This is a genomic window from Nocardia pseudobrasiliensis NBRC 108224 (genome assembly GCF_001613105.1).
GTDB classification, from domain to species: Bacteria; Actinomycetota; Actinomycetes; order Mycobacteriales; family Mycobacteriaceae; genus Nocardia; species Nocardia pseudobrasiliensis.
The window spans coordinates 1-51089 of the sequence record NZ_BDBS01000011.1; the positions used below are offsets into that span (position 1 = coordinate 1).

Annotated in this window: 51 protein-coding genes, 2 tRNA genes and 2 pseudogenes; 11 read left to right on the top strand and 44 right to left on the bottom strand. The window is 67.2% G+C overall.

What is annotated here, in order from left to right; genetic code table 11:
- Positions 1 to 247 precede the first annotated feature (247 nt).
- From murA to argS, 28 genes are all read right to left on the bottom strand, one after another.
- Positions 248 to 1501 (bottom strand): UDP-N-acetylglucosamine 1-carboxyvinyltransferase, encoded by a 1254-nt coding sequence (murA, locus tag NP4_RS12565; protein ID WP_174556124.1) that lies wholly within the window; start codon positions 1499 to 1501, stop codon positions 248 to 250.
- A 10-nt stretch (positions 1502 to 1511) separates the two neighbouring features.
- A complete protein-coding gene (locus NP4_RS12570) occupies positions 1512 to 2117 on the bottom strand; it encodes a cob(I)yrinic acid a,c-diamide adenosyltransferase (RefSeq protein ID WP_067996900.1) in 606 nt (201 codons plus the stop codon).
- 18 nt (positions 2118 to 2135) lie between these two features.
- A complete protein-coding gene (locus NP4_RS12575) occupies positions 2136 to 2558 on the bottom strand; it encodes a DUF2550 domain-containing protein (RefSeq protein WP_062506075.1) in 423 nt (140 codons plus the stop codon).
- 208 nt (positions 2559 to 2766) lie between these two features.
- Entirely contained in the window at positions 2767 to 3447 is a 681-nt protein-coding gene (locus tag NP4_RS12580) for an MspA family porin (protein WP_067996902.1), read from the bottom strand.
- 26 nt (positions 3448 to 3473) lie between these two features.
- The gene (locus NP4_RS12585) at positions 3474 to 4076 is read right to left on the bottom strand and encodes an MspA family porin (protein WP_245998223.1); all 603 of its coding nucleotides are present in this window, start codon (positions 4074 to 4076) and stop codon (positions 3474 to 3476) included.
- A gap of 272 nt (positions 4077 to 4348) precedes the next feature.
- Positions 4349 to 4723 (bottom strand): F0F1 ATP synthase subunit epsilon, encoded by a 375-nt coding sequence (locus NP4_RS12590; protein ID WP_067996909.1) that lies wholly within the window; start codon positions 4721 to 4723, stop codon positions 4349 to 4351.
- A 6-nt stretch (positions 4724 to 4729) separates the two neighbouring features.
- Positions 4730 to 6178, bottom strand: coding sequence for a F0F1 ATP synthase subunit beta (gene atpD / locus NP4_RS12595; RefSeq protein WP_067996914.1), 1449 nt, complete (start codon positions 6176 to 6178; stop codon positions 4730 to 4732).
- Positions 6179 to 6199: 21 nt separating this feature from the next.
- Positions 6200 to 7168: a F0F1 ATP synthase subunit gamma gene (locus tag NP4_RS12600; RefSeq protein WP_067996917.1), complete on the bottom strand. Its 969-nt coding sequence runs from the start codon at positions 7166 to 7168 to the stop codon at positions 6200 to 6202.
- Positions 7169 to 7220: 52 nt separating this feature from the next.
- On the bottom strand, positions 7221 to 8858 hold the full coding sequence (atpA, locus tag NP4_RS12605; RefSeq protein WP_067996920.1) for a F0F1 ATP synthase subunit alpha: 1638 nt from the start codon (positions 8856 to 8858) through the stop codon (positions 7221 to 7223).
- Between the two features lie 49 nt (positions 8859 to 8907).
- Positions 8908 to 9717 carry a F0F1 ATP synthase subunit delta gene (locus NP4_RS12610; RefSeq protein WP_067996922.1) on the bottom strand — a complete coding sequence of 270 codons (810 nt, stop codon included), beginning with the start codon at positions 9715 to 9717 and terminating at the stop codon, positions 8908 to 8910.
- Between the two features lie 36 nt (positions 9718 to 9753).
- The gene (locus tag NP4_RS12615) at positions 9754 to 10311 is read right to left on the bottom strand and encodes a F0F1 ATP synthase subunit B (protein WP_169813725.1); all 558 of its coding nucleotides are present in this window, start codon (positions 10309 to 10311) and stop codon (positions 9754 to 9756) included.
- A 5-nt stretch (positions 10312 to 10316) separates the two neighbouring features.
- Complete coding sequence (locus NP4_RS12620) at positions 10317 to 10565, bottom strand: ATP synthase F0 subunit C (protein WP_062506066.1); 249 nt, start codon at positions 10563 to 10565, stop codon at positions 10317 to 10319.
- 71 nt (positions 10566 to 10636) lie between these two features.
- A complete protein-coding gene (gene atpB / locus NP4_RS12625; RefSeq protein WP_169813726.1) occupies positions 10637 to 11485 on the bottom strand; it encodes a F0F1 ATP synthase subunit A in 849 nt (282 codons plus the stop codon).
- Between the two features lie 239 nt (positions 11486 to 11724).
- A complete protein-coding gene (locus tag NP4_RS12630; protein WP_174556125.1) occupies positions 11725 to 12177 on the bottom strand; it encodes a Cg1360 family ATP-synthase-associated protein in 453 nt (150 codons plus the stop codon).
- Positions 12178 to 12188: 11 nt separating this feature from the next.
- Entirely contained in the window at positions 12189 to 13382 is a 1194-nt protein-coding gene (locus tag NP4_RS12635) for an MraY family glycosyltransferase (RefSeq protein WP_067996925.1), read from the bottom strand.
- A gap of 11 nt (positions 13383 to 13393) precedes the next feature.
- Positions 13394 to 14059, bottom strand: coding sequence for an L-threonylcarbamoyladenylate synthase (locus NP4_RS12640; protein WP_067996928.1), 666 nt, complete (start codon positions 14057 to 14059; stop codon positions 13394 to 13396).
- 61 nt (positions 14060 to 14120) lie between these two features.
- Positions 14121 to 14963 (bottom strand): ABC transporter permease, encoded by an 843-nt coding sequence (locus NP4_RS12645; RefSeq protein ID WP_082875813.1) that lies wholly within the window; start codon positions 14961 to 14963, stop codon positions 14121 to 14123.
- Positions 14923 to 15741 carry an ATP-binding cassette domain-containing protein gene (locus NP4_RS12650; RefSeq protein WP_067996931.1) on the bottom strand — a complete coding sequence of 273 codons (819 nt, stop codon included), beginning with the start codon at positions 15739 to 15741 and terminating at the stop codon, positions 14923 to 14925. The genes NP4_RS12645 and NP4_RS12650 overlap by 41 nt, the downstream gene beginning before the upstream one ends.
- The gene (locus tag NP4_RS43100; RefSeq protein WP_082875814.1) at positions 15738 to 16223 is read right to left on the bottom strand and encodes a MarR family winged helix-turn-helix transcriptional regulator; all 486 of its coding nucleotides are present in this window, start codon (positions 16221 to 16223) and stop codon (positions 15738 to 15740) included. The genes NP4_RS12650 and NP4_RS43100 overlap by 4 nt, the downstream gene beginning before the upstream one ends.
- A 206-nt stretch (positions 16224 to 16429) precedes the next feature.
- Positions 16430 to 17305 carry a peptide chain release factor N(5)-glutamine methyltransferase gene (gene prmC / locus NP4_RS12660; protein ID WP_067996933.1) on the bottom strand — a complete coding sequence of 292 codons (876 nt, stop codon included), beginning with the start codon at positions 17303 to 17305 and terminating at the stop codon, positions 16430 to 16432.
- 7 nt (positions 17306 to 17312) lie between these two features.
- On the bottom strand, positions 17313 to 18392 hold the full coding sequence (gene prfA, locus NP4_RS12665) for a peptide chain release factor 1 (protein WP_067996936.1): 1080 nt from the start codon (positions 18390 to 18392) through the stop codon (positions 17313 to 17315).
- A gap of 90 nt (positions 18393 to 18482) precedes the next feature.
- On the bottom strand, positions 18483 to 18719 hold the full coding sequence (gene rpmE, locus NP4_RS12670; protein WP_062506058.1) for a 50S ribosomal protein L31: 237 nt from the start codon (positions 18717 to 18719) through the stop codon (positions 18483 to 18485).
- Positions 18720 to 19309: 590 nt separating this feature from the next.
- Positions 19310 to 21316: a transcription termination factor Rho gene (rho, locus tag NP4_RS12675; protein WP_067996938.1), complete on the bottom strand. Its 2007-nt coding sequence runs from the start codon at positions 21314 to 21316 to the stop codon at positions 19310 to 19312.
- Positions 21317 to 21639: 323 nt separating this feature from the next.
- Entirely contained in the window at positions 21640 to 22581 is a 942-nt protein-coding gene (gene thrB, locus NP4_RS12680) for a homoserine kinase (RefSeq protein ID WP_067996941.1), read from the bottom strand.
- A 25-nt stretch (positions 22582 to 22606) separates the two neighbouring features.
- Positions 22607 to 23689, bottom strand: coding sequence for a threonine synthase (gene thrC, locus NP4_RS12685; protein WP_067996942.1), 1083 nt, complete (start codon positions 23687 to 23689; stop codon positions 22607 to 22609).
- Entirely contained in the window at positions 23686 to 25041 is a 1356-nt protein-coding gene (locus NP4_RS12690; protein ID WP_067996945.1) for a homoserine dehydrogenase, read from the bottom strand. The genes thrC and NP4_RS12690 overlap by 4 nt, the downstream gene beginning before the upstream one ends.
- Positions 25042 to 25117: 76 nt before the next feature.
- Complete coding sequence (lysA, locus tag NP4_RS12695) at positions 25118 to 26539, bottom strand: diaminopimelate decarboxylase (protein ID WP_067996948.1); 1422 nt, start codon at positions 26537 to 26539, stop codon at positions 25118 to 25120.
- A complete protein-coding gene (gene argS / locus NP4_RS12700) occupies positions 26539 to 28197 on the bottom strand; it encodes an arginine--tRNA ligase (RefSeq protein ID WP_067996950.1) in 1659 nt (552 codons plus the stop codon). The genes lysA and argS overlap by 1 nt, the downstream gene beginning before the upstream one ends.
- A gap of 136 nt (positions 28198 to 28333) precedes the next feature.
- Here argS and NP4_RS12705 point away from each other — a divergent pair, with 136 nt between their 5' ends.
- The 5 genes from NP4_RS12705 to NP4_RS12725 all read left to right on the top strand — a co-directional run bounded on the left by NP4_RS12705 (position 28334) and on the right by NP4_RS12725 (position 31897).
- Complete coding sequence (locus tag NP4_RS12705) at positions 28334 to 29221, top strand: thioredoxin-like domain-containing protein (RefSeq protein ID WP_067996955.1); 888 nt, start codon at positions 28334 to 28336, stop codon at positions 29219 to 29221.
- 2 nt (positions 29222 to 29223) lie between these two features.
- The gene (locus tag NP4_RS12710; protein ID WP_067996957.1) at positions 29224 to 29898 is read left to right on the top strand and encodes a DUF305 domain-containing protein; all 675 of its coding nucleotides are present in this window, start codon (positions 29224 to 29226) and stop codon (positions 29896 to 29898) included.
- Between the two features lie 99 nt (positions 29899 to 29997).
- Positions 29998 to 30070: transfer RNA gene (locus tag NP4_RS12715), tRNA-Arg, on the top strand.
- A 127-nt stretch (positions 30071 to 30197) separates the two neighbouring features.
- Positions 30198 to 30992, top strand: coding sequence for a thioesterase family protein (locus tag NP4_RS12720; protein WP_067996960.1), 795 nt, complete (start codon positions 30198 to 30200; stop codon positions 30990 to 30992).
- Positions 30989 to 31897 carry an SDR family oxidoreductase gene (locus tag NP4_RS12725; RefSeq protein WP_067996964.1) on the top strand — a complete coding sequence of 303 codons (909 nt, stop codon included), beginning with the start codon at positions 30989 to 30991 and terminating at the stop codon, positions 31895 to 31897. Before NP4_RS12720 ends, NP4_RS12725 begins: the two co-directional genes overlap by 4 nt.
- Here NP4_RS12725 and NP4_RS12730 read toward each other — a convergent pair.
- The gene (locus NP4_RS12730; RefSeq protein ID WP_067996967.1) at positions 31891 to 32460 is read right to left on the bottom strand and encodes a TetR/AcrR family transcriptional regulator; all 570 of its coding nucleotides are present in this window, start codon (positions 32458 to 32460) and stop codon (positions 31891 to 31893) included. The two genes, NP4_RS12725 and NP4_RS12730, sit on opposite strands and share 7 nt — an antisense overlap.
- Positions 32461 to 32567: 107 nt before the next feature.
- On the opposite strand from NP4_RS12730, the gene NP4_RS12735 reads away from it, so the two are divergent.
- The 3 genes and pseudogenes from NP4_RS12735 to NP4_RS42105 all read left to right on the top strand — a co-directional run bounded on the left by NP4_RS12735 (position 32568) and on the right by NP4_RS42105 (position 34443).
- Entirely contained in the window at positions 32568 to 33734 is a 1167-nt protein-coding gene (locus NP4_RS12735) for an FAD-dependent oxidoreductase (RefSeq protein ID WP_067996971.1), read from the top strand.
- 66 nt (positions 33735 to 33800) lie between these two features.
- Positions 33801 to 34238 (top strand): annotated as a pseudogene (locus NP4_RS43350) (class I SAM-dependent methyltransferase); the annotation flags it as partial.
- A gap of 49 nt (positions 34239 to 34287) precedes the next feature.
- Complete coding sequence (locus NP4_RS42105) at positions 34288 to 34443, top strand: hypothetical protein (RefSeq protein ID WP_211335900.1); 156 nt, start codon at positions 34288 to 34290, stop codon at positions 34441 to 34443.
- Between the two features lie 2 nt (positions 34444 to 34445).
- Here the strand turns inward: NP4_RS42105 and NP4_RS12745 are convergent, their stop codons facing one another.
- Genes NP4_RS12745 through NP4_RS12755 form a run of 3 tightly spaced genes read right to left on the bottom strand, consistent with a single transcriptional unit; the run spans position 34446 to position 38061 of the window.
- Positions 34446 to 35492 carry an ABC transporter ATP-binding protein gene (locus NP4_RS12745; RefSeq protein ID WP_067996973.1) on the bottom strand — a complete coding sequence of 349 codons (1047 nt, stop codon included), beginning with the start codon at positions 35490 to 35492 and terminating at the stop codon, positions 34446 to 34448.
- A complete protein-coding gene (locus NP4_RS12750; RefSeq protein WP_067996976.1) occupies positions 35489 to 37045 on the bottom strand; it encodes an ABC transporter permease in 1557 nt (518 codons plus the stop codon). The genes NP4_RS12745 and NP4_RS12750 overlap by 4 nt, the downstream gene beginning before the upstream one ends.
- Entirely contained in the window at positions 37042 to 38061 is a 1020-nt protein-coding gene (locus NP4_RS12755) for an iron ABC transporter substrate-binding protein (protein ID WP_067996979.1), read from the bottom strand. Before NP4_RS12755 ends, NP4_RS12750 begins: the two co-directional genes overlap by 4 nt.
- A gap of 208 nt (positions 38062 to 38269) precedes the next feature.
- Here NP4_RS12755 and NP4_RS12760 point away from each other — a divergent pair, with 208 nt between their 5' ends.
- Positions 38270 to 39679 (top strand): metallophosphoesterase, encoded by a 1410-nt coding sequence (locus NP4_RS12760; protein WP_067996981.1) that lies wholly within the window; start codon positions 38270 to 38272, stop codon positions 39677 to 39679.
- A gap of 44 nt (positions 39680 to 39723) precedes the next feature.
- On the opposite strand, the gene NP4_RS12765 is transcribed toward NP4_RS12760, so the two are convergent.
- Positions 39724 to 39794: transfer RNA gene (locus NP4_RS12765), tRNA-Cys, on the bottom strand.
- 95 nt (positions 39795 to 39889) lie between these two features.
- Between NP4_RS12765 and NP4_RS12770 the strand changes: the two genes are divergently transcribed.
- Both NP4_RS12770 and NP4_RS12775 read left to right on the top strand, forming a co-directional pair.
- Positions 39890 to 40426: a MarR family winged helix-turn-helix transcriptional regulator gene (locus NP4_RS12770; protein ID WP_067996983.1), complete on the top strand. Its 537-nt coding sequence runs from the start codon at positions 39890 to 39892 to the stop codon at positions 40424 to 40426.
- A gap of 84 nt (positions 40427 to 40510) precedes the next feature.
- Complete coding sequence (locus tag NP4_RS12775; RefSeq protein WP_067997021.1) at positions 40511 to 41584, top strand: Hsp70 family protein; 1074 nt, start codon at positions 40511 to 40513, stop codon at positions 41582 to 41584.
- Between the two features lies 1 nt (position 41585).
- Here the strand turns inward: NP4_RS12775 and NP4_RS12780 are convergent, their stop codons facing one another.
- The 11 genes and pseudogenes from NP4_RS12780 to NP4_RS41625 all read right to left on the bottom strand — a co-directional run.
- Positions 41586 to 42092, bottom strand: coding sequence for a DUF3558 family protein (locus tag NP4_RS12780; RefSeq protein WP_082875815.1), 507 nt, complete (start codon positions 42090 to 42092; stop codon positions 41586 to 41588).
- A gap of 5 nt (positions 42093 to 42097) precedes the next feature.
- Positions 42098 to 42598 (bottom strand): DUF3558 family protein, encoded by a 501-nt coding sequence (locus tag NP4_RS12785; RefSeq protein WP_067996989.1) that lies wholly within the window; start codon positions 42596 to 42598, stop codon positions 42098 to 42100.
- Positions 42598 to 43374 (bottom strand): enoyl-CoA hydratase, encoded by a 777-nt coding sequence (locus NP4_RS12790; RefSeq protein WP_067996991.1) that lies wholly within the window; start codon positions 43372 to 43374, stop codon positions 42598 to 42600. The genes NP4_RS12785 and NP4_RS12790 overlap by 1 nt, the downstream gene beginning before the upstream one ends.
- Positions 43371 to 44264, bottom strand: coding sequence for a 3-hydroxyisobutyrate dehydrogenase (gene mmsB, locus NP4_RS12795; protein WP_067996995.1), 894 nt, complete (start codon positions 44262 to 44264; stop codon positions 43371 to 43373). Before mmsB ends, NP4_RS12790 begins: the two co-directional genes overlap by 4 nt.
- On the bottom strand, positions 44261 to 45328 hold the full coding sequence (locus NP4_RS12800; protein ID WP_067996998.1) for an enoyl-CoA hydratase/isomerase family protein: 1068 nt from the start codon (positions 45326 to 45328) through the stop codon (positions 44261 to 44263). Before NP4_RS12800 ends, mmsB begins: the two co-directional genes overlap by 4 nt.
- Complete coding sequence (locus NP4_RS12805) at positions 45325 to 46467, bottom strand: acyl-CoA dehydrogenase family protein (RefSeq protein ID WP_067997024.1); 1143 nt, start codon at positions 46465 to 46467, stop codon at positions 45325 to 45327. Before NP4_RS12805 ends, NP4_RS12800 begins: the two co-directional genes overlap by 4 nt.
- 5 nt (positions 46468 to 46472) lie before the next feature.
- On the bottom strand, positions 46473 to 47972 hold the full coding sequence (locus NP4_RS12810; RefSeq protein WP_067997000.1) for a CoA-acylating methylmalonate-semialdehyde dehydrogenase: 1500 nt from the start codon (positions 47970 to 47972) through the stop codon (positions 46473 to 46475).
- 131 nt (positions 47973 to 48103) lie between these two features.
- Complete coding sequence (locus NP4_RS12815; protein ID WP_067997003.1) at positions 48104 to 48994, bottom strand: hypothetical protein; 891 nt, start codon at positions 48992 to 48994, stop codon at positions 48104 to 48106.
- Positions 48995 to 49018: 24 nt separating this feature from the next.
- On the bottom strand, positions 49019 to 49840 hold the full coding sequence (locus tag NP4_RS12820) for a hypothetical protein (RefSeq protein ID WP_067997006.1): 822 nt from the start codon (positions 49838 to 49840) through the stop codon (positions 49019 to 49021).
- Positions 49837 to 50826 (bottom strand): hypothetical protein, encoded by a 990-nt coding sequence (locus NP4_RS12825; protein ID WP_082875816.1) that lies wholly within the window; start codon positions 50824 to 50826, stop codon positions 49837 to 49839. Before NP4_RS12825 ends, NP4_RS12820 begins: the two co-directional genes overlap by 4 nt.
- Positions 50826 to 51089 (bottom strand): annotated as a pseudogene (locus tag NP4_RS41625) (hypothetical protein); the annotation flags it as partial. The gene NP4_RS12825 and the pseudogene NP4_RS41625, both read right to left, overlap by 1 nt.

The following is a 51089-nucleotide window of genomic DNA, read 5'->3' on the forward strand; positions in this document are numbered from 1 at the left end:
ATCCCCCGGGCGGTGAGCCCGCTGGATCGGTGAGGCAACTTTTCAAGCTTAGCTCAACCGTGAGCGCGGATCCAAATCCGTGATCTTGGTGGAGCTCGTGTGATCGTCAGGCGCTCCCCGTCCAACCTCGTGTCCCGGTCCTTTCGGCTCCGGGTCGGTGTCCGTGTCGCTCTGACCTGGAATAAGTTACGTGCCGTCCAGATCGATGTCAAATCGGCTGGTCAGGAACGTTTTTGGGCGATCGTGATCAGGAGACCCGTTCGACCTCGGCCCCGAGCGATCGCAGATTCTCCACGAAATGCGGGTAGCCCCTGTCGATGTGGAACACGTCGTGCACCTCGGTCACCCCGTCGGCGACCAGACCCGCCAGCACAAGACCGGCGCCGGCCCGGATATCCGACGACCACACCGGCGCACTCGACAGCCGCGGGATTCCGCGCACCACCGCGTGGTGACCATCGGTCCGCGCATCGGCGCCCAGGCGAATCATCTCCTCCACGAAGCGGAATCGCGCCTCGAAGATGTTCTCGGTGATCATCGACGTACCGTCGGCGATGGCCGCGAGCCCGATGGCCATCGGCTGCAGATCGGTCGGGAAGCCCGGGAACGGCAGGGTCGAGAAGTTCACCGCGCGCGGCCGCTCGGCCTGCACCACCCGAAAACCGTCCGGTTCGAACGAGATTCGCGCACCCGAGGACCGCAATTTGTCCAGCACCAGGGACAGATGCTTCGGGTTCACCCCATTGACCTGAACATCGCCCTGCGTCATCGCCGCGGCGATACCCCAGGTCGCGGCCACGATCCGATCGCCGATCACGCGATGGGTGGTCGGCGCCAGTTTCTGCACGCCCTCGATGGTCAGCACCGAGGTGCCCGCACCGCTGATCCGCGCACCCATTCGCGCGAGCATCGTGCACAGATCCACGATCTCCGGCTCGCGCGCGGCATTGTCGATGACCGTCTCACCCTCGGCCAGCACCGCGGCCATCAGGATGTTCTCGGTCGCGCCGACCGACGGGAAGTCCAATCGAATGCGCGCGCCCTGCAGTTCGTCGGCGCGCGCGACCAGGCAGCCGTGCTCGATTTCGCTGGTCGCGCCGAGCAGGCGCAGACCGGCCTGATGCATATCCAGCGGACGCGAGCCGATCGCATCGCCACCGGGCAACGCGACCACGGCTCGCTTGCACCGAGCCATCAGCGGTCCGAGGACGCAGACCGAGGCGCGAAACTGGGTGACTGCCGGGAAGTCCGCGTGATACTTCGGCTCGGCCGGGGTGGAGATGGTGACGACCGAGCCCTCGACCACGACGTCGCAGCCCAGGCCCCGCAGGACCTCGGCCATGAGCGGCACATCGAGAATGTCGGGGCAGTTGCTGATGGTCGTCGAGCCCTCCGCCAGTAAGGCGGCGGCCATCAGTTTGAGGACGCTGTTCTTGGCGCCACCGACCGCGACTTCGCCGGCAAGGCGACTGCCACCGGTCACCAGAAACCGTTCACTCACGGGGGCCAGCCTAATGGTCGGTGGCGTCGGTCGCGGCGTCTCCACCACCTGAGGCTCCGGGACGCCAGAGCACATCCCCCTCCGGATTCGCCACCCGGCTGAGGATGAACAGCAGATCCGAGAGCCGATTCAGGTATTTCGCGGGCAGCGCGCTCGTATCGTCCGGGTGCGCCTCGACCGCGGCCCATGCCGAACGCTCGGCGCGCCGCGCGACCGTGCGCGCCGTGTGCAGCAGTGCCGCGAGCGGGGTGCCGCCGGGCAGAATGAACGAATTCAGCGGCGCCAGTTCGGCATTGAACTCATCGCACCACGCCTCCAGCCGGTCGATATAGGGCTGGGTGATGCGCAGCGGCGGATATTTGGGCTCGGCCACGATCGGTGTGGACAGGTCGGCGCCGGCATCGAACAGATCGTTCTGCACGCTGCGCAGGACCTCGAGGATGTGCGGTCCGGGCTGTCCGAGCGCGATCGCGACACCGAGGGCGGCATTCGTTTCGTCACAGTCGGCATAGGCGATCAGCCGCGGGTCGGTCTTCGGCACCCGGGAGAAGTCGCTCAAACCGGTGGTTCCGTCGTCACCGGTCCGGGTGTAGATCCGCGTCAGATGCACACTCATGCAGACAGTATGTCTGCCTCACAGCGTGGGGCGACGCCGGATCCGATCGGACGGCCGGGACTCGACCCACGACAGGAACGCCGCGAGGGCTCCGCGATCGAGTGCCAACTCGTAACTGCCGTCACCGTCGGAGACCGCGATCACGATGATGTCGTCGGTCATGATGTCGTATTCGTCCCCGACCGGGCCGCGTCTGTCCACGACCTCGATACCGCGGCGGTGAATCGTCGAATCCGGGCCCAGCTTCAGACTGGTCAGCTTGAAGAAGACCATGCGGTCCTCGTCGTACCGGATCAAACCGTGCCGCCAGCCCTGTCCGCCTTTAGCGGGTAGTACCCGCAGAATCGCCGCCGTCCCACCTCGTCGCAACATCACGAAGCGGTAGATGGATGCCAACGCCAGGCCGACGAGCAGCAGCACCAGAATGATCAGAAGCACCATCCCGGTCCGCAATCCAGGTCCGTCCCTTCGCTTTTGCCCCTGTGCCGTCGCGAGTGCCGTGCCATCCCGAACAAGGTCACCGTGGGGGCGAGTCTACAAACCACCCCTACACCGGATACGACCGGTACGCCCCTGCCCCGGTCGAGCCTATCCCCCGACCGGGGTCATGAGAATGGGGTAGCCGAAACACCCACGTGGGCAAGCTGTTTCAGCCCATACTGAACGGCTCGCCCCAGACCGTGATCATGCTCTCGGTATTGTCGGTCGCCACGTCGGCGGTGACGAAGGTCCGGGCCTGGGCGTAACCGGCGCAGCCGTCCAGGGCGAAGGTCTCGTCGGTCCAGCTCACACTCGCGTGCGGGCCGGTCACCTGGTGGTAGCGCTTATGGGAATCGTTGCCGAAGTCGTTCGGCTTCTCGATGTCGAGCAGATAGCGCGCCGCGGCCTGGCCGGGGGCGAGCACCAGCGTCTCGGTTCCGCCGACATTGCCGCCGAGGGCGGCCAATGGATTTGAGCCGCCCGCCTTGGACGGATCGACCGAACCGGATTCGTTCTCCCCGGAGGTCAAGCCGCTGACACTGACCTGGCAGCCGACCACATATCCGGGATAGATCTTGACCGATGCGGACCCGGACTTACCACCGGCGACGTCGACCACTCCGCGTCCGGTGGTCCACACATTGCGATGCAGCGGCGTCGCGCCCATCGATCCGCTGATCTTGGCGGATTCGCCCTGAATGGAAACGGTCACCTCGGTGCCGTCGCCGAGCGTGCGGGTTATGGTCCCGCCGGGCAGCGGAATGAACGTATCCGCGTTCGCGACCCCCGGCGAACACAACCCCAGCCCGACCGTGACCGCGATCGCCGTCACTGCCGTCGTGCGGATCATGCGACCTCCTATGTCTGGTGCGGACCTCAGCCGATGCTGAACGGCATGCCGTAGAGGCTGACCTTCGCGTAATCGGCGCCGATCAACTCGACGACCGAGAACTGACGCGCCTGCGCATAACCCCCACAGCCCTGCACATCCATCGGAAAGTCCTGGTAATTCAGGTAATAGGTGCCCGACTTGGGCATATCGATGGTGTTGATCTGCACCCATTTGACCTCGCCGGGACTGATCGGAAACGAGATTCCGCCGGACAGTCCCGGACCCGTGGTGGCGATCGTGAATCCGAACGAATTCGACAAACTACCCAGCGAGACCTGGCAACCGACGATGTACCCCACCGTGAGGCCGGATGAGCCGTGTGTGGACGAGAAATTGGAGCCCGGCAAATTCAGCGCGCCGTTGTTCGGACCGATGACACCCGGTGGAGTGTCCACGTCGACGGTCAGATTGCCCGATACCCAGGCCGTACGCCCGGCCCCGTTGGCGGCCATCGACGGCGAAATGATCGCCCGCTCACCACTACTGGTGATCGAAATCCCCGGCTGGTCGATATGTCCGTCCGGTAGCGGAACGAACGCATCGGCTCGCGCGGGCCCGGGCGACCACAATCCGATTGCGGAAATCATTGCGGCGACCATCACGACGATGCGCGCGAGTCGACCCCGACCGATTGCATGCTGCTTGCCCATTCATTCCTCGCTCATAATCGCGAGGCCGCATCGATGTTGCGCAGGCGGCCACGGTACGCCAATTCATTTCCGAACGGGTGAAACCGAAGGTATTGCCGCTATTACACCATCACGAACGCGCGGACAGCCCCTCGAAACGCCGTGTGGCGGTCCCGGATACTTCCGGAACCGCCACAACTTCAGCGAATCGAATTGTCGCCCTTGGCAACTCAGCCGTTGGCCGCCTCGACCGCACGCACCCGCGCCCGCGCCGCATTCTGCGCGTCCTCGGAGGCGTTCGGATCCGACAGCACCGACCGAGCGGAATCGACGTCGATGTCGGCGGCGAATTCCGCCGACTCGGCGAGGATGCGGACGGTCTTCGCGGTAACCGAGAAGAATCCGCCGTGCACGGCCGCCACGATGCGCTCACCGTCGGTCGAGACGATGGTCACCGCGCTGTCCTCGGCCAGCTGGCCGAGGACGGGCTCGTGGCCGGGGAGGATACCGATCTGACCCTCGGTGGTCTGGGCGCTGACGAAGCTCGCCTCGCCCGACCACATCCGCCGCTCGATGGAAACCAGATCAACTGACATTTCCGCCATGGTGGACTACTTCCCGGCGATCTTCTTCGCGGCCTTCTCGACATCGTCGAGACCACCGCAGGAGTTGAACGCCTGCTCGGGGAAGTGGTCGAACTCACCCTTGCAGACCCGATCGAAGTCGTCGATGGTCTGCTCCAGCGGCACGACCGAACCCTCCTGACCGGTGAACTTCTCGGCCACGATGAAGTTCTGGCCGAGGAACTTCTCCAGACGACGGGCGCGACCGACGAGGACCTTGTCCTCCTCGGAGAGCTCGTCCATGCCGAGGATGGCGATGATGTCCTGAAGTTCCTTGTACTTCTGCAGGATTCGCTTGACCTCGTTGGCGACCGCGAAGTGCCGGTCACCCAGGATCGAGGCCTCCAGAATGCGGGAGGTCGAGGTCAGCGGGTCGACGGCCGGATAGATACCCTTCTGCGAAATCGGGCGGGAAAGCTCGGTCGTCGCGTCCAGGTGGGCGAAGGTGGTCGCCGGCGCCGGGTCGGTGTAGTCGTCGGCGGGCACGTAGATCGCCTGCATCGAGGTGATCGAACGGCCACGGGTCGAGGTGATCCGCTCCTGCAGCTGACCCATCTCGTCGGCCAGGGTCGGCTGGTAACCGACGGCCGAGGGCATACGACCCAGCAGGGTCGAGACCTCGGAACCGGCCTGGGTGAACCGGAAGATGTTGTCGATGAACAGCAGAACGTCCTGACCCTGCACATCGCGGAAGTACTCGGCCATGGTCAGGGCCGACAGGGCGACGCGCATACGCGTCCCCGGCGGCTCGTCCATCTGGCCGAAGACGAGGGCGGTGTCCTGGAGGACGCCCATCTCCTCCATTTCCAGGTGCAGGTCGGTGCCCTCACGGGTGCGCTCACCGACGCCGGCGAACACCGACGTACCGGAGAACTCACGCGCGATACGGGTGATCATCTCCTGGATCAGAACGGTCTTGCCGACACCGGCGCCACCGAACAGACCGATCTTGCCACCCTTCACATACGGGGTGAGCAGGTCGATGACCTTGATGCCCGTCTCCAGGATCTCGGTCTTACCCTCGAGCTGGTCGAACGACGGCGGCTGGCGGTGGATGCCCCACTGCTCGCCGTCGCGGCCCAGGCCCGGGGTGTCGAGGCAGTCGCCGAGGGCGTTGAACACGTGGCCCTTGGTGACGTCGCCGACAGGCACCGAGATCGGCTTGCCGGTATCGGCGACCGGCACGCCGCGGACCAGACCGTCGGTCGGCTGCATCGAGATGCAGCGAACGATGTTGTCGCCCAGGTGCTGTGCGACCTCGAGGGTCAGGGTCTTGGCCACCGAGGGCAGCGTGACCTCGGCGTGCAGAGCGTTGTACAGCTCGGGGATGGCGCCACGCGGGAACTCGACGTCCACGACGGGGCCGATGACCCGGGCGACGCGGCCTGTACCAGCGCCCGCCCGGCTCTTGTTTTCTGCAGAAACTGCTGCGGTCATTTGTCTTCTTCCTGGGTGGGCTTAGTCGCTAGAACTGGCTGCCAGCGCATTGGCACCGCCGACGATTTCGCTGATTTCCTGCGTGATGTTCGCCTGCCGAATCGAGTTCGCCTGGCGAGTCAGGCCGTTCACGAGTTCGGTGGCGTTGTCGGTGGCCGCCTTCATCGCGGTGCGGCGCGCTGCCGACTCCGAGGCCGCGGCCTCGAGCAACGACGAGTAAATGCGCGTGTTGATGTACTTCGGCAGCAGACGGCCGAGCAGCGTATCCGCGTCGGGCTCGAACTCGTAGAGCGGATGCAGATCCGCCGTCGGGGAGTCCGAGACGAAGTCCTCGCCGAGGTCGTAGTTCTCGTCGACGAAGCTCACCTGGATCGGCGCCAGTCGGCGCACCTCCGGGGTCTGCGTCAGCATCGACACGAATCGCGTGTAGACGATGTGGATTTCGTCGACACCCTCGATGGTGCCCTCGCCGTTGGGCGCGGGCACCTCACCGTCGGCGCCGGCCATGAACGCCTCCACCAGGTGGTTGCAGGCCGAGGACGCGTCGGTGTAGTGCGGCTGCTGCGAGAACCCGGTCCACGAACCGAGCACCTTGCGGTTGCGGAACGTGTAGTAGGTCAGGCCCTTCGCACCCATCACGTACAGCACCGGCTCCTTGTCCTCGGAGCGCAGTGTGGACAGGAGTTCCTCGGCGCGCCTGAGCACGTTCGAGTTGTAACCGCCGGCCATACCGCGGTCGCTGGTGATGACCAGGACCGCGGCGCGCCGGGCGTTCTCCCGCTCGGTGAGCAGCGGATGGTTCAGATTCGACGAGGCGCTCGCGAGTTCGCTCAGCACCTTGGTGATCTCTTCCGCATACGGCTTCGCGGCGGCGACCCGGGCCTGCGCCTTGCTGATTCGCGAGGTGGCGATCAGTTCCTGAGCCTTGGTGATCTTCTTGATCGACCCGACGCTGCGAATGCGGCCACGCAATTCACGCAAGCTAGGCACTGGTCACACTCCCTTCCTTCGCTCGATTGGTCAGTCGCATCGGTTCGCCCGCTTACTTGTCGACGTGCTTGCGGGTGACCGACAGCGACTCGACCTCTTCGTGGTCGAGCTGACCGGCCTCGGGCTCGTTCACCACGCGGCTGCCGTCTGAGGCCAGGAAGCCGTGCTTGAACTTGTCGGTGGCGGACTTGATCTGCTCGGCGGCGTCGCCCTCGAGCACCTTGCCGCCCTCGATCGTCTTGTACGCGTCGGCGGCGCTGCGGTGCAGATCCTCGAGCAACTCGGCATTGAAGCGGCGGATGTCGCCGACCGGCACCGAGTCGTAGAAGCCACCGTCGACCAGGAACAGCGACACGATCTGGTCCTCGACCGAGACCGGGGTGTACTGGTCCTGCTTGAGCAGCTCGACCCAGCGGGCGCCGCGCTCGAGCTGAGCCAGCGAGGCCGCGTCCAGGTCGGAGGCGAAGGCGGAGAACGCCTCCAGCTCACGGAACTGCGCCAGCTCCAGACGCAGCGAGCCGGAGACCTTCTTCATACCCTTGGTCTGCGCGGCGCCACCGACACGGGAGACGGAGGTACCGACGTTGATCGCCGGGCGCACACCCTTGTTGAACAGGTCGGACTCGAGGAAGACCTGGCCGTCGGTGATGGAGATGACGTTGGTCGGGATGAAGGCGGAGATGTCGCCGGCCTTGGTCTCGATGATCGGCAGACCGGTCATCGAACCCGCGCCCATATCGTCGGACAGCTTCGCGCAACGCTCCAGCAGGCGCGAGTGCAGGTAGAAGACGTCACCGGGGTACGCCTCGCGGCCCGGCGGGCGACGCAGCAGCAGCGAGATCGCGCGGTAGGCCTCGGCCTGCTTGGACAGGTCGTCGAACACGATCAGGACGTGCTTGCCCTGGTACATCCAGTGCTGGCCGAGGGCCGAACCGGTGTAGGGCGCAAGCCATTTGAAGCCGGCGGAGTCCGAGGCCGGAGCCGCGACGATGGTGGTGTACTCCATCGCGCCGTGCTGCTCCAGCGCGGCCTTCACGCCCGCGATGGTGGAACCCTTCTGGCCGATGGCGACGTAGATGCAGCGGACCTGCTTCTTCGGATCGCCGGTCTCCCAGTTGGCCTTCTGGTTGATGATGGCGTCGATGCAGACCGCGGTCTTACCGGTCTTGCGGTCGCCGATGATCAGCTGACGCTGACCACGACCGATGGCGGTCAGGGCGTCGATAGCGGTGATACCGGTCGCCATCGGCTCGCCGACCGGCTGACGCTCGAGCACGGTCGCGGCCTGCAGCTCGAGGACGCGACGCTCCTCGGCCTCGATATCGCCCAGGCCGTCGATCGGCGCGCCCAGCGGGTCGATGACGCGGCCCAGGAACTTGTCGCCGACCGGCACCGAGAGCACGTCACCGGTGCGGCGGACCTCCTGGCCCTCCTCGATGTTCTCGAACTCACCCAGGATGACCGCGCCGATCGAGGTGTCCTCGAGGTTCAGCGCCACGCCCAGCACGCCGCCCGGGAACTCGAGCAGCTCGTTGGTCATCGCCGACGGCAGGCCACTGACGTGGGCGATGCCGTCGCCGGTGTCGGTGACGGTACCGACCTCCTCGATGGAGGTCTCGGGGGTGTAGCTCTGGGTGTAGCTCTCGATAGCGCTACGGATCTCATCGGGGGAGATCGTCAGCTCCGCCATGGTTCTTCCTGCTCTCGCTGTGGTCTGAAGGAATGTCGGGGGTGTGCGGCTAGGTCAGGGACTGCCGCATGCGCTGCAGTCGTCCGATGGCGCTGCCGTCGATGACGTCGTCGCCTACTCGCACGACGACGCCGGCCAGCAGGGTCGGATCGACCTGCACGTGCACGGTGATCGGCTTGTCGTAGATGCGCTGCAGCGAGGCCGCCAGGTGCTCGCGCTGCTGCGGCGACAGTTCGACCGCCGCGCGCACATGGGCGACGATCTGCTTACGCAGCGCCGCGGCCAGATCGGACAACCGGTCGAAGACGGGACCGACGTCACCGACGGAACGGCCCACCGCCTGCTGGGCCAGCTGCAGGGTGATGTCCTCGACCTTGCCGCTGAGCAGCCGTTCCAGCAGCTCGCGTTTGGCCTGCGCCGACGTACCGCGCGCGGCGAGGGCCTGTTCGAGGTCCGGATTGTCCTCGACGATCCGGCCGAGCCGGAACAGCTCATCCTCGACGGCGTCGATGCGGCCGCGATCCGTCGCGGCCCGCAGCAGCGCCTCCTGCCCGAGCAATTCCAGCGTGTCGACCAGGTCCCGGGTACGGGACCAGTTCTGGGCGACGGCGGTGGTCAGCACGGCCAGGGTGGCCGCGCTGATCTTGCCGCCGAAAACGCGTTCGGCCAGTTCGGCACGCGCCGAACTCGACACCGACTTATCCGCGAGCGCCACACGCAGCGAACGCTGGTCGTCGAGTACGGCGACAACGGCGAACAATTCGGAGCCCGTCGTGGCGGCGACGGAGTCGCTCCCGGTGAGAGCGGCCGAAAGAGCTTCCCGGGCCCGGGAGCTCGCCTCGCGGCTCGCTGCGTACATGCTTCCCACTTTCACTGTGTCGGTTTCCGCCGGGGGTTACCTTCCGACCCCGATGCCGGCTTTCTCGTCCAATTCTGCAAGGAATCGGTCGATCGAGGTGGCCTGCTTGGCCTGATCCGACACCGACTGTCCGATGATCTTCTCGGCCAGATCGACGGCGGTGCGGCCGAGTTCGCCACGCAGTTCGGTCACGATCTGCTGACGCTGGGCCTCGAGCTGGGAATGACCGGCGGCGACGATGCGATCGGCCTCGGCCTGGGCCTCCGAACGCATCTGCGCGAGGATCTGCTGGCCCTGGTTGCGGGCCTCCTCACGGATGCGCGCGGCCTCGAGCCTGGCCTCGGCCAGCTGCTGCTGGTACTGCTCCAGCGTCGCCTGCGCCTCGGCCTGCGCGGCCTCGGCCTTGGCGAGGCCGCCCTCGATCTTGTCGGAGCGCTCGTCGAGCACCTTCTGCAGCCGCGGGATCACGTACTTGTAGAAGGCGAACGCGATAACCGCGACGCAGACGATCGACCAGATGATGTCGTACGACTCGGGGAGGAGGGGGTTGATGTCGTCCCCTCCCTCAGCCGCGAGCAAATACATCGTGTTCATGGCAATCAGAAGATGAAGCCGGCGACGAGACCGATCAGGGCCAGCGCCTCGGTGAACGCGATACCCAGGAACATGTTGGTCCGGATGGTGCCCTGCAGCTCGGGCTGACGAGCGATGCCCTCGATCGCCTTACCGACCACGATGCCCACGCCGATGCCGGGGCCGATGGCGGCCAGACCGTAACCGACGGCGCCGTAGCCCTTCACCTTGTCGGTGGTCTGGGCGAGTTCAGCGGCCACGTAGGAGAGGCTCATGAGATTTCTTTTCCCTTTCTGTTGCCCACACCCCCGGCGGCGTGTGGGTCAGTCTTTGTGCGGTCGTGCGGTCAGTGCGAGTCGGCGTGCTGGGCAAGGCTGATGTACACAGCGGTCAGCAACGCGAACACGTAGGCCTGCAGGAAAATCACCAGCATCTCGAAGAGGGTGAAGGCGAACCCACCTGCCAGCGAGAACGGTGACAACCCCTTCATCCAGGCGGCGCCCTCGAACAGGAAGAACTGCGTGGCGCTGAAGAACAACACCAGCATGATATGACCGGCCAGCATATTCGCCATGAGTCGGACGGTCAGGGTGAAGGGGCGCAGCACGAAGGTCGAGATGAACTCGATCGGAATCAGCAGCACGTGCATCGCGGGCGGCACATTCGGCACCACGATCGACGAGCGCATGTACTTCCAGAAGCCGTACTTCTTGATGCCGATGTAGTTGAACGCCAGATAGGCGATGACGGCCAGCACCAACGGCATACCGATACGCGCGTTGGAGGAGATGTTCAGGAACGGGATGATGCTGGAGAAGTTCAGGAACAGCACCGTGAAGAAGATGGTGGCGATCAACGGGAAGTATTTCCGCCCGGATTCCTTGCCCAACACCTCGTCACAGATCTGCTCGCGCACGAACACCAATCCGTACTCGGCGACGTTCTGCAGACCGCGCGGAACCAGCTTCGGGCTGCGGAATGCGAGCAACATGACCGCCAACAGCACAACGGACATCAGGACGCGAATGAGCATCAAACGGTCGAGCTCGAAAGGCGTCCCCTCGAACAGCACAGCTGGAGGGTAGAAGTCTTGCAGCGAAGGCGCGTGGAACTCGCCCGCCAAAGTGGTGACGCTCAGCGTTCTCTCCCGTGTTCGGGCCGCGGGTATGGCGATACCCGCGGTTCGATCGGACATTGACGATCTGGTGGTCGACTCAGGTCGGCTCGAAGTTCGTCAGCAGCTGCGCGGGCGTCACCCGCTCGTGGCGTCTGTACGTCGGCGACATCGTCGACGGTGCAGGGCCGAACCCCCTCAGGTCCGGCACGGCTGTAAGCATAGCCGCTCTCATGGAGAGGTAGTGACCGACCCTATGGTTCGGCTGCCTACGGTAAAGAGTTTACCAAGGTATCTACGACACTGTGTAGGGGGTCGCGTCAAACATTTGAATGATCTTGATCGGCGCGCTCATCCGGCGTCGCCACAATCGGAACACGTTGGCGCAGCAGGCCGTAGGTCTCGGCCCCGAGCACGATCAACAGCGCGCCCACCACGGTGAGGAACAGCGTCATCGGGCTGTAGAAGTCGAACTGTTTGAGCGCGGCCACCACGAGCATCACGACCAGCAGTTTTCCGACCCAGCTCGCCAGCATGACCATGCCCTGGATACCGGAATCCAATTTGGCGCTGAACAGCACCAGCGCGGCGGTGGTGAGAATGAAGAAGCCGCCGATGGCCGATCCGATCAGCGCGCCCCAGAATCCGGCGCCCCCCGCGAGGATCGAGCCGAGCACCACCGAAACGATCACCAGCACAACCAATCCGGCGATGCCGTAGCGCAGCGCGGCGCGCAGCGGGGCGTCGGGATGATGCTCGGATGCGGTGCTCACGTTCGGCTACTTTACCCGTCGCCCGCTTCGCCGCCGCGCGGCCTCCGCCCCAGCCCGAACACATCGCGCAGCGACGGCACCGCGGTGACGACCAACGCGAAAACCAGTCCGGCCGCGAACAACAGCACCACCAGGCGAGGATCGATCAGTGACGTACCGACCGCCCCGAATGCGAGCACTCCGACCCATAGATAGATGAGCAACACCACACGCCGCTGCGAATGTCCGATCTGCAACAGCCGGTGATGCAGGTGCATTTTGTCCGGAGTGGAGAAACTGACGCCCGCGCGCGCACGCCGGATGATCGCCATCACCAGATCCAGAACTGGGATGAACATCACCGCGCCGACCAAAAGCAGCGGCGAGAGCAGACCCACGATGTCGTGCGGACGCCCATATCCGGCGAGCGGAATTCGTCCGGACGCACCGGTGGAGACCGCGGCCAGCATGAGTCCGATCAGCATCGAGCCCGAATCGCCCATGAACAATCGGGCCGGGGAGAAATTGTGTGGCAAAAATCCCAGACAGCCGCCCGCCAGCGCCGCGGCCAGCAGTGCGGGCGGATAGGTATCGGTCGCGCCGCCCTGTTGATACATCAATCCGACGCTGAAGACGAATACCGCGCCCCCGGCGATGAGTCCCAGTCCGGCCGCCAATCCGTCCAGGCCGTCGACGAAATTCATCGCATTGATCATCGTGACGGTGATGACGACGGTGACCAGCCCGCCCTGCAGCGGATCCAGTACGACCGTGGTGTTGTTGAAGGGGTTGTAGATGGCCACCCAGCTCAGCCCCATGACCGCCATCACCCCGGCGGCGGTGATCTGGCCGACCAGCTTCGTCAGCCAGTCCAGACCCCAGCGGTCGTCGAGGACGCCGACCAGCACGATCAGCGTGCCCGCGACGACGACCGCCGGAATGTCCTTGGGATATTCGAAACCGCGGCGCAGGGCGGGCAATTGATGCGCGAAGGCCACCGCGACCAGCACGCCGAGATAGATGCCGACCCCGCCCATCCGCGGAATCGGCTTCACGTGCACATCGCGTTCCCGCGGTATCGCGACCGCGCCGAACCAGATGGCCAGCACCCGGATACCACCGGTGGACAGCAGCGTGATCACCGTGGACACGAGCAGCACCAGCAGCAGCTCGCGTAGCGGAACGACCGCGCCCTGACTGTATTCCGTTCCCTGACTGAGAAGCATCTACCAGGCCGTCACCGCGTGGTCTCGGGCGTCAGCTCATCCGGCGACATCCCGAGCACCTCGGCCACCTGCATCGCGGTGACCGCGCCCTCGCGCAGGATGCGCGGTTTGTCGGCGGTCAGATCAACGATGGTGGAGGCGACACCGTGATCGGCCGTGCCGCCGTCGAGGTACACGTTCACCAGATCGCCGAGTTGCCCGCGCGCCTCCTCGACGGTGGTGGCCGGGGGCTGGCCGGAGACGTTCGCGCTGGAAACAGCCAGCGGCCCGACCTCGCGTAACAGTTCCAGCGCGACCGGATGCAGCGGCATGCGCAGCATCACCGTGCCGCGGGCATCACCCAGATCCCAGGCCAGCGACGGCGCCTGCTGCACAACCAGACTCAGCCCGCCCGGCCAGAACGCGCGGATCAGCTCGCGGGCCTGTGGTTGCACCGAGAACACGAGTCCGTCGATGGTGTTCCACGAGCCGACCAGCACCGGAACCGGCATGTCCCGGCCGCGGCGCTTGGCCGCCAGCAGCGCGGACACGGCCGACGAATCGAACGCGTCGGCGGCGATGCCGTAGAGCGTATCGGTCGGGATGACGGCCAACCGCCCGGATTTCAGAGTGGCCCGCGCGGCGGTGATGCCGGCGGCACGCGAGTCGGGATCGGAGCAGTCGTAGACGGTACTCACGGCGTGTGAGTCTATTGGTTGCCGCCGAATGCGCTGTGGTCGGACCGGCGCGGCCGCCCGCTCATCGGACCAACCGGCCCAGAAGCGCGGAGGCGCAGGCGATTCCGAGCACCGCGGCCAGCACCAAGACGCCCATATCCGCCCAGAGCTGATGCGGGCCGCCGACCAGCAGCCCGCGCAGCGCGTCGACCTCGTAGCTGAGCGGATTGACATGACTGACCACGCGCAGCCAGCCCGGCATCAGATCGATCGGATACAGCGCGTTGGAGGCGAAGAACAGCGGCATCGTGATGGCCTGACCGATACCCATCAGCCGATCGCGCTTGGCTACCACGCCCGCGATGGTCATCGACAGGCACGCGAAGAACGCCGCGCCCAGGACGACCGCGACCACCGCGCCGAACAGCTTCAGCGGATTGAGCGTCATATGTACGCCCATGATCAGCGCGAGGACCACGATGATCAGCACCTGCGCGACCGAGCGCACGCCCGCGGCAAAGCATTTCCCGGTGATCAGCGCCGCGCGCGGGGTCGGGGTGACCATGAGTTTGTTGAGAATGCCCGCATCGCGGTCCCAGATCAGCAGGATGCCGTAGAAGATCGAGATGAACAGCGCCGACTGGGCGATGATGCCCGGGGCCAGGAAATCCAGATATGGCGTATCGCCGGTCGGAATCGTGCGCAGGCGGGCGAAGGTGGTGCCGAAGATCAGCATCCACAGCGCGGGCTGCACGGCGCGGGTGACCAGTTCGCTGCGGTCGTGGCGCAGCTTCTGCAATTCGACCAAGGCGAATGTGCCGATGCGCGACAGCAGCGCGAGCAGCCGCGCCGGGCCGTGCGGGGCCACCCGCAGGGGCGGGAAATCAACCGGCGCGCTGTGCGGTTCTGCGTGTATTTCGGACATTGCGCAGCCCTCCCTCCGTATTGCCGTCGTCGAGATCCGCGCCCGCGTGATGGCGGAAGACGTCCTCCAGGGTGGCCGTCGGGCCGAGGGCGGCCTTCAGGTCCTCCGGCGAACCCTCGGCGCGCAGAACTCCCTTGTGCAGCAAGGCGATTCGATCGCAGAGGGCGTCGGCCTCCTCCATGTAATGCGTGGTGAGCAGCACGGTGGTACCGAAGCGGTGGCGTAGGTCGCGCACGCGTTCCCAAACGCTGTCGCGGGCGATCGGGTCCAGGCCGACGGTCGGTTCGTCGAGTATGAGCAGGGCCGGGCGGTTCACCAGGGCCTGGGCCAGTTCCAGGCGGCGGACCATACCGCCGGAATAGCCCGCGGCGAGGCGATCGGCGACGTCGAGCAGGTCCATGGCCTCCAGGACCTCGTCGACGCGCGTGGCGCGCTCGCGACGCGGGACGTCGAACAGGCGCGCGAACCAGGTGACGTTCTGCCGACCGGTCAGCGAGCCCTCGATCGAAAGTTGTTGCGGCACATAGCCGAGGTTGTAGCGGATATCGGTATTGCGGCGGCCGACCTCGAAACCGAGTACGTGGACCGTGCCCTGTCGCACCGGCATCAATGTGGTGAGCAGGCGGATCGTAGTGGTCTTACCCGCGCCGTTGGGGCCGAGCAGGCCGAAGACCTCGCCGCGTTCGATGCGCAGGTTCAGATCGTCGATCACGACGTGGTCGCCGTAGCGATGGGTGAGTCCCGCGCATTCGATTGCGGGACAGTTCGTTTCGGTCATCTGTTTCCCTTCGTCTCGCGTCGGTGCAGGCTGTCGGTCACCTTGTTCATCACCGCGAGACCGCGAATCAGTTCCTCCCGTTCCTCCGATGTCAGCTCCGCCAGCGCCGTGGCGATGAGATCGTGATGGCGCCTACGGGTTTCGTCGACCTGCGCCTGCACCCGCACCGGCAGGCTCAACCGCATCACCCGCCGATCCGCCGAATCCGATTGCCGCTCCAGCAATCCCGCCTGCACCAGCGCGGTCACGAAGGTCGACACACTGTTCGGCGCCAGCCCGAGCTCCCCCGCGGCCTCCTTCACCGAAATCCCCGGATTGCGCCCCACCAACCGCAAGAACTCCGCCTGCGAGGTGCTGACCCCCGACCGATCGAACGACCGCCCCGCCAACCGCCCGACCTGCCGCCGAAACCGCCCGAAGGTCCGCAACAACGTGCCGACCACCTCCCGCTCGGGGGTGTCAGGGACGGTTGTGAGTTCCATGACAGAAAGAATACCTCTGAATCAGAGGTAATTCATCCCGGCCTTCGGCCAGGAAAAGGTAGCGGGGCGAAGCCGGGGAAGGAAGGGGGGGCGAAGCCCGGGAAAGGAGGGGCGGGGCCGGGTAACGACGAGGGCGAAGCCCGGAATTGACGAGGGCGAAGCCCGGGAAACGACGGGGCGAAGCCTTGGGTGGGCGAAGGTCGGGCTCAGTTCGTCCGGCGAACTGCCACGAACCGCGGCCTTCCGGCGAGGTCCGGATGCTCGACGACGGCCGTGAATCCCCCGTGCGCCCGGAACAGCGCGGCCGCCTCGGAACCATTGGAGTCGTCGTGCTCCACCGCCGCGACGCCATCACTTCGCAGCAGGCGAGCGATGGTGCCGATCATCGGGCGGATGACGTCGAGGCCGTCCTTGCCCGCGAACAGCGCGAGATGCGGATCATGGTCGGCGACTTCGGGTTCCAGCACCGCATCCGACGGGACGTAGGGGGGATTCGAGACCAGGACGTCGACGCGCCCGTTCAGCTCGGACAGGATCGCCGCGTCGGTGACATCGCCGTGATGCAGTGTGATCGGGGTGTCCCCATCGCGCGCGCGCTCGGCGGCATTGCGTTCGGCCCAGCCCAGGGCGGCCGGATCCAGTTCCACCGCATGGACTTTCGCGTCGGGGCGCGCATGGGCGATCGCGAGGGCGAGGGCGCCCGTACCGGTGCACAGGTCCACGACGATCGGGGGATGGTCGTGCCCGGCGGCCTCCAGTTGTGCCAGGGCCCAGGCGAACAGCAGCTCGGTTTCGGGCCGCGGAACGAAGACACCGGGACCCACGAGCAGGTCGATGTCGCCCATGGCCGCGGTGCCGGTGAGATGGTGCAGCGGAATGCGCTCGGCCCGGCGGGCGATCAGCCCGTGGTATTCCGCCACTTGCTCGGGCGTCACCATCGGAACGAGCGCCAACCGAGACCGTTCCACCCCGAGCACATGGGCGGCCAGGAATTCGGCATCGACGGCCGGGCTGTGCACGCCCGCCCGTCGCAGGGTCTCGACGGCCTCGACAATGACGGGCCGCAGCGGACGACGGGTCATGCCCGGATCACTCCGCCGACAACCGGGCCGCGCGGTCCGCTTCACCCAATGCGTCGAGAAGGGCGTCCAAGTCCCCGTCCAGCACCGAATCCAGATTGTGGGCCTTGAAACCGATGCGGTGGTCGGTGATCCGGTTCTCCGGGAAGTTGTAGGTCCGAATGCGTTCGGACCGGTCCACCGTGCGGATCTGGGTCGCCCGGCCCGCGGCCGCCTCGGCCTCGGCCTGCTCCTCGGCCAGCGCCTGCAATCGCGCGCCGAGCACCTGCATGGCACGAATCTTGTTCTGCAGCTGGGACCGTTCGTTCTGACAGGTCACCACGATGCCGGTGGGCAGATGGGTGATGCGCACCGCCGAATCGGTGGTGTTGACACCCTGGCCACCCTTACCCGAGGACCGGTAGACATCGATACGCAGATCGGATTCGTCGATCTGCACCTGCTCGACCTCGTCGGGCTCGGGATAGATGAGCACACCCGCGGCGGAAGTATGGATACGGCCCTGCGATTCGGTTACCGGCACGCGCTGCACGCGATGCACGCCGCCCTCGAACTTCAGCTGCGACCACACCCCGTCGCGGCTGGGCTCGCGGCTCTTGATGGTGAGCGTGGCCTCCTTGTAGCCGCCCAGATCCGAGATATTGGCGTCGAGCACCTCGACCTTCCACCCGTGCCGCTCGGCATAGCGGATGTACATGCGGGCCAGATCGGCGGCGAACAGCGCCGATTCCTCGCCGCCCTCACCGGATTTCACCTCGAGCACCACATCGTCGGCATCGTGCGGATCGCGCGGGGCGAGCAGATCGGTGAGCGCCTTGGACAGCTCCTCCACCTGCTGCTCGAGCCCGGGAACCTCGGCCGCGAAGGCGGAGTCGTCGGCCGCCAGCTCCCGCGCGGCGGCCAGATCGTCGGTCGCGGCCTTGAGCTTGTTGTAGGTCGACATGACCGGAGCGAGCTCGGCGAACCGCTTACCGACGCGCCGGGCCTCGGCCGGGTTGTTGTGCAGCGCCGGATCGGCCAGCTGCGTCTCCAGACCGTTGTATTCGGCCAGTACGTCGTCGACCGCGGAGGGGGCCGTCTTGTCGGCCATGCCAGATGCTCCTCGCAAGAAAAAAGTCGAAGGGGTGTCCAAACACACCGACGCCCGGCCTGCGGTGCAGGACGGGCGTCGGCGGGACAGCTACTTGGCGTCGGTGTCGGCCTTCTTGCCGGCGCGCTTGCCGTAGCGGGCCTCGAAGCGGGCGACGCGGCCGCCGGTGTCCAGAATCTTCTGCTTGCCCGTGTAGAACGGGTGGCACTGCGAGCAAACCTCGACCGTGATGTGACCCGACTCCTTGGTGCTGTGGGTCTGGAAGGTGTTGCCGCAACCGCAGACGACGGTGGTCGGCACGTATGCCGGGTGGATTCCTGCCTTCATGGGTGTCCTTTCGATATGGCCGCCGGGTCGCCGTCGAAATTCGAGGGCGTGAACCGGAGCCGACTAGGCGGGATGCTCTGCCTTCTACCAGCAGACGCACCAGCGGACCAGTATGCCAGAACCGCTGACACGCTCTCAAAACGCACCCCCGCACTGTTTCATTCCCGCACCCCGCGGAAGTCGAGTAGTTCGCTACTCGGGATCGCGTACACGGTTGTTCATAGAGTATCGCCAGGTGAGAACCGTGCGATTACGTGAAAGGAAAGCAGTGCATCTCCACGCCGCGTCCAGGTCCGCCGGCACGCGTCTGGCCGGATCGGCATTCGCGGCCCTGTTCCTGATGGTCGCCATCGGCTGGTGGCTGGCACCGGGTGACCGATATGCCGCCGCGCCACCCGATCCCCCTACCGCTACCCCCCGATTCGAATTCACCGCGACCGCCGTGTCGACCGGTGGCATCACCACGATCACCGCGGTGATCCTCGGATTCCTGATCGTCGGCGCCGCGGCGATCGGACTGATCTTCTACCCCCCGGCCCGCGAAATACCGCAGCGGCCCCGCCGAAGCAGGGCCGCCGTCGGTGCCGGTATCACTCCTCGAGCGCACCCGGTGCGGTCTTGGAGACCGTCATCAGGAACTCGAGGTTGCTCTTGGTCTTCTTCAGCCGGTCGATCAGCAGATCGATGGCCTGGTGCGAGTCCAGACCGGACAGCACTCGGCGCAGCTTGTGGATGACCGCGGCCTCGTCTGGATTCATCAGCAGGTCGTCACGACGGGTGCTGGACAGGTTGACATCGACCGCCGGGAACACGCGGCGCTCGGCGATCTTGCGATCGAGCTTGAGCTCAGCGTTACCCGTGCCCTTGAACTCCTCGAAGATGACGGTGTCACCGGTGGATCCGGTCTCGACCAGCGCCGTGGCGAGGATGGTGAGCGAGCCACCGTTCTCGATGTTGCGGGCCGCGCCGAGGAACCGCTTGGGCGGGTACAGCGCGGTGGAATCCACACCACCGGAGAGGATTCGGCCCGACGCCGGGGACGAGTTGTTGTACGCGCGCCCGAGTCGAGTGATCGAGTCCAGCAGCACCACGACGTCCTGACCCATCTCGACCAGCCGCTTGGCCCGCTCGATGGCGAGCTCGGCGACCGATGTGTGGTCGCCCGGCGGGCGGTCGAAGGTGGAGGCGATGACCTCGCCGCGTACGGAACGCTGCATATCGGTCACCTCCTCGGGACGCTCGTCCACCAGCACCACCATCAGGTAGCACTCGGGGTTGTTGGTGGCGATCGCGTTGGCGATGTCCTGGATGATCATCGTCTTACCCGCCTTCGGCGGTGACACGATCAGGGCGCGCTGTCCCTTACCGATCGGCATGATCAGATCGATGATGCGCGTGGTCAGCTTGTTGGGCTGGGTCTCCAGCCGCAGGCGCTGGTTCGGGTACAGCGGGGTCAGCTTGCCGAATTCCGGTCGGCGCCTGGCACTTTCGATATCCGAGCCGTTGACCGTGTCCAGCCGCACCAGGGGATCGAACTTCTGCCGCTGGTTGCCCTGCTCACCGTCGCGCGGCGCCCGGACCGCACCGGTGATGGCGTCACCGCGACGCAGGCCGTTCTTGCGGACCAGGTTCATCGACACGTACACGTCGTTCGGCCCGGCCAGGTAGCCCGAGGTGCGCACGAACGCGTAGTTGTCGAGCACGTCGAGAATGCCGGCGACCGGCTGCAGGACGTCGTCCTCGCGGATCTCGACCTCACCGCCGCCGCGGGTTTCGCCGCCCTCGCGGTCACGCCCGCGACGACGCTCACGGAAGCGGCGACCGCGACGGCCGCGGCCGCCCTCGTCGTCGTCGGCGTCCTTGTTGCGATCGCGATCGCGGTCGGCGCGGGTGCCGTTCTGGTTGGCCTGGTTGTTCTGGTTCTGGCCGTTCTGCTGGTTGCGGTCGCGGCGGCGATCGCCACCGTCCTGCTCCTGCTTGGCCTCGCCGTCCTTGGCCTCGGAGCCCGACGCATTCTCGGCGGTCGCCTCACCGGCGGCACCGCGCTGTTCGCGGCCCCGGCGCTGGCGACCCCGGCCGCGCTGACCACTCTCGCGCCCGGTGTCGTCCCCGGACTGAGCTGGGCGCGAAGCGGTTTCGGTGGTCTCGACGGGCGCGGCGCTCGCGGCCGGCTCATCGTGCGCGACGCTGTCGAGCGTCGGCTGCTCGACCCTCGCCCGGCTCTTGGCCGCGGCGTTCTTCGTCGAAGCGGTCTCACCACCCGACGCGGGCGCCTCGGTGGCCTGCGCGGTGGATTTCGCCGTCTCCGTCTTCACGTCACCCTTCTGACCGCGCGGAGCGGCCTTTCCGGACGTGGCGGCCTGATTCTCTTTGATGGCGGCGATCAGATCGCCCTTACGCATCCCGGAGGTGCCTCGGATACCGAGCTCGCCGGCAAGCGCACGCAACTGCGGCAACAACATTCCAGTCAGCCCCGATCGTGCGACGTCAGTGTGTTCGCTCATCTTCGAAATCTGTCCGGAGTCACTTTCGCGGCGGCCCGAGGAACGTTCATTGGTTTCCACCCCGGGTGTCGCGAGCAGGTCCGTATCTGTCACGGAGATCCTTTCCTTCCCTCGATTGCCGTGTGCTTATTCGAGGGTTTCGTCCCGAAGCCCGATCATCGCGCCGAGCTCGGATGCCGTATCGCCTGCCCCGCCGGACCGGCGGCCGTCACCACCTGGGCTTCGGCCACCGGATTACAAAGGTGGGAGAGATCATTCCAGTTGCTTTCCCCATATGTCCGAGACTCGTGTCCCGAGCCTGAGCAAGGAGCCTGCTGGAGCGATTGCCCTGATGAAGCACCGGCGTCTGACGCGCACGATGTACGGACGTGCTCAGGATAGCTCTCCCATTTCTCATCAGCAAGGCAGGCGCGCCGTCAATCCACCCGTACGCCGTCGGAAATGCTCGGCGTCACCACGCGCAAACCCTCGGCGGCGGCCTGTTCGTGCAGTTCGGCGGGCAATTCGGTGGTGCCGAACGCCAATACCGTCGGGCCCGCGCCCGAGACGACCGCGGCGATTCCCGCCTCGCGCAACCGCGTGACCCACCTGGTGGTCAGCGGCAGCGCCGAGGCGCGATACATCTGGTGCAACCGATCCGCGGTGGCGGGAAGCAGCAGGTCGGGGTGCTGGGTCAGGGCTACGACCGCGAGCGCGGCGCGGCTGGCGTTGAACGCGGCGTCGCCGTGCGGCACCAATTCCGGTAGCAGACCACGCGTATGCGCGGTGGCCGAGCGCTCCTCGGGAATGAAAACCGTCGTGCACAAGGCCGGATGCGGATCCAAACGCACCGCCCGGTAGGTCCGCGCGTGGTGATCCACGGCCGGATCGGCGGGCGGTTCGGTCCACGACACCACGATTCCGCCGAGTACGCTGGCGGCCGCATTATCGGGATGACCTTCGAATTCCGAAGCCAGTTGCACCAATTCGGCATCGTCGCAGGACAGCTCGGAATCGAATTTCGCGGCCAGACCGCGGCCGGCGGCCAATCCGCCCACCACCGCCGAGGCCGAGGAACCCAGGCCCCTGGAGTGCGGAATCACATTGCGGCACACGACATCCAGGCCATCGGCCCAGACCCCGGCGGACTCCAGGCCGCGTTCGATGGCCCGGACCACCAGATGCGAAGGGCCCCAAGGCACGTCGTCGGCGCCCTCACCCTCGACCTTGATGGTCAGCCCCGAATCGGTGGTCCGCACCTCGATCTCGTCGAACAGGCCCAGTGCGATGCCGAGGGAGTCGAATCCGGGTCCCAGATTGGCGCTGGACGCCGGAACCCTTGCCGTGACGGTGATCCCGGCCGGCAGGGTCCTGGTCATCACTTGACCTTCGCGGGAGCTCAACTCAGGCCAGCTTCAGCTCGTGGGCCACCGCGACGGGATCGACGCCGACGGCCCGCACCTCGGGCATGCCCTTCAGGGCGGTGTCCGGATCCTTGAGGCCATTGCCGGTCACCGTGCAGACCACGGTCAGCCCGGCATCGAGCCAGCCCTCCGCGCGCGCGGCCAGCAGACCGGCCACACTCGCCGCGGACGCGGGTTCGACGAAGACGCCCTCGGTGCTCGCCACCAGGCGATATGCCGCGAGGATCTCCTCGTCGGTGGCGGCCCGGAAGGCGCCACCGGACTCCTCCTTGGCATTCACCGCACCGTTCCAGGACGCGGGAGCGCCGATCCGGATCGCGGTGGCGATTGTTTCCGGATCCTTCACCGGAGCGCCGTTGACCAGTGGCGCGGCCCCGGCCGCCTGCACGCCCAGCATGCGCGGGCACGAGCCGGTGACGCCGTCGGCGTGATATTCGCTGTAGCCCTTCCAGTACGCGGTGATATTGCCCGCGTTGCCGACCGGCAGCGCGTGGACGTCCGGAGCCCGGCCGAGCACATCGCAGATTTCGAAGGCCGCGGTCTTCTGGCCCTCGATCCGCGCCGGATTCACCGAGTTCACGAGGCCGACCTGCGGAAATTCCGCGGTCACCTTGCGGGCAAGCTCGAGGCAGTCGTCGAAGTTGCCCTGCACCTGAATGATCTTGGCACCCAACATGACCGCCTGGGCCAGCTTGCCCATCGCGATCTTGCCCTCGGGGATCAGCACCGCACAGTGCATACCCGCGCGCGTGGCGTAGGCGGCGGCCGAGGCCGAGGTGTTGCCGGTGGAGGCGCACAGCACGGCCTTCTGGCCGCGGGCCTTCGCGTCGGTCATCGCCATGGTCATACCGCGGTCCTTGAAGGATCCGGTCGGGTTGGCGCCCTCGACCTTGAGGTAGACCTCGCAGCCGGTGAGTTCGGACAGATGATGCGCGGGCACCAACGGGGTGCCGCCCTCGAACAGCGTGACGGGCTCCCAGTCGCTGCCCACTGCTAGTCGATCGCGATAGGCCGCGATCAGACCCGGCCACGCGCTGTGGACCGGCGTTCCAGTGGTACTCATTCCTCGGTGCCTTCCAATCTCAAGACGCTGGTCACGGACGTGACGGATTCCAATTCGGCCAGTGCGGCCACCGTATCGGCCAGCGCCGACTCCTGTGCGTGGTGGGTGACCACGACCAGCCGCGCGCCCTCATCCGATCCCTCCTGGCGGACCGTCGAGATACTCACACCGTGCTTGGCGAACTCGCCGGCCACCGCCTGCAAAACGCCGGTGCGGTCGGCAACCTGCAGATTCACGTGATAACGGGTGGGCGTGTCGCCGATCGGCGCGATCGGCAGCTCAGCATAAACCGATTCGCCCGGCGCGCGACCACCGTAGAACTTGTTACGCGCCGCCATCACCAGATCACCCATGACGGCCGAGGCGGTGGGCGCGCCACCGGCCCCCTGGCCGTAGAACATCAACCGGCCCGCGTTCTGGGCCTCCACGACCACGGCGTTGAACGCGCCGTTGACCGCCGAGAGCGGATGCTTGCGCGGAATCAGCGCCGGGTAGACCCGCACCGAGATGCGTTCCTTACCGCCCTCGCCGGGTCCGGGCTCACCCGGTCCGGCGGGCACCCGCTCGCAGATCGCCAGCAGCTTGACCGTACAACCAACGGCCGCAGCGGTTTCCAGATCCTCAGCGGTGATCTTCGAGATGCCCTCGCGGTACACGTCCGCGGCGGTGACCCGGGTGTGGAAGGCCAGCGACGCGAGGATCGCGGCCTTGGCGGCGGCGTCGTAACCCTCGACATCGGCGGTCGGATCGGCCTCGGCATAGCCCAGCCGGGTGGCCTCCTTCAGCGTGATCTCGTAGTCGGCGCCGGTCTCGTCCATCGCGGAGAGGATGAAATTCGTTGTGCCGTTGACAATTCCGACCACCCGGTCGACCCGGTCGCCGGACAGCGACTGGATCAGCGGGCGCACCACCGGAATCGCGCCGGCGACGGCGGCCTCGAAATACAGGTCGGCACGGCTGGTCTCGGCCGCGGCGGCGAGTTCGCCGGTGTAGTCGGCCAGCAACGCCTTGTTGGCGGTGACCACGGACTTACCGGCCCGCAGCGCGGCGCCGATGAGACCGCGGGCGGGATCGATCCCGCCCATCACCTCGACCACCAGATCCACATCGTCGCGGGTGACCAGGGTCTCGGCATCGGTGGTGAGCAGTTCGGCGGGTACGCCGCGGTCGCGGTCGAGGTTGCGCACCGCGACGCCGCGCAGCACCAGCGGTGCGCCCACGCGCGAGCGCAGATCATCGGCGTGCTCGCGCAGGATGCGCACCACCTCGGTTCCGACATTGCCCATGCCGAGGACCGCGACACCGATCGGATGATCCGACCCGAATACGGCTCTGTTCCCGACCTCGGTCATGATGCTGCGTCCTCTCTCGCATGCCCGAGGGGCCCTACGTGGTTACGCAAGCTGCCTCCTCCGGGCCCTGACTCGGTCATGCGCTGACCTCCAAGCTCAACAGGTCCGCCACCGTCTCCCGGCGCAGGATCAGGCGGGCCCGCCCCTCGCGCACGGCCACCACGGCCGGGCGGGTGAGCAGGTTGTAGCGACTCGACATCGAATAGCAGTAGGCGCCGGTCGCCGCCACCGCGATCAGATCGCCCGGGCCCACATCGGCGGGCATCCAGGTATCACGGATAACGATATCGCCGCTCTCGCAATGCTTTCCGACCACCCGGGCCACCACCGGACCGGAATCGCTGCCGCGCGAGACCAGGCGACAGTCGTAGTCGGCCTGATACAGGGCGGGCCGGATGTTGTCGCTCATACCGCCGTCGACGCTGACGTAGCGTCGCCGCAGGCCGCCGTCGAGGCTGACGTCCTTGACGGTGCCGACCTCGTAGAGGGTCACTGTGCCGGGACCCGCGATGGCTCGGCCGGGCTCGACCGCGATGGTCGGGGTCGGCAATCCGATATGCGCGGCCTCCGAGCCGACCAGATCGCACACCTTCGCGGCGAAATCGTCCAGCGGTGGCGGATCGTCGTTCGGCAGATATGAAATACCCAGTCCGCCACCGAGATCCAGGGTGTGGATCTGCGCGGTGCGCTCCACCCCGAACTTGTCGATGGCATCGCGCAGCAGCCGCAGCATGCGCCGCGCCGAGATCTCGAAGCCGTCGATGTCGAAGATCTGCGAACCGATATGGCTGTGCAGGCCGACCAGGCGCAGATTATCCGATTCGAACACCCGGGCCAGCGCCTCCAGGGCGTCGCCACCGGCAATCGAGAAGCCGAACTTCTGATCCTCGTGCGCGGTCGAGATGTATTCGTGGGTATGGGCTTCCACGCCGACTGTGACGCGCACCAGCACGTCCTGCACCACCCCGGCGCGCCCGGCCACCGATTCGAGCCGATCGATCTCGATCAGCGAATCGACCACCACATGTCCCACGCCCGCGGCGACCGCGGCCTCGAGCTCGGCGACCGATTTGTTGTTGCCGTGCAGGGCGATCCGATGCGCCGGAAAGCCCGCGTGCAGCGCGACCGCCAGCTCGCCGCCGGAACACACGTCCAGCGACAGGCCCTCGTCACGCACCCAGCGTGCGATCTCCCCGCACAGAAAAGCCTTGGAGGCGTAGTGGACCCGCGCGTTGTCACCGAACGCCCGGACCATATCCCGGCAGCGGGAACGGAAGTCGTCCTCGTCGACCACGAACAACGGCGTGCCGTACTGCTCGGCCAGCTCGAGCACGGAGACGCCCGCCAGCCGCACGACACCGTCGTCGCCGCGAGAGGCGTTGCGGGGCCACACATTCGCGGGCAGATCGATCATGCGGGCCGGATCACTCGGCCGCTCGGGCAGATTGGGGGCGTGCGGGATCTCGGCGTGACGCGGCCCGGCCGGGTGAACGCTCATCACATCCTCTCCGGAGCTTTGACGCCGAGCAGCGCGAGGCCGTTGGCGAGAATCTGGCGGGTTGCGTTGACGAGTTCCAGGCGCGCGGCGTTGATCGGCGTGACCGGATCGTCGCCCTGCGGCAGGATGCGCAGGGTCTTGTTGGTCTGGAAGCGGTGGTAGGCGCCCGCGAGCTCCTCCAGATAGCGGGCCACGCGATGCGGTTCGCGCAGCGTCGCGGCGCTCGCCACGACGGCCGGGTACTCGCCCAGGGTGCGGATCAGCTCGCCCTCCTCGTCGGCGGTCAGCAGCGCGAGATCCGGTGCGACGCCGGCGAATCCGAGATCGGCGGCATTGCGGCCGACCGCACAGGTCCGGGCGTGCGCGTATTGCACGTAGTAGACCGGATTCTCATTGCTCTGCTTGGTCCAGACGTCGAGATCGATATCCATGCTGGTGTTGGCCGAGCTGCGCACCAGCGAATAGCGCGCGGCGTCGACGCCGATCAGCTCGACCAGATCGTCGAGGGTCACCACGGTGCCCGCGCGCTTGCTCATCCGCACGGCCACGCCGTCGCGCACCAGATTCACCATCTGGCCGATGAGTACCTCGACGGTCTTCGGATCGTCGCCGGAGGTCGCGGCGATCGCCTTCAAACGGCCGATATAGCCGTGATGGTCCGCGCCGAGCATGTAGATGCACAGATCGAAACCGCGGGCCCGCTTGTCCTGGTAGTAGGCGATGTCACCGGCGACGTAGGCGGCCTTGCCGTCGCTCTTGATGACGACCCGGTCCTGATCGTCGCCGTATTCGGAGCTGGCGATCCACCAGGCGCCGTCCTTCTCGTACAGCTTGCCCATCGTCTTGAGCCGCTCGACGGCCCGATCGACCGCGCCGGAGGCGAACAGCGAACTCTCATTGAAGTAGACGTCGAATTCGGTGCCGAAGTCGTGCAGGGTCTGCTTGATGTGGGTGAACATCAGCTCGACGCCCTCGCGGCGGAACAGCTCGTGCCGTTCGGCCTCGGGCAGGTTCACCGCCTCGGGATGGGCGCTGACGATCCGCTCTGCGATCTCGCCGATATAGGCGCCCGCGTAGCCGTCCTCGGGCGTCGGGGCGCCGGTGGCCGCGGCCACCAGGGAGTTGGCGAACCGATCGATCTGCGCGCCGTTGTCGTTGAAGTAGTACTCGCGGGTGACGTCGGCGCCCTGCGCGGCCAGGATCCGGCCCAGCGCGTCGCCGACCGCGGCCCAACGGGTACCGCCCAGATGCACCGGCCCGGTCGGATTCGCGGATACGAATTCCAGATTGATCTTGCTACCGGACAGTGCGGTGGAGGTGCCGTAGGACGCGCCCGCCGCGCGGATCTGCTCGAGGATCGCGCCCTGCGCCGCGGCCGCGAGCCGGATGTTGAGGAAGCCCGGACCCGCGACCTCCGCGACCTCGATCCCCTCGGCCGCCGACAGCGCCTCGGCCAAGAGCCCGGCCAGTTCGCGCGGATTCAATCCCGCCTTCTTGCCCACCTGCATGGCCACATTCGTGGCATAGTCACCGTGTTCGGGATTGCGGGGACGCTCCACCTTGACCTCGTCGGGCAGGACCGAAGGGTCCGATCCACGGTCGACAAGCACCTTCGCCGCGGTAGCACGAAGGAGATCTGCAAGGTCAGCTGGAGTCACGAGTCCTTATCCTATGGTCTGAGCAGGCGTCCACCGTCATCGGGCACCACTGGGCAGGCACCCAGCAAACCGGGCCGGCAACACCAGCTTGCCGCATTGCGGGACCGTCCGACATGTCGAAGAGAGCACATCAGCGATGCCGAACACCAGCGCGAAATCGGCCAAGGCGATTCGTGCCGCCGCCAAATCCGCACCCGCCCGCAAAACCGGGGGCACCGGAAAGAAGCCTTTCGGGAGCCGAATTCCCTGGCCCGCCATCGGGGCCGCCGTCGTGATCATCGGCCTGATCGCCGCGCTCGCGGTGTATCTGGTGCCGAAATATCAGGAGAAGGCGGATGCGGAGAAATTCACCCCCACCGCCGAGCGCAAGGATCCGTCGAGCGCGATCGGCGGCGTGGTGACCAAGGAGTACAAGGCCGGTCTGCACGTGCGCGCCCCGCAGCGGGTGGCCTACGACATGAGCCCGCCGATGGGCGGACCGCACGACGAGTCGTGGGCGGCCTGCACCGGCGTGGTCTATCCCAAGGCCATTCGCACCGAGAACGCGGTCCACGCCCTCGAACACGGCGCGGTGTGGATCGCCTACAACCCCGACAAGGTCAGCGGATCGGCCCTCGACGGACTGAAGCAGAGGGTGCAGAACAAGCCCGCGATGCTGATGTCACCGTATCCGGGCCTGGACCATGCGATCTCGCTGCAGTCGTGGGGGCATCAGCTCAAGCTCGACGACGCCGGGGACAAGCGCGTCGGCGAATTCATCACGGCCCTGCGGCTGAACCAGTACGCGTATCCGGAAGTCGGTGCCGCCTGCGACAATCCGACGTTCGACACCAACAATCCGCCGCCGTTCGATCCCACCCCGACCGGTCCGGACGCGGTGCCGATGGACGGTAAGGGCCTGACCCCGTCGACCGACGAGGGCATCGGCGGGATGCCCGGCGGCGGCATCCCGGGCATCCCCGGTCTGCCCGGCATGCCCGGCGTCCCCGGCGGCGTGCCCGGACAGCCCGCGCCGAAGCAGTAGTCGTGACGATCGACCGCCCCGGCGCGCGGCAGCGCACGGCCGTCCTCGTCCTGTCGGTGGTCGGGGTGCTGCTGGCCGGATTCGCCCTCGGCCTGATCGCGCGAATCCCCTTGCAGCACCGCCCCGATGCCGCGCCCGGAGCGGTCGACACGGGCTTCTGTCAGGACATGTCCGTCCATCACGCACAGGCCGTGCAGATGGCCGGACTGGAACTGTCCGGCGGCAGCGACCCCGATGTGAAACGGCTGGCCTACGACATTCTGACCACCCAGCAGAATCAGGCCGGCCGCATGCAGGGCTGGCTCCAGCTGTGGGGCAAGCCGACCCTGGATCCCGACGGCTATATGGGCTGGATGACCGCAACCCCTACCGGCCACGACCACGATATGCAGCACCAGATGTCCGGCCCCGTGCAGACCATGCCCGGCATGGCCACCCCCGAGGAACTCGACCAGCTGCGCCGCACCACAGGCCCCGCCCAGGACACCCTGTTCCTCCAACTGATGCTGCGCCACCACCAGGGCGGCCTGTCGATGATCGAATACGCCACCACCCGAGCCGACACCGATCCCGTCCGTTCGCTGGCCAGCAGCATGAACACCACCCAACAGGGTGAGATGCAGCTCATGACCAAGATGCTCACCGCTCGCGGCGCCACCACCCTCCCCCTCAACTGATCCCCGCTCACCCCGCTTTTTGGCGCACGCCCCCCGATGCGATACGCTTTCCCAGCCCGATCGGACGACGTGCAAACAACGACGACCGGGTCCACCCCCGCCCTCGTAGCTCAGGGGATAGAGCGTCTGCCTCCGGAGCAGAAGGCCGCAGGTTCGAATCCTGCCGAGGGCACCGAAAGCCTCGATCGGTTCCGACGATCGGGGCTTTTGTCGTCGGCGGTCAATTGCCGCGCGCGCTCGTATCGTCGGTACCCATGTGGGCATGGAGAGCGGGTGAGGGGGTGCGGTAGGAAGGTCGTATGGAGGCTTTCTATCTGCCCGATCCGAGCGACCCGACGCGGTTCGAATCGACCGAACTGACGCGTGGGCCCTGGGCGGCCGACGCGCAGCATGCGGGGCCGCCGTCGGCGCTGCTCGGGCATGTCGTCGAGCGGTGCGAGCCGCGCGAGGGCTTCCGGGTGGCCCGGATCGCGGTGGAGATTCTCGGGCCGGTGCCGCTGGCGCCGGTGGTGGTGGAGGCCAGGGTTACGCGGCCGGGGCGCAGCGTCGAATTGGTCGAGGCGACAATGCGTTCCGCGCAGGGGCCGGTGCTGCAGGCCAATGCCTGGCGGATCCGGCAGGCCGACCCGGAGCTGGATCTGCCGGAGACGGCGCTGGCGAGTGGCACGCGCCCGGGACCCGATACGGTCGCCGAGGCGTCGGACTTTCCGACCGCGCACGAGATCGGCTTCCACACCGGTATCGAATATCGCTTCGCCTCCGGCGGTTTCATCCAGCCCGGACCCGCGGTGTGCTGGATGCGCCTGCGCCGCCCGGTGGTGGCCGGGACCGTGCCCAGCCCGCTGGAACGCACCCTCGTCGCCGCCGATCACGGCAATGGGATCAGCACCGTTCTGGATTGGGAGACATACCTTTTCATCAATACCGATCTGACCGTCACCCTGCACCGCGAGCCCGTCGGCGAGTGGATCTGCCTCGACGCCGTCACCTACCCGGAACGCAGCGGCATCGGTTTGGCGGAATCGCGGCTGTTCGACGAGAAGGGCCCGGTGGGTCGCGGCACCCAGACGCTGTTACTCGGCAGGCGGAAATGACCGGGCCGCTGCGGGATCGGATCGCGCTGGTCGCGGGGGCCACGCGCGGTGCGGGTCGAGGCATTGCCGCGGGGCTCGGCGAGGCCGGGGCCACCGTGATCTGCACCGGCCGCAGCAGCGTCCACGGCCGCGGCGGCTCCGATTACGATCGGCCCGAAACCATCGAGGAGACGGCCGATCTGGTGACGAGTCTGGGCGGCGTGGGAATCGCCGCGCAGGTCGATCACCTCGATTCCGAACAGGTCCGTGACCTCGCGGACCTGGTGCGCCGCGACCACGGCCGCCTCGACATCCTGGTCAACGATCTGTGGGGTGCGGAACGCCTCAAAGGCGAACCGGCGCAGTGGAATACACCGATCTGGGAGCATGATCTCGCGGCTGGGCGACGCATCCTCGATCTCGGCGTCACCAGTCATCTGATCACCTCGCACCACCTGCTCCCGCTGCTGATCGAGCGCCCCGGCGGACTGCTGGTCGAAATCACCGACGGTACAGCGGAATTCAACGCGGACAACTACCGCATCTCGGTGTTCTACGATCTGGCCAAGGTCGCGGTCAACCGGCTCGCCTACTCCCAGGGCCACGAACTGGCCCCGCACGGCGCGACGGCCGTCGCCCTCACGCCCGGGTGGCTGCGCTCGGAGATGATGCTCGACGCCTACGGCGTGACCGAGGCGAATTGGCGCGATGCCCTGAGACCCGATCGTCCGGACGAGAAACCCACCGCCCCAGCGGGTTTCGCGGAATCGGAATCACCGCGCTATATCGGACGCGCCGTCGCGGCCCTGGCCGCCGACCCGGACCGCGCCCGCTGGAATCAACAGTCCCGCACCGTCGCCGACCTCGCCCGCGAATACGGTTTCACAGATCTCGACGGCAGACGCCCCGACACCTGGGCTCACTGATCGGTCAGATACCGCTGCAGGGTCGCGCCGATATCGGTGACGATCTGCTCATGGCTCAACGCCACCACCGGCTGCAGTCGTAATACGTAGCGGCACAGCGCCAATCCCAGAATCTGGGTCGCGATGAGACCGGCCCGGCGGGGTGCGTCCGCCGGATCGCCGACGCGCAGGATCACCGGCATCACCTGTTCGGTGAACACCCCCCGGACCCGATCCACCACCTCCTCGTCGGTGACCGCCGAGCGCAGCAGGGTCAGCAGAATATCGCTGCCCGGCGGAGCCTCCCACAGCTCGAGAAATCGCCGAGCCAGCAGCTCACCCAGCGAATCCTGTTCCGCCGCCGCCAGATCCGGCAGATCCAGTTCGACATCCAGCGCCGCGGCGAACAGCCCGTCCTTGTTGCCGTAATAGCGCATCACCATCGACGGGTCGATTCCGGCATCGGCCGCGATCGCACGGATCGTCGCCTTGCGGAACCCGTCCTCGGCGAAGCGGCGGCGCGCGGCCTCCAGAATCGCCGCGCGGGTGGTGTCGGAGCGGCGTGGCGTGGTCTCGGCGATCATGCCAACGAATGTAGGCCAACAACTGTTGACACGCCAGTCCACCCGGCCGTACGGTTGATGCCAACAGTCGTTGGCCAACAATTGTTGGCACACTTGAGGAGCACGTCATGAGCGAGATTCCCGCCTCCGCATCGGTCGTCGTCGTGGGCGCCGGACCGACCGGCCTCACCGCGGCCGTCATGCTGGCCGACGCGGATATCGATGTCGTCGTCCTGGACGGACTGGCCGAGGGCGCCAACACCTCCCGCGCGGTGGCCCTGCACGCCCGCACGCTGGAGGTGCTGCGCGAGCTCGGCATCGCGGACGAACTGCACGATCGAGGACTCGAGGTGCCCCGGTTCACGCTGCGCGACGGGGGCCATCGGCTGGGCACGATCTCCTTCGCCGGACTCGATACCCACTATCCCTATGTGCTGTCCCTCGGTCAGCAGATCACCGAGAGCGTCCTGCTGACCAGGCTGCGCAAGGCGGGCGGCGATGTGCACCGGCCGTACCGGGTCACCGCGGTGCGCGGCGACGATACCGGCGTCACCGTCGAATACACCGATGCCGCAGGCGGTTCCGGCTCTATTCGGGCGGACTATGTGATCGGCGCGGACGGCATGCACAGTGTGGTCCGCGATCAGGCGGGCATCGGGTTCACCGGCGACACCTATCCCGAATCCTTCGTCCTGGCCGATGTGCGGATGGACTGGCCGGATTCGCGCGATCAGCTGACGCTGCAACTGTCCCGGGAGGGCATCACCGTCATCGCACCGCTGCCCGATGAGACCCCCGATCGCTTCCGCGTGGTCGCCACGGTCGATCGCGCGCCGGAACATCCGACGCTGGCGGATATCCAGGCCATCCTCGACGCCCGCCGCCCGGGCGCGCGGATTCGAGAATTGCTGTGGAGCTCGCGATTCCGCGTCCACCATCGGGTCGCAGAGACCTACCGCGCGGGTCGAATCCTGCTCGCGGGCGACGCCGCCCACGTGCACAGCCCGGCGGGCGGACAGGGTATGAACACCGGTATCCAGGACGCGGCCTTGCTCGGCACGCTGCTCGCGCTGGTACTGGGCGGCGAATCCCCGGATCTGCTCGACACCTACGAGTCACGCCGCCGCCCGATCGCCCTCGGCGTCGTCGCCCTCACCGACCGCATGACGACCATGGCCACCCTGCGCTCGCGGCCCGCCCGAACCGTGCGCAATGCGGCGATCCGCCTGCTCACCCACATTCCCGCTGTCCGCCACCGCATCGCCTACCAGCTGTCCGAACTCTCCAACCACTGACCGCTCGCGCCCCGATTCCGGCGGAAACGCCCGCCGGAACCGTCGCGAAGATGGACACTTCGAACCATGTCGCCCGCTACGCCGCTGTCGGCAGAGCGTCTGTTCGACGCGCTCGGCGCCGAGTACGAACACGCCTACGCCGCGCTGCCCGAGCGGCATGCCGCCCTGGAATGGCTGGTCGGGCGATTACCGGCCGGGGCGCATATCCTCGACATCGGCAGCGGCACCGGGATTCCCGCCGCACAGGTCTTGTCCGGCAACGGGTTTCGCGTGGACGGTATCGACGTCTCCCCCGTCATGATCGAACTCGCCCGGCGACGGGTCGCCGCCGCCTCCTTTCGACAGACCGATGTTCGCGAATATCAGGCCGAACCCGCGAGCTTCGACGCCGTCTGCGCATTCTTCCCGCTGCTGCAGATGAGCCGCCCCGAGATCGACGAAACCCTGTGCCGCATGGCGAGCTGGCTACGGCCCGGCGGATATCTGATGGTCGCGACCGTGCCCGTCGACGTGGATCGCATCGACACCGAGTTCATGGGCCATCCGGTTTCGGGTGAGCAGTTATGCCACACCGCATTTCGTGGCCAAGGTGCGCGAGGCAGGGGTCGAGATCATCGAGAAGCGGGAGAGTACGTTCCGGCCCGACCATCCCAACGCGCTGCCCGAGCCGCATCTGTTCGTCTACGCCCGTCGCCCGCAAGCGAATTGAGTTCAGGACACCGGAAAGGCCGTTGCGTCGCCGGTGATCTCGATGCGCACCCGAGACTCCACTGGCGCGGCCCCGACGCTCGCGCACCGCACCTGAATGGGATCGGCGCGATCGTCCAGCGCAATGGTCAAGATGGTGTCGGCGCCCCGGAATTCGGCGGCGCGGACGACTCCGATACTCGCTTCGCTCTCCGAAACCGAGTGCGCGACAAGCTGTTCCGGTCGCAGCATCAGGGTAGCCGGACCCGTCGAAGCGCCATTGCGCACCGGCACACGCCCCAGCAAGCCCTCGGCCACCCCGTTGTCGACCACCGCGTCCACCAGGACACAGTCACCGAGGAATTGAGCGGTGAACAGATCGGCCGGATTCGCATAGACCAGTTCGGGCGTGCCGACCTGGGTGAAGCGGCCCGCCCGCATGACCGCGACCTGATCGGCGAACGACAGCGCCTCCTCCTGATCGTGGGTGACCAGAATGCTGGTCATTCCGGCCGCGCGCAGCGTTTCGGCCACCGCCTGGCGGGTCGCGGCGCGCAACCCGGTGTCCAGCGCGCTGAACGGCTCGTCCAGCAGCATCACCTGCGGTTTACGAGCCATGGCCCGCGCCAGGGCGATTCGTTGCTGCTGCCCGCCGGACAGTTCGTGCGGGCGGCGTCCGGCATAGGAGGCGTCCAGCGACACCATTTCCAGCAGTTCGAGCACCCGCTCGCGATGGCGTCGCCGATCGGTGATGCCGCCCAGACCGTAGGCGATGTTCTGGGCCACGGTCAGATGCGGGAACAGCGCGCCGTCCTGCGCCACATAGCCGATATTGCGGCGATGCGCGGGTTTGCGGAAGCGTTCCCGCGCGACGACTTCCCCGCCGATCGACACCGATCCGGCATCGGGCGCCTCGAAGCCCGCGATCACCCGCAGCAGCGTGGTCTTCCCGCACCCGGACGAGCCGACCACCGCGGTCGAGGTCCCGTCGGGCACTTCGAGATCCAGGCCGCCGAGCACCCGGGTGGACCCGAACGACTTCACCAGTTCGGAGATCACCAGACGACTCATACCCCCGCCGCCTTTCTGGACTGGGTGAACAGCAGATACGTCACCGGAATCGACACCACGATCATGATCAGGGCATACGGCGCGGCGGCCGCGTAATCCAATTCGCCCGAGGCCGCCCAGAATCCCATCGCCAGGGTTCGGGTTCCGTTGGGCGCCAACAGCAGTGTGGCCGTCAGCTCGGTCGCCACGGCCACGAAGACCAGTGCCGCCGCGGCCGCGGCGGCGGGCGCGGTCAGCCGCAATGTCACGCGCAGGAAGGTGACCGGGCCGGATTTCCCCAGCGCCCGCGACATCTCCTCGAGACCCACCGGCACCTGGGCCAGCCCGGCCCGCACGCTCACCAGCGCCCGCGGCAGGAACATGAGCGTATACGCGGCCAGCACCATGGCCGCGGTCTGATACACCCCGGGCAGATAGCGGATGGTCACCGTCACCATGGCCAGCGCGATGACGATGCCGGGCAGCGAACTGGTGATGTAGTTGCAGCCCTCGATGATTCGCGCGAACACCGACTGCGACCGCACCGCGATCCATGCCACCGGGAACGCGCACAGCGTCGTGATCACCGCCGCGGTGAGCGCCAAACCCACTGTCTGGGCCAGCGATTCGCCGATCTCGCCGCCGTCCCACACCGCGGCGCCGCCGATCCGCAACCAGCGCACGACCGTCCACAGCGGCACGCCCAACGCCGCGGCGAGCACCGCCGCCAGCATGCCCAGAGCCGCAACGGCCCACCACCCCAACCGGATTCGCGTCGCCGCTCGCGGCGCTCCCGCACCCACCCGGGCATAGCGCGCCCGGCCACGCACCGCGGCCTCGGCGGCGAGCAGGACCAGACAACACAGCACCAGCACTCCGGCCAGCATGCTGCCCGCAGGTCCGGCGAAACTCGACTGGTACTGCTCGAAGATGGCCGTGGTGAAGGTGTCGAAGCGGATCATCACGAACGCGCCGTATTCGGCCAGCAGATGCAGCGCGATGAGCAGCGCCCCGCCGAGGATCGCCAATCGCAACTGCGGCAGCACGATTCGCGCGAACACCGCCACCGGCCCGGAGCCCAGCGCCCGCGCCGACTCCTCCACCGCCGGATCCAACCGCCGCAGTGTGGCCGCCGCGGGCAGGTACACCAGCGGGAAATACGACATGGTGGTGACCAGCACCCCGGCCCCGAGCCCGTGCAGCGCCGGGAACACACTGACCCAGCCGTAGCTGTTGACGAACGCCGGAACCGCCAGCGGCGCGGCCAACATCGGCCCCCACCAGCTCGCGCCGGGCACATCGGTGCGCTCTACGATCCAGGCCAGCCCGACCCCGAGCACGACGCATACCGGCACCGTGAGCGCGACCAAACCGGCGGTGTTGCGGAGCAATTCGCCCACCCGCGGCCGGAACACCAACTGCGCGGCCTCGTGCGGTCCGGTGGAGAACAGGGTCGAGACGATATAGCCCAGCGGCACGAAGGTCGCGGCCACCAGTAGCAGCGCGATACCCGTGACCGCGTACCCGGGCCGACCGGCCCGGGCGGGCGCGCCCGTCCCGACCGTGACGGTCAGAGTAGGCCCGCCTCGGTCATCAGCTCGTGCACCTTCTTCGCGTCGAGCCGGCTCGGATCGATCTTGGGCGCCTGGAGGCTGTCCAGCGGCGGCAGCACCGGATTGGCGGGCACGTCGACCGAGACCGGATATTCCATCGAGGTACCGTCGCGCAGTACGCGCTGGCCCGCGGTGCTGGTGATGAACTTGACGAACTTCTGCGCGTTCTGCTGCTTCTTACTGGACTTCAGCACGCCGCCGCCGGAGGTCGACACGAATGCGCCGGGGTCCTGGTTCTTGAAGAAGTGCAGATCGGTATTGCTGGAGTTCTGCCTGGTCGCGGCCTGATCGCGGAACCAGTAGTAGTGGTAGATGACCGCGCCGTCGAACTGCCCTGTGTTCACGTTCTTCATCGCGGTGGTGTTGTTCTGCGAGGACGCGGCGTTTTCCTTCATACCCTTCAGCCACGCCCGGGTGGTGTCCTCACCCTTCAGCTCCAGCAGCGCCGCGACGATGGCCTGGAAATCCGCACCCGCGGTTCCGGCGGTCCAACGGCCCTTCCACTGCGGCTGGGCCAGATCCAGCAGCGAGCCGGGCAGCTGATCCTGCGGCAATTTGTCCCGGTTGTAGACGAAGACCGTCGAGCGCGCCGCGACGCCGACCCATTTACCGGTGGACGGGCGGTACTGCTCGGGAATCTGGGCGAGGGTGTCGGCGTCGATATCGGCGAACAGATCCGCGTCCTCGACCAGTGCCATCGCCGGGGAGTTCTCGGTGAGGAAGATGTCGGCGGGCGAATTCTTGCCCTCGGCCACCAGCTGGTTGGCCAGATCGGTGTCGCCGCCGTTACGCAGGGTCACCTTGACGCCGGTCTGCTTGGTGAACGCGTCCGCCCACTCCTTGGTCAGCGATTCGTGCTGGGCGTTGTAGACCAGGATTTCGTTCTCGTCCTTGGACGCATTCGAGCAGGCAGTCGTGGCCGCGAGCACGGTCAGTGCCGCGAGCGCACCGGTCAGCAGTTTCCATCGGGCCGCCACGGGCCCTCCTTTCGCCGCTCGATCGCTGAGGTTTGGCTAACCAAGCTACTCGCTGGCATACCGGTTCGCAGTGCGACCCCCGAGTCCCCGCGACCGGCGGGTTACGGGCGGTCGACGTCCCGGGGAACACCGCGTCGGCGGCGTCGAAGGGCCGTATGGTGCACATGACCGCCGATTCCCGGAGTGTGGTTCCGCCGAGGGAGGATCAATGAGCTGCTGTGGGCCGAATCGCCGGCGGGCGCTGGCCGCGCTGGGTCTGGCCGCCGCGATGCCGCTGCTGACCGTCCGCGGTGCGGGTTCGGCTCGGGCGCAGGGAGGTTCGTTGTCGGCCACCGACCTGGAACTGGTGACGATCACCCCGACCTCCGCGGTCCTCACCTGGACCACGCTCGAGGCGGGCAGCAACGCGCCGGTCGAGACGGATACCGAAGTCCGTGTGGCCCCGGCCGATTCGCCCGGGCCGGCCCGGGTGATCCTGTCCGATCCCGAGCCGACCCCCTATCACTACGCGGAGATCACCGGCCTCGAACCCGGCCGTCGCTATCGCTTCGAGGCCTGGTCGCGGGGTGTACGCGCCACGCCCGCACCGAATTTCGCGACCCGGATGCCCGGTTCGCCGGAGTGCGTCGGTGAATTCACCACGCTCACACCGCCGCCCGGACGTCTGCTGCGCACCCTGGCCCTGTGCAACGACGTCCATCTGGGCGAGGAGGTGAGCGGTCTCATCGCCGCCGGACTGCCCCCGGGGGTGCATCAGGAGCCCGGCCTGCCGCCCTATCCGGAGGTGATGCTCACCGCGCTGCTCGACGATCTGCGCCGCCCCGACCGCGGCGTGGACCAGTTGTTGCTCGCCGGTGATCTCACCTCGGAGGCCACGCCCGAGCAAAGCCGTGGTGTCCGAAGGCTTCTCGACGGCTGGGGCACGGCGGGCAAGGACTGGTTCGCTGCCCGGGGCAACCACGACCGCCCGCATGTGGGCGCGGACTACGACAGCTGCCCGGTCGTCCCCGGCACCGATCATCACGATTGCTGGGGCGAATCCTTCCTCCCCCGAGGCGAACTGGCCGAATACGACCTGGGCGGCCTGCGTCTGCTCGGCCTGGACACCACCGCCCTCGACGCCGCGGGGGGAATGATCGACCGAGCCCAATTCGACCGCCTGCGTACGATTCTCGCCGCCGATCCCGACCGGCCCACCCTGGTATTCGGCCACCACCCCGTCACCTTCGAATCGGCCCTGACCAATATCGGCGGCCCCGATTTCGTCCTGAACCGCACCGACGCCGCCGAACTCCAATCGCTCTACCGCACCGCCCCCGGCGTCTTCCTTCACCACAGCGGCCACACCCACCGCAACCGCCGCACCCGCCCCGACATCCCCCTGAACGTCGAATTCCTGGAGGTGGCAGCCGTCAAGGAATACCCCGGCGGCTACACCCTCCTCCACCTCTACGAGGGCGGCTACCAGGCCACCTTCTACAAAACCCGCACCCCCGACGCCCGCCGCTGGAGCACCAGAACCCGAGCCGAGTACTTCGGCCTCATCCCCGAATACACCCTCGGCACCACAGCCGACCGCAATCACGTAGTCCTACGCGACCTTTCGGGCCTCACCTGATTGCAACTCGTAAACCTGAAAGGTTTGCGGCGCAAATTGCACAGAGCGAGCGGCGGGATTCGAACCCGCGTAAACGGTTTTGCAGACCGGTCCCTGGCCACTCGGGCACGCCCGCCGATGTTCTCCATACTGCCCGGCGAATGACACGGTGCCGATGGTTGTTCTCACCGTGATCGGAAAAACGGATCGTTCTGCAAATACACTCGAGAGATGGCTACGCCGCGTCCACTTCCCCTGGATCCGATCGAGGAGGCCCACCGGCAGTGGACCGCGCACGGGTGGGGGGAGGTCGCCGACGGGATGGCTGCGGTGACCTCGCTGGTGCGGGCGCAGCAGATCGTGATGGCCCGGGTGGACGAGGCGCTGCGGCCGTCGGGGTTGACGTTTTCGCGGTACGAGCTGTTGGCGCTGCTGAGTTTCAGCAAGACCGGGGCGCTGCCGATGGCGATGGCCAGCGCGCGGTTGCAGGTGCATCCGACCAGCGTGACCAATACCGTGGATCGGCTCGAATCGGCCCATTTGGTCAAACGCGTTCCACATCCCAGCGACCGTCGAGCAACCTTGATCGAGATCACCGATGCCGGGCGCGAATTGGTCGCACGAACCACGGCCGCCCTGAATGAGCAGGTCTTCGCTCGTCCGGGACTGCCGTCGGACCGGTTGCAGTCGTTACTGCGGCTGCTGGCCGAGTTCCGCCGGGCCGCCGGTGACTTCGACACGGGCGACACGCCGACACGTTGGGTCTGACACGATAACCATTCAGCATCCGGCCAGCGACATTACCGTTCCGTCGTCTTCCCATCGGGGCACAAAAGGTTCACCATGGAGGCCATGGTGCTGGTCCTGGGGGTATCAGCGGGCGCTGGCGGCGCACGCGCGATGCTCACGCACTCCGACCAGCCGCATCTGCCCCCCATCGACCGTTGCACGGTTCCCCGGCGGGCGGGTGGCGGCGTGGAGGAGCCTGTCTTCCAGGCCATCAACCTCATGCGCGAGGCCGCGACCCAGCGCGACGAATTCATCACCGGAATCGCCGTCACCTGCCGCTGCACCCTGCACGCCGACGCGATCCGCGCCGCCGCTGGCCGCAGCCGCCTGACCATCGTCGACGAACCGGTCGCCCAGCTGCGCTATCTGCGCTTCAGCCGCCAGCTGCCCGACGAGGGTTCAGTGGTGCTCTACGACCTGGGCGCATCCGGTCTGACCATCACCGAGGCCGACTGCCGCACCGACGCGATCCTCGCCACGCGGCGCAGCACGGTCTTGGGCGGCGACGGTCACGACGCGCTGCTGCGCTGGCGACTCGCGCACGGCGGGGTGAATATCGACAAGCCGACCAGCCGCGCCTACAAGGAGGCCCTGACCACCTCACCGGTGCTGACGGCGGGCGATCCGATCACGGGCCTGCGAATGGTGCTGACGCGCAGCGATTTCAACGATCTGGTGGCGGCCGGAATTCATCATTCGGTGTCCTATATCCGACAGATGATCGAGGAGGCCAAAGTCACCCCGCAGGTGCTCGCACCGCTGGGCGGCTGCGCCCGCAACCCCGGTATCCGCGAATCGCTGGCCCAGTTGCTCGATCTGCCCCAGATCTACGATCCCGAACCGGAATTCGTCTCCGCCCGCGGCGCGGTCCTGATGGCGACCGAACTGCCCTCGGCCCGCCGGGTGCGCGGCGTCCGATTCTCCACCGTGCCCGCGCTGCGCCCGACCGGCTCCGCGCCGGTATCCAAGCGCAAGCTCGTCGCCGCCCTCGCGGTGACGGCGACCCTGGGCGCTACAGTCGCCGGACTTCTGATGGCCAACAAGGACTCTCCGCAGCCCACCACTCACGGCGGCACCCCGGCCTCGCCGATGGAGGTCGCGGGCACCCCGGGCACACCGCAGCTGCCGCCGAAGTGATTCAGCCGTCGAGTTTGACCGTCGCCAATGCCAAACCCGTTGCCGCGGCGCACGGATCGGGTTGCGCGGTGTGGCTGCGATTCTGCACCCAATAGGTGACCGTTCCCGAATCCGCCGCGGAGATACCGCAGCTGCCCGGATCGCGCGGATCGCGCCAAAGCAGTCCGCCGAAACTGCTGAGAACCAGATGTTCGGTGCGATAACCGAATTCGGCGGCCACCTGACTGTCGCGCAGCAGCGAATCATTCGCCAGCCACGCATAGGTGATGTCGACGACCCCGCCACCGTCGGCGTACTCACCCTCCCACGCACAGATCGTCGGCCCGCCCTGGGCGCGAACGGAGCTGGCGTGCACCAGTTTCGCGATCTCGGTCTCGGTTTCCGGACCGCAGTTGACGAGCTGATTCTCATCGGCGGGCACATCACGCGCCTCGGGCGTTGTGCCGGAGGAACATCCGGCGACAGCCGCGAGCACGCCCGCGGCGAGGATCATACGAACCGCCCGCATCCCGCTCACCCGGCCTTCCGCAGCGTCCGCGTCGCCAACTCCCGCACCGCCGAACAGGCTTGCGCCCCAACGCCCTGTGCGGTGTCGACCCTCCAGTCGATGAAATCGCCCGCCCCGGAACCCACCGCGATCTCGCAGGACCGATCGGCGGGCCACATCTTCCCCGGCCGATCGGCCAGCCGCACCGCGCTGACCCGATCCCCCGCGCCGATCGGCGTGCGCGCATCGAGCGGACTACCCCGAAACCATTCGAAGGTGACCGCGGTCTCGTCGCCCGCCTCCCAGCGGCAGCGCAGCGGATTACGCGAAACCTGCCGCAGATCGGCGAACCCGGTGGCCGCGGCGATATCGGCCTCGGCCACACCCCCGCACTCCGCGATCGGCAACGCCTCCCCCGCGGCCCGCGGCGCACTCGAGGCCGCGATCGGACCCGGGGTGTGGCCACCACAACCGGCAATCGCGGCCGTGGCAACCGCCACGACCGCGATGACCAGTCGTCTCGTCATCAGCGATTGCTGAACTTCGCGGGCCGCTTCTCGACGAAGGCGGTCATACCTTCCTTCTGGTCCTCGGTCGCGAACAGCGAGTGGAACACCCGCCGCTCGAACCGCAGCCCCTCCGACAGCGTGGTCTCGTAGGCCCGATCGACCGCCTCCTTGGCGATCATCACCGACGGCAGCGACATCCCCGCGATGGTCTCGGCGACCTCGAGGGCCGTGGCCACCAGCTCGGCCGCGGGCACGATGCGCGACACCAGGCCGGCCCGCTCGGCCTCCTCCGCGCCCATATTGCGACCGGTCAGGATGAGATCCATGGCCTTGGCCTTACCGACCGCGCGGGTCAGGCGCTGCGAACCGCCCATACCCGGAATTACGCCGAGCTTGATCTCGGGCTGACCGAATTTCGCCGAATCGGCCGCGATCAGCAGATCGCACATCATGGCCAGCTCACACCCGCCGCCCAGCGCATAACCGGCGACCGCGGCGATCACCGGCTTGCGGAACGCGACCAGCCGATCCCAGCCGCTGAAGTGATCGGCGAGATACATATCCATATAGGACTTGGACTGCATCTCCTTGATATCGGCCCCGGCGGCGAACGCCTTCTCCGAGCCGGTCAGCACCACCGCGCCGATTCCGGCGTCGGCCTCGAGTTCGTCGAGCGCCGCGGTGATATCGACGAGCACCTGCGAGTTGAGCGCATTGAGCGCCTTCGGCCGGTTCAGCGTGATCAGGGCCACCCGCCCCTTGCGCTCCAGCAGAATGGTCTCGAAGTCGGTCACTGTCCCTCTTCCGATCGGTGGCGGATATCGGTGACGATAGCGGAGAAGTCCCGCCCGGCATCGGTTCGGTTGAAACGGTCGTAGATCGCGGCCGCGAGCAGTCCGAGCTGTCCGTCCACCTGGTTGTCGCGCAGGGCGTTGGCTGCCAGGCCGAGATCCTTGTTCATCAGCGCGGTCGCGAAGCCGGGGCGATAGTCGTTGTTGGCAGGACTGGTCGGAACGGGGCCCGGCACCGGACAGTAGGTGGTCAGCGACCAGCACTGGCCCGATGCGGTGGAGACCACGTCGTAGAACTTCTCGTGGGTCAGGCCGAGCTTCTCGCCCAGTACGATCGCCTCCGACAGGCCGATCATGGAGATGCCCAGCATCATGTTGTTGCAGATCTTCGCGGCCTGACCGACACCGGCGGCGCCGCAGTGCACGACCTTGCCACCCATCACCTCGAGCAGCGGCACAACGGCGGCGAAATCCTCGGCCTCGCCGCCGACCATGAAGGTCAGCGTGCCCGCCACCGCACCGCCGACACCACCGGAGACCGGTGCGTCCAGCGCCCGATGCCCCGCCGCCACAGCGATTTTCGCCGCCTCGATGGCATCGGCGACATCGATGGTGGAGCAGTCGACGAACAGCGTGCCGGGCTTGGCCGCGGCGAGCACATCGGCGTAGACATCGAGCACGATGCGACCGTTGGGCAGCATGGTGATCACGACATCGGCCTCGGCGGCGGCCGCAGCGGCCGTGTCGAGGACCGTCGCTCCGTCGGTGCGCGCCTGCTCCTGCGCGGCGGGAACCGGATCATAGGCGAGCACCTCGTAACCCGCCTTGACCAGGTTGGCGGCCATCGGACCGCCCATATGTCCGAGGCCGAGGAAGCCGACCTTTGTGCTCATGCCGATTGTCCTTCCGGCGCTACGAGATTCAATTCCTGATCGCCGAGTCCGGCGAAGTAGGCGTCGACCTGGGCGGCGGACACCTCGGGCAGGGTCGCGGGCCGCCACCGCGGATCGCGGTCCTTGTCGATCACCTGCGCGCGGATACCTTCGACCAGATCATGGCTGGACAGCGCGGCCACCGATACGCGGTACTCCTCGTTCAGCACCTCTTCGAGGCTGCCGAACACGCGACCGTCGCGCAGTGAGCGCAGCGTAACCTTCAGCGCCACCGGCGATTTCGACAGCACATCGGTTGCCGCCTTGTTCGCCGCGGGCGATTCGTGCGCCTGCAGGCGGGCCACGATCTCCTCGACCGTATCGGCGCTGTAGCAGGCATCGATCCAATCCCGCTGCGCGGCGAGTTCGGAGGCGGGCGCGGCCTGTGCGAATTTGGCGATGGCCACATCCGGCTCGGCGGTGCGCAGCGCGTCCAGCAGCGCCGGAATCTGTTCCGACGGCACGAAGTAGTCGGCGAACCCCGCGGCGATCGCGTCACCGGCGCTCATCCGCGCGGTGGTCAGCGCGACATGGGTGCCGAGTTCGCCCGGCGTACGCGCGAGCAGATGGGTGCCGCCCACATCCGGGATGAAACCGATTCCGGTCTCGGGCATTCCGACCTTGGACCGCTCGGTGACGATGCGATGACTGCCGTGCCCGGACAGACCCACGCCGCCGCCCATCACGATGCCGTCCATCACCACGATGTAGGGCTTCCGATAGCGGGCGATATAGGCGTTGAGGATGTACTCGTCGCGCCAGAACCGGCCCGACGGCGAATCCGCGCCGCCCGCACTGTTTTTCGCGTCTTCGTAGATGGCGACGATATCGCCGCCCGCGCACAGCCCGCGCTCGCCCGCGCCGGTGACCACGACCGCGCGTACCGCATCGTCGTCCGCCCACCGCCGCAGCGCGGCGAGAATGGTCAGCGCCATCGAATGAGTCAGCGCGTTGATGGCCTTGGGCCGATTGAGCGTGATCAACCCCAGCCCGTCGCGTTCATCGATGAGGACTTCGTCGCTCATGCCGCTCCTCCAATCACCGAACGGGCGACGACCACCCGCATGATCTCGTTGGTGCCCTCGAGGATCTGGTGCACGCGCAGATCCCGGACGATCTTCTCCACCCCGTATTCGGCGAGATAGCCGTAGCCGCCGTGCAATTGCAGGGCCTTGTTGGCGATCTCGAATCCGGAGTCGGTGCAGAATCGCTTGGCCATCGCGCACAGCTCGACCTTGTCCTCGGCGTCGGCGTCCAACGCCGCGGCGGCCCGCCACAGCAGCGTCCGCGCCGCCTCCAGCGAGGTCCGCATATCGGCCAGTTCGAACTGCAACGCCGGATTGTCCAGCAGCCGCGCCCCGAAGGCCTTGCGCTGGGCCATATACGACACGGACTTGTCCAGCGCCGACTGCGCGCCGCCCAGCGAGCAGGCCGCGATATTGAGGCGGCCGCCGTTGAGCCCGTTCATGGCGATCCGAAAACCGTTGCCCTCCACGCCGAGTCGATTCTCGGCTGGTACCCGGGCCTCGTCCAGGATCACCTGACGGGTGGGCTGGGCATGCCAGCCCATCTTTCTCTCGTTGGCGCCGAAGGAGATTCCCGGCGTATCGGCGGGCACGATGAACGCGGAGATGCCGCGCGAACCGGTATCGCCGGTGCGGGCCATCACCACGTACACATCGGTGCTGCCCGCGCCGGAGATGAACTGTTTGACGCCGGTGAGCAGATAGTCCGCGCCGTCGCGCACGGCCCGGGTGCTCAGCGCCGCGGCATCGGATCCGACGCCCGGCTCGGTCAGCGCGTAGCTGCCGAGCAGATCCATCGATGTCAGCCCCGGCAGCCACCGATTGCGTTGCGCCTCATCACCGTAGCTGTCGATCATCCACGCGACCATGTTGTGAATGGAGATGTAGGCGGCAATGGCCGGACAGCCCGTCGCGAGCTGTTCGAAGATGCGCACGGCATCCAGTCGCCGCAGGGCCGAGCCGCCGACGTCCTCGCCGATGTAGATGCCACCCATGCCGAGGGAGCCGGCCTTGCGGACCACATCTATCGGAAAGTGTTTCCGCTCATCCCATTCCAGCGCGTTCGGGGCGAGCAGTTCGTCGGCGAAGGCGCGGGCGGTCTCGGTGATCGCCTTCTCGTCGTCGTCGAGTACGAACATGGCCGTCATTCCATGGTCGGGATGACGAAGGCGTTGGATTCCTCGCGCCCCTTGGGCCAACGCTGCGTCACCGTCTTGGTCTTGGTGTAGAAGCGAATCGAATCCGGGCCGTGCTGATTGAGATCGCCGAAGCCGGACCGCTTCCAGCCGCCGAAGGTGTGATAGGCGATCGGCACCGGGATCGGAACGTTGATTCCGACCATGCCGACCTGCACCCGGGCCGCGAAATCGCGGGCGGTATCGCCGTCACGGGTGAAAATCGCCACGCCGTTACCGAATTCGTGCTCATTGGGCAGTCGCAGCGCCTCCGCGTAGTCCTTGGCGCGCACGATGGCCAGCACGGGACCGAAGATCTCCTCCTTGTAGATCCGCATCTCCGGGGTGACCTTGTCGAACAGCGATGCGCCGACGAAGAAGCCGTCCTCGGCCCCCTCGACCTTCAGGCCGCGCCCGTCGATCACCAGCTCCGCGCCCTCGTCCACACCGATCTGGACGTAGTTGTTCACGCGGTCCACGCCGTCGAGGCCGACCAGCGGGCCGAAATCCGCGCCCGGATCGTCGGAGCGGCCGACATTGAGCTTGTTCACCCGCTCGACGAGCTTGGCGCGCAGGCGTTCCGCGGTCTCCTCGCCGACCGGCACCGCGACCGAGATCGCCATGCAGCGCTCACCGGCCGAGCCGTAGCCCGCGCCGACCAGCTGATCGGCCACATCGTCGAGATCGGCGTCCGGCATGACGATGGCGTGGTTCTTCGCGCCGCCGAAACACTGCGCGCGTTTGCCGTGTGCGGTCGCGGTCTCGTAGATGTACTGCGCGATCGGGGTGGAACCGACAAAGCCGACGGCCTTGACCCGCTCGTCACGCAGCAGCGCGTCCACGGCCACCTTGTCGCCGTTGACCACGTTGAACACGCCCGCGGGCAATCCGGCCTCGACGAACAACTCCGCCAGCCGCAGCGGCACCGACGGGTCGCGCTCGGACGGTTTGAGCACGAAGGCGTTACCGCACGCCAGTGCCGGTCCGGCCTTCCACAGCGGGATCATGGCCGGGAAGTTGAACGGGGTGATACCCGCGACCACGCCGAGCGGCTGCCGCATGGAGTACACGTCGATCCCGGTGCCCGCGCTCTCGGTGTACTCGCCCTTGAGCAGATGCGGTATGCCCGTGGCGAATTCGATCACCTCGAGGCCGCGCTGGATATCGCCCCGGGCGTCGGCGACGGTCTTGCCGTGTTCCGAGGACAGCAGTGCCGCAAGGGAATCCATCTCGTCCTGCACCAGGGTCAGGAACTTCATGAGCACCCGAGCGCGGCGCTGCGGATTCCAGGCGGCCCACTCCAGCTGGGCCTCGGCCGCATTCGCGACCGCGGCCTCCACCTCGGCGACTCCGGCCAGCGGCACCCGCGCCTGCACCTGCCCACTGCTGGGGTCGAAGACATCGCCGAAATTGCCCGATGCCCCGGTGACGTGCTGTCCGCCGATGAAATGTGTCAGTTCACGAACCATGCCAGTGCTGTCCTCGGTGTCGACGGTGCGGCGTATGGGAACGCCGGATCTACGGGCATCCTATAGTTGGATGTCCGAGTAATCCAGGAGTCACCGTCGCTGTGCGCTACGCCACAAGCCGTCGACCCAGGTCAGGACTCCGGACGCAGTTCGACGATCGCGCCCGGACGGGCGAGGGACGGGACCCGGACCGGGCCGCCCTTGGCCTGATCGATGAGCTGACCCTGCCAGGCCACGAAGCAGGAGGCGGCCTCGCTGTTGTAGACGCGGTCCAGGATCGGGGCGAGCTGCTTGGCGAGCTCACCCTCGGCGGCGATCAGCTGGCCGCGATACGGCCCGTAATAGGGCAGGATCGCTTGCAGCACAACGGCTTCCACGCCCTGCACCTGGGTGATGATCGGATCGATCGCGGGCTGGTACTTCGTGATGACCGGGGCGACCTCGGCCAGCACCGGCCCGGCGAGTTGCAGGATCGGCTGATACACCGAACCCAGCGCGAAGGCCTCCGAGGAGAACGGCCCGGCCAGGGGGGCGAGGCCGATGAGCGAGGCAAGACCACCCTGCTGTTTGGGCGCGGGCCAGCCGATCGGGCAGGCGGGCTGGGCATCGAGCGCGGGCGCGGTGAACGGGCTGTTGGCCAGCGGCACCGAATCCTGCGAACCCGGCGACTGTGAGTTCAGCGGTACCGAGGCCGCCGGACCGGACGGATTCGGCGCGGGCGCGGCTCCCTGACCGGGATGGATCGCGACCGAGACCGCCGGACCGCCGCCCGTGCCGAGCGGGACCGCCGCGGCGGGACGCGCACCGGCCGGGGCCGGAGCCGGGGCCGCGGGCGCCGCGGGCGTATTCGGTGCGGCCGGGGCGGCCGCGGTGGGCACCTCCTCGGTGACCACGACCGAGGTGACCTGATCGTTCTGCCGGACGGTCAGGGCGGTCACCGCGACGGCGCTGCCGACGACGGTGACGGCGGCGACCACCCTGATGGCGCCGGCCAGGCCCGGCCTGGTGGTGCGAGTAGACATCGCGCGGTTACTCCTTCGAATGGTCTATTTCGGTGCGGTGGCGGGTGATTCGGGGGCGGCGGCCGCGGGCTCGAAGACACCCTCGAGATGCCAGACGCCGGTGAAACCGTTGAACGGACCGCCGACGATCAGGCTGGTCCACTGCAGGGTGAACTTCTTGGTGGCCGGGTCGTAGGTTCCCGTGGCCGAGGGGCCCTGGGACGCACCGGATTTGGGCTGATCGAACCATTTCTGCGCGACCCAGTCCCAGACCCGCTGCACCTGTTCGGCCCCCGCGACCTGGGGTCCGTCCTTCTCCGGCGGTTTGGGCGCGCCCTGGTTGAACTCCTGGTCGTTCCAGGACGCCGCCCAGGCGGACAGATCGGCGGTGAGTTTGCCGCCGAGGTTCACCACCGTGGGCGCGGGCACCTTGCGACCGGTCTGCGGATCGACCGGATTGGTGGAGATCCCGAATTCCACGGCGAAGAACTTGGTCGGTTTGGTGATCGCGGCCGACAGCGAATTACCCTGGGCGAAACCGGGGTTCGGCTCGCTCTGGAAACCGCCGGTGCGCAGCCCACCGGCCGTGCCGGGTTCGAGCAGCGTGGTCGCGCCGTTCTGCGCGGGCGAATCGCCGTTGGGCATGTACGGACCCTTGTCGGGCGTCCCGCCCGGCTGCACCATGCGGAACCAGGTTCCCGACACCTCGTCGCCGTGCGCGGAACCCGGTGTGAACCGGAACAATCCGACCAGCGGCTCGGCGACCGCGGGCGTGGCCGGGCTGTTGTCGGCGGACGAACACCCCGCCAGCGCCAGTACCGCCCCGGCCAACGCGACGGCGATCCGGGCGCGCACTCTTCTCGTCATTGCCGCTCCTTCTTCGATTCGCGCATCCCGGCCGCGGCGGCCGCCACGACGATCACGCCGGGCGCGAGGAAGAACCAGCCGAGACCGCGAAATGCGGTGAACCCCAGCGGTTTCGTCGAATCGTCCAGCGCCACGACGGCGTCGAAATTCTCGATGTTGTCGTTCATGGTTCCGATGAGCGCGGCGAAGCGGGAGGTCATCGGCTGCCACCGCGATTCCAGCGCGGTGATACCGGCCAGATCGGCGTCGGAATGGGCTGCCCTGGTCGCACCGGCGTAGCGGCTGTTCAGCTCGCCGTCGGCCGCGACCAGGGTGACGAAATAGCCCTGCACCTTGCGCACCTCGTCATGGGTGAGGATCGGCCGGAACCCGTCGATGATCGGACGCCCGGCCGAGGCAGCCGAAAACAGCCCGCCCGCAAGGGATATCGCGATCAGCCCGAGCGCGACCAGCGCCGCGATCGAACGCCACACCACGGTCCCTTTACCCGCACCGGCGCGGCGAAATCCGAAAATGCCCGCGCCCGTGACGATCACACCGGCCAGCGCGAGGAACCACGGGAGCGCCCCGATCGGCGGCAGATCGGCCAACCGCTGATAGTTGCCCCGATTGGCATCGATCGAGTCGAGCATCGAGGAGATATCGGAGCGAATGCCGGGATAGTCGCGCACGAAGGCGTCCACGCGGTCATATCGACCCTGTTCGAGTCCCTGCGCCCGCAGATTCAACACATTCGTGCGCGCACCGTCGAGCACCCGCAGATCCTCGCGATAGCCGTCGATACTCGATTGGGCCACATAGGGTTCGAAGCCGTCGATCATGGCCTCGCCCCGGACCGCCCGCGGGAACATCCCGGTGACGATCGGGGCGAGGATCAGCAGCAGGCCGACCGTGACGAGCACGACGAACGGCCAGCGCGGCCGCGCCGGTGGGGCGGTCTCGACATTGGCGACGAACTCCGAGTAGGCCGGTAATCCGGTCACCATCAGGGTTGCTTTCGACCGGCGATGGCGTCGGCCTTGAAGAACACCGCCGCCGCCACCAGCGCGAGCAGCAGCAGTGCGGGCACCAGCCAGACCGGCGCGTGCCGCGCCTTGGGCACATCGATGGTCCGCGTCGCCAACACCGGCGTGCCGTGCGCGACCGGCTGCGCCTGGACGGCGTGCACATCGGTCGTGCCGGGCTGCGCCGGGGCGGGGGCCGGATTCGCCTCGGGCGCGGGCGCATTCGCGTTCGGGGCGGCCGCGGG

Coding starts and splice junctions, on each gene's coding strand:
- NP4_RS12570 (WP_067996900.1), bottom strand. CDS start 2,117: ATGAGTGTGCATCTGACGCGGATCTACACCCGGACCGGTGACGACGGA.
- NP4_RS12575 (WP_062506075.1), bottom strand. CDS start 2,558: ATGGTGCTTCTGATCATTCTGGTGCTGCTGCTCGTCGGCCTGGCGTTG.
- NP4_RS12580 (WP_067996902.1), bottom strand. CDS start 3,447: ATGATCCGCACGACGGCAGTGACGGCGATCGCGGTCACGGTCGGGCTG.
- NP4_RS12585 (WP_245998223.1), bottom strand. CDS start 4,076: ATGATTTCCGCAATCGGATTGTGGTCGCCCGGGCCCGCGCGAGCCGAT.
- NP4_RS12590 (WP_067996909.1), bottom strand. CDS start 4,723: ATGGCGGAAATGTCAGTTGATCTGGTTTCCATCGAGCGGCGGATGTGG.
- atpD (WP_067996914.1), bottom strand. CDS start 6,178: ATGACCGCAGCAGTTTCTGCAGAAAACAAGAGCCGGGCGGGCGCTGGT.
- atpA (WP_067996920.1), bottom strand. CDS start 8,858: ATGGCGGAGCTGACGATCTCCCCCGATGAGATCCGTAGCGCTATCGAG.
- NP4_RS12610 (WP_067996922.1), bottom strand. CDS start 9,717: ATGTACGCAGCGAGCCGCGAGGCGAGCTCCCGGGCCCGGGAAGCTCTT.
- NP4_RS12615 (WP_169813725.1), bottom strand. CDS start 10,311: ATGAACACGATGTATTTGCTCGCGGCTGAGGGAGGGGACGACATCAAC.
- NP4_RS12620 (WP_062506066.1), bottom strand. CDS start 10,565: ATGAGCCTCTCCTACGTGGCCGCTGAACTCGCCCAGACCACCGACAAG.
- atpB (WP_169813726.1), bottom strand. CDS start 11,485: ATGTCCGATCGAACCGCGGGTATCGCCATACCCGCGGCCCGAACACGG.
- NP4_RS12635 (WP_067996925.1), bottom strand. CDS start 13,382: ATGCTTCTCAGTCAGGGAACGGAATACAGTCAGGGCGCGGTCGTTCCG.
- NP4_RS12645 (WP_082875813.1), bottom strand. CDS start 14,963: ATGTCCGAAATACACGCAGAACCGCACAGCGCGCCGGTTGATTTCCCG.
- NP4_RS12650 (WP_067996931.1), bottom strand. CDS start 15,741: ATGACCGAAACGAACTGTCCCGCAATCGAATGCGCGGGACTCACCCAT.
- NP4_RS43100 (WP_082875814.1), bottom strand. CDS start 16,223: ATGGAACTCACAACCGTCCCTGACACCCCCGAGCGGGAGGTGGTCGGC.
- prmC (WP_067996933.1), bottom strand. CDS start 17,305: ATGACCCGTCGTCCGCTGCGGCCCGTCATTGTCGAGGCCGTCGAGACC.
- prfA (WP_067996936.1), bottom strand. CDS start 18,392: ATGGCCGACAAGACGGCCCCCTCCGCGGTCGACGACGTACTGGCCGAA.
- rpmE (WP_062506058.1), bottom strand. CDS start 18,719: ATGAAGGCAGGAATCCACCCGGCATACGTGCCGACCACCGTCGTCTGC.
- thrB (WP_067996941.1), bottom strand. CDS start 22,581: ATGACCAGGACCCTGCCGGCCGGGATCACCGTCACGGCAAGGGTTCCG.
- thrC (WP_067996942.1), bottom strand. CDS start 23,689: ATGAGTACCACTGGAACGCCGGTCCACAGCGCGTGGCCGGGTCTGATC.
- NP4_RS12690 (WP_067996945.1), bottom strand. CDS start 25,041: ATGACCGAGGTCGGGAACAGAGCCGTATTCGGGTCGGATCATCCGATC.
- lysA (WP_067996948.1), bottom strand. CDS start 26,539: ATGAGCGTTCACCCGGCCGGGCCGCGTCACGCCGAGATCCCGCACGCC.
- NP4_RS12705 (WP_067996955.1), top strand. CDS start 28,334: ATGCCGAACACCAGCGCGAAATCGGCCAAGGCGATTCGTGCCGCCGCC.
- NP4_RS12720 (WP_067996960.1), top strand. CDS start 30,198: ATGGAGGCTTTCTATCTGCCCGATCCGAGCGACCCGACGCGGTTCGAA.
- NP4_RS12725 (WP_067996964.1), top strand. CDS start 30,989: ATGACCGGGCCGCTGCGGGATCGGATCGCGCTGGTCGCGGGGGCCACG.
- NP4_RS12730 (WP_067996967.1), bottom strand. CDS start 32,460: ATGATCGCCGAGACCACGCCACGCCGCTCCGACACCACCCGCGCGGCG.
- NP4_RS12735 (WP_067996971.1), top strand. CDS start 32,568: ATGAGCGAGATTCCCGCCTCCGCATCGGTCGTCGTCGTGGGCGCCGGA.
- NP4_RS12745 (WP_067996973.1), bottom strand. CDS start 35,492: ATGAGTCGTCTGGTGATCTCCGAACTGGTGAAGTCGTTCGGGTCCACC.
- NP4_RS12760 (WP_067996981.1), top strand. CDS start 38,270: ATGAGCTGCTGTGGGCCGAATCGCCGGCGGGCGCTGGCCGCGCTGGGT.
- NP4_RS12770 (WP_067996983.1), top strand. CDS start 39,890: ATGGCTACGCCGCGTCCACTTCCCCTGGATCCGATCGAGGAGGCCCAC.
- NP4_RS12775 (WP_067997021.1), top strand. CDS start 40,511: ATGGTGCTGGTCCTGGGGGTATCAGCGGGCGCTGGCGGCGCACGCGCG.
- NP4_RS12780 (WP_082875815.1), bottom strand. CDS start 42,092: ATGCGGGCGGTTCGTATGATCCTCGCCGCGGGCGTGCTCGCGGCTGTC.
- NP4_RS12785 (WP_067996989.1), bottom strand. CDS start 42,598: ATGACGAGACGACTGGTCATCGCGGTCGTGGCGGTTGCCACGGCCGCG.
- mmsB (WP_067996995.1), bottom strand. CDS start 44,264: ATGAGCACAAAGGTCGGCTTCCTCGGCCTCGGACATATGGGCGGTCCG.
- NP4_RS12800 (WP_067996998.1), bottom strand. CDS start 45,328: ATGAGCGACGAAGTCCTCATCGATGAACGCGACGGGCTGGGGTTGATC.
- NP4_RS12805 (WP_067997024.1), bottom strand. CDS start 46,467: ATGTTCGTACTCGACGACGACGAGAAGGCGATCACCGAGACCGCCCGC.
- NP4_RS12810 (WP_067997000.1), bottom strand. CDS start 47,972: ATGGTTCGTGAACTGACACATTTCATCGGCGGACAGCACGTCACCGGG.
- NP4_RS12815 (WP_067997003.1), bottom strand. CDS start 48,994: ATGTCTACTCGCACCACCAGGCCGGGCCTGGCCGGCGCCATCAGGGTG.
- NP4_RS12820 (WP_067997006.1), bottom strand. CDS start 49,840: ATGACGAGAAGAGTGCGCGCCCGGATCGCCGTCGCGTTGGCCGGGGCG.
- NP4_RS12825 (WP_082875816.1), bottom strand. CDS start 50,826: ATGGTGACCGGATTACCGGCCTACTCGGAGTTCGTCGCCAATGTCGAG.